The following is a 56,457-nucleotide window of genomic DNA, read 5'->3' on the forward strand; positions in this document are numbered from 1 at the left end:
TCCGGGGATAACAGGCTGATACCGCCCAAGAGTTCATATCGACGGCGGTGTTTGGCACCTCGATGTCGGCTCATCACATCCTGGGGCTGAAGTCGGTCCCAAGGGTATGGCTGTTCGCCATTTAAAGTGGTACGCGAGCTGGGTTTAGAACGTCGTGAGACAGTTCGGTCCCTATCTGCCGTGGGCGTTTGAGAATTGAGGGGAGCTGCTCCTAGTACGAGAGGACCGGAGTGGACGAACCGCTGGTGTTTGGGTTGTTATGCCAATAGCATTGCCCAGTAGCTACGTTCGGAACTGATAACCGCTGAAAGCATCTAAGCGGGAAGCAGGCCTCGAGATTAATTCTCACTAGGACTTTAAGTCCTCTGAAGGGCCGTTGGAGACTACAACGTTGATAGGCAAGGTGTGTAAGTGCTGTGAGGCATTGAGCTAACTTGTACTAATTACCCGTGAGGCTTAACCATACAACACCTAAAGGGTGTTGCTTATAGATACCTTATTTAGAAACCATGAATACTTGTTAGTACTCATGAGATATTTTCAGCTTTTTCGAATGTTAAAGACAACAGTTTTTGCCTGGTGGCAATAGCGTTGTGGACCCACCTGACTCCATGCCGAACTCAGAAGTGAAACGCAACTGCGCCGATGATAGTGTGGGGCTTCCCCATGTGAAAGTAGGTCACTGCCAGGCGCCTATACTAAGCCCTCGTCATACGACGAGGGCTTTTTACTCTAGCTAGGGAATTTTGGCTTCGCCAACTAGCTAGAGTAAACACTTTAAAAGTTTTTGCCTAGTGGCAATAGCGTTGTGGAACCACCTGATCCCATGCCGAACTCAGAAGTGAAACGCAACTGCGCCGATGATAGTGTGGGGCTTCCCCATGTGAAAGTAGGTCACTGCTAGGCTCCAAATAGTTAAGGGCTTCCCATTGGGAAGCCCTTTTTCTTTGTGCTGTAGTTATGTGGCGCTGGCAGCAGATTGATACTTTGTTGATAGCTTTCTTAGTGACCGAGCTGATCCTTTGTTACAATTAGCGAAGCATAGTGCAAGTAATCAAGAATCTATATTAATGACTCCACGTTTTTCTCGTAACGCATCGTTACAGTCTCTTCCTAAAATAGCGCACGATCCACTGCACTTTAAAACTTTGCTGAGTGCAGAAGAGTATCGTATTGCTCTATTACAACTGATTGCAGAAGCGAAGACGCGCATCTACCTGGTAGCACTTTATCTTGAAGACGACCAAGCAGGGCGCAGTATTATGGATGCGCTTTATACTGCTAAACAGCGTTGTCCAGAGCTCGAAGTTGTTGTGTTGGTAGATTGGCACCGTGCCCAGCGTGGTTTGATTGGTGATGAGCAGGCGCAGGGCAACGCGGCAATGTATAGAGAATACGCCCAACGTTACCCAGATTTGATTACCTTTTATGGCGTGCCTGTTAGTAATCGGGAGTTGTTTGGTGTTCTACATTTAAAAGGCAGCATTGTTGACGACAACGTTATATATAGTGGTGCCAGTATCAACAATATCTACTTGGCGCAGCAGCAGCGCTACCGCTTCGATCGCTACCACTTGATTCATAACGCACGCTTAGCCAATGCGATGGTTGACTATGTTGAGCAATACCTAGTGAATAGTGAAGCGGTGTCTAGTTTATCGACTAATCAGCCAGTGAGTACCCGCTCACTAAAACCGGCTATTCGGCGCTTACGCTTATCCTTGCAGCGTGAGCAATATAGCTATCATCCTCAACAATGTGCTGAGTCTGAAGTTGGTATCACTCCTTTGTTAGGTTTAGGGCGTCGTCAGAATTTACTCAATAAAACCATTCGACAGTTGGTTATTAAGGCTAAGCATCAAATCACTTTGTGCACACCTTATTTCAATCCACCGGGTAGCTTGTCTAGAGAAATTAGCAAAGCTCTAAAACATGGAGTGAAGGTAAAGCTGATTGTGGGTGATAAAACCGCCAGTGATTTCTACAGTAAACCCGATGAAAACTTTAAAGTTATACATGCGCTGCCTTACTTGTATGAATTGAATTTAACCAAGTTTGTTAAACGCCAGCTTAAATATATCAACAGTGGTCTATTAAGCATTCACCTCTGGTCTCATAAGGATAATAGCTTTCATGTGAAAGGCTTGTGGGTTGATGAGAGGTATAGCCTATTAACCGGCAATAATTTAAATCCGCGCGCCTGGAATTTAGATTTAGAAAATGGTTTATTGATTGATGACCCGAATAGTTTGTTGAACGAGCAAAAGCAGCTCGAGCTGAACAATATACTTGCTCACACTAAGCTAGTGCATTGCGTAGCAGATTTAGACAGTCTCGCTAACTATCCCTTACCAGTAAAACGTTTGCTAAAACGAATAAACAGAGTGCGTGCTGACCGTTTGCTAAAACAAATCTTATAAGCAGCACGCGCATTTGCTTAGCCCAGCCTTAGGCTGGGCTAATAAGAACTAAAGCCAGTGTTAGCTAGGAAAGGAGAAATTGACTCCTTCACGCACCGAGGCAGAGGGCCAGCGTTGGGTAATGGTTTTACGTTTAGTGTAAAAACGCACAGCATCTGGCCCGTAAGCGTGTAAGTCTCCGAATAGTGAACGCTTCCAACCGCCAAAGCTATGGTAAGAAACCGGTACAGGCAGAGGAATATTAATACCTACCATTCCTACTTGGATGTTATCAGAAAAGTAGCGAGCGGCTTCACCATCGCGGGTGTAGAGGCAAGTACCGTTACCAAATTGGTGCTTATTAATCAGCTGCATGCCTTTCTCCATGCTATCCACCCGAACCACACATAGTACCGGGCCAAAAATCTCTTCTTGGTAGGCTTTCATGGCCCCGGTGACATGGTCAATTAAGGTTCCTCCTACGTAGAAACCATCTGGGTAGCCGGCTACTTGAGTATTGCGACCATCTACAACTACAGTGGCGCCATCGGCTTCGGCACTGCTGATGTACATTTCAACTTTGTCACGCTGTTCAGCGCTAATTAGTGGGCCAAAGTCGTTTTCTTTATCTGAGTAAGCACCAACCTTAAGGTTCTGCATTTGCTCAGTTAAGCCGCTGACTAGTTTATCGGCAATGTCGTCACCCACGGCCACGGCTACCGATAAAGCCATACAGCGCTCACCAGATGAGCCAAACGCTGCGCCAAGCAAGGAATTCACTGCGTTATCTAAGTCGGCGTCTGGCATGATGATGGCGTGATTTTTCGCCCCACCTAAGGCTTGACAGCGCTTACCATTGGCAGTGGCGGTGCTGTAAATGTATTCGGCTATTGGGGTGGAGCCTACAAAGCTAACAGCAGCAACTCGTGGGTCGGTGAGCAGAGTGTCTACGGCTTCTTTATCGCCATTAACCACGTTGAATACGCCTTTTGGCAATCCTGCTTGATGCAATAGTTCGGCAATTAGTAAGGTGGCTGATGGATCTCGCTCTGAAGGTTTAAGTACAAAACTATTGCCGCACATCAGCGCCATCGGAAACATCCACATTGGCACCATCACTGGGAAATTAAATGGGGTTATCCCGGCTACCACCCCTAGCGGCTGGAACTCGCTCCATGAGTCAATGCCTGGGCCAACGTTACGAGAATGCTCACCTTTAAGTACCTCGGGTGCAGCACAGGCGTATTCAACATTTTCAATACCGCGGGTAAGTTCGCCCATGGCGTCGTGAACAATTTTGCCGTGCTGTTGGCCTACCAGTTCACAAATGCGTTCGGCATTTTCTTCCAATAAGGTTTTGTAGCGAAACATAATTTGGGCGCGTTTCGCTACAGGCGTATCTCGCCAAGCCGGAAAAGCTTGTTGAGCGGCGCTAATAGCTTGTTCAACCGTCGTTTTGTCGGCCAAGGCTACTTGGCTTGCGACTTGGCCGGTTGAAGGGTTATAAACATCTTGAGAGCGAGTGTACTGGTTGTGGTTTTCGCCGTTAATTAAATGACCGATGATAGACATGAATCTTTCCTTATAGGCTTAGGCTTGGCCTGATAGTTGGTTAATTGAGTCGCCTAAGGCATTAAATAGGCTGTCGATTTCTGCGGCGCTAACGTTAAACGGTGGCGCTATTTGTATCGTGTCGGCGCCATAGCGCACGTAGTATCCCTTTTGCCACATTTGTTGTGCGACTAAAAAAGGATTAAGGGCCGGTTCACCGGGTGCATGAACAAGGCTTAAGCCTGCGGCTAAGCCCATATTCCTTACATCGCTTACTAAGTCCAGCTGTCCTAGCTGATGTGCGGCATGTTCAAGTATTGGGCTCATCTCCCTTACTTGCTCGAACATATGTTCTTTGTCCAGTAAGTCCAACGAGGCGAGTGCTGCTGCACAAGCAATAGGGTGAGCTGAGTAGGTATAGCCGTGGGGCAGTTCTAACATATAGTTTGGACCACCTTCGTCCATAAAGGTGTCGTAGATTTCTTGTTTACAGGCTACCGCTCCCATAGGAACTACCCCATTAGTGAGCTGCTTCGCCATGTTAATGATGTCGGGTGTAACACCGCAGGCTTCGGCTCCGGTTTTGTAACCCAAGCGACCAAAAGCACAAATTACTTCATCAAAAATTAGTAAGATTTGGTGTTGGTCGCAAATCTCACGTAAGCGTTTTAAATAGCCTACTGGCGGAGGAATTACCCCAGCACTACCGGCCATAGGCTCAACAATCACCGCCGCTATGTTGGAAGCATCATGCATGGCGATTAAATCTATTAAGTCGTTGGCTAGTTCAGCGCCTTGGCTTGGCTGGCCTTTAGTAAAAGCGTTTTCTGGCAAAACTGTGTGGCGCATGTGGGCGCTATCTACTCCGGCGCCAAATATGGCGCGATTGGGGCCGATGCCGCCCACCGATATGCCGCCAAAGTTTACCCCGTGGTAGCCTTTGCCGCGGCCAATCAGCTTGGTTTTACTGGCAAGGCCCTTTTTACGCCAATAAGCGCGAGCGATTTTTAGAGAGGTGTCGGCAGATTCAGAGCCTGAGCCAGTGAAAAATACTCGGTTTAAACCTTCGGGCATAAACTCGGTAATTCGCTCTGCCAGTTGAAATGATTTTGGGTGGCCAAACTGAAACGCGGGAGAGTAATCAAGTTGGCTGGCTTGCTGAGCAATAGCATCAACTATTTCTTGGCGACCATGTCCCAAGCCACAGGTCCACAGGCCTGATAAGCCATCAAATATTTTGCGACCGTCGGCATCGAAGTAGTATTTTCCCTTGGCTTGGCAAATCATTCGTGGATCTTGTTTGAACTGGCGATTACCCGTATATGCCATCCAGTGGCTATCAAGTTGATTTTGGGTAATTCCCATGTCTTGCAATGTGGCCATTTGCTTCTCCTTGCAAAGCTAGATGCTGGGTTTAGCCTAATGCTGGTTTTAAGTTACATAAATATGTATCTTTGAATCTAAAGTTTCATAAGGATGAAACATAATGCAAAAAATCTTGGGCCAACTTAGTGATATTGATTTACGCCTATTAAAAGTTTTTAGGGTAGTGGTGGAGTGTGGAGGCATTTCGGCAGCCGAGGTAGAGCTCAATATTGGCCGCTCAACCATTAGCCGTCATGTTAAAGATTTGGAGATTCGCCTAGGTGTGACTTTATGTCAGCGTGGTAGGGCGGGCTTTGTATTGAGTGCCGAAGGGCAGCACGTCTATCAATCTAGCTTACGTTTGATGGGCGCTTTAGATGAGTTTCGTGCAGACGTTCAAGGCTTACACAAAGAGATGACCGGTAACCTAGCCATCGCTTTGTTCGATAAAACGGTCACCAACCAACAAGCTAAAATCTCGCAAGCCTTACAACTGTTTGACCAGCGAGCGCCAAAAGTCAGCTTAGATTTATACGTTGAAACCTTATCGGTCATCGAAAGTGGCGTGATAGAAGGGCGTTATCATGTTGGGGTGGTGCCTGGGCAGCGTCAATCTGCCAGCTTGGCTTATCAGTGGTTATTTGATGAGAAAATGTCACTCTACTGTGGTTATCATCATCCTTTATTTCAGCGCAGTGACATCACCATTAGCGCCGAAGAAATAGTAAGCCAAAAGTATGCTGGTCTTGGCCACCATTCTCCTAACTTGGATACCACGCAACGCAAAGGTTTTAAGCGCCATGCTACCGCCTACGACCAAGAAGCAGTGGCTACTTTACTATTATCGGGCAGTTATTTGGCTTATTTGCCGGAACACTATGCCCGAAGCTTTGTAGAACAAGGCTTAATTAGAGCCATTGGCGGCGAAGACTTTCGTTACAATTGCCCTTTTTTGGCAGTAAACCGTTTGTCCCCTAAGCCTTCACGGATATTGGCGTGTTTCCTTGAATGCTTAAAGCAGGCTCATAACTTAGTTTAAGCGAGCGCTTAGCCAAGCCTTTATCGCTTTTATTTGGCTAGGCGAGACACTGTGCGCCATATCAAATAGGCTAAATTCTGCTTGGTAGCCTAAGGCCGATAGTTGCTGGTAGGCTTGTTCACCCAAACTTGGCGCCACTACATCATCTTGTCGCCCATGCTGAATGAGAATAGGCGTATTGGCTTGTAGCGGTTGCTTGGGCAGGCTTTCGCTGACTAAGTAGGTGGACATACATAGCAATCCCCCCAAGCAATGCTTGAGGTTTAACGCGCAGTGATAAGCCACTGCCCCGCCTTGAGAAAAGCCTGCCAAAATAATGTTTTCACTAGGGATGCCTTGAGCGAGTTGTTGCTCAATAATTTGGCCAATCTCCTGGCTTACTTGTTCTAAGTGCTGTTGATTAATTTTACGCTGCGGAGAAAACGCCAGTATGTCGTACCACGCTGGCATAAAGTAACCTGCATTAACGGTGACTGCGCGCTCGGGAGCGGCCGGGAAAATAAAACGCACCGCTGCCTCAGTGGGTAACTTAAGTTGCTTAGCTAAAGGAACAAAATCTTCTGGGCCTGCGCCTAAGCCATGTAGCCAAATAATACAATGGCGAGCAGCCTGCTCGGGTTCTACAGTTATAGCGTTAAGTGGCATGGATATTCCTTTGCTGATTGAGAATCTTCTAGGTAAGCTGTGCAACAGTTTAAGCAACAGGCATTGTATGCCAATGCCGCGGAGAGACAAGCATGCAAGAATTAATTGATGAAATTAGAGCCGCCGATCAGTCTGGCGCTTACCCTAGTGAGCTACCAACAGAAGCTCAACTGGTTGAAGTAGAAGAGTTAATTCTAATTCCCATGCCTAGTGACTTACGCGCTTTTCAACTTACCGTTAGCGATGTTACTTGCGGTAGCTTAGAGCCGGTCACCATTAGCGACCCCTACTTACACACTTATTTACCGGAAGTGGCTGCAACTGCCTGGAACCTGGGTTTACCACGAGAGTTTATCCCCATCTGTCAAAATGGCGATAACTTCTATTTCATAAGCCAAGAAGGTGAAATTGGATACTTTCAAGGCCAAGAAGACTTAGTTCCAGAATGGGACACCATTTGGGACTGGGCTAGCGAAGTGTGGATGCAAAGCTAGTTCAGCATGGAACAGCAAGACTATTTAGCTAAGTTTTGGTTAGTGATAGGCCATATTCCCGAAGGAAAAGTGGCCACCTATGGTGGGGTAGCTGAAATGGCTGGCTATCCTCGAATGGCGCGCGCTGTAGGACGTTGTTTAAAAACCTTGCCAGAGGGTTCTAACTTGCCATGGCATAGAGTAATAAATGCCAAGGGTATGATTTCCTTCCCAGAAGGCTCTCCACAATATCAGTGTCAGCGACAGCGGCTTGAAGATGAGGGCATTATCTTTCGCAATAACAAAGTGCCTCTCACCCAGCACTTATGGCTGGGTGATTAAGTTACTATTAGTAGCTTAAGGCTTTTTAGGGTGTAATATTGCCTGTTGTTTGGGTTCTTCTAAACCGGCTAAGTGGTGAGTTAAAGCACGCACCAAGTAAGATTTAGATAAACCGGTTTTCTGCTTTATTTGCTCTAACTCTAAAATCACCGCTTGGTTTAAGCTAAACGTGGCGTTTTTAGTTGGCTGTTTGGATGAGTTGCGTTTGGCCTGTATTGGCAGGTGCACCACATTCTCGCAGCCATTAGCGTATAACTCAGCTTGAGCAATAAAACTATCAACGTCGCAAAATTGTTTAGGCTTAGAAGCCCGAGGCTTTTTCTTGAGATCGTGCAATGCCATGATCTGCCGCTCCTTGCTCACATACTATAAACTCTTCAGCAATATTGCGGATCTCTTGTGCAGCTTTGCCCTCTGGCTCTAGTTCCAATACGGTATAGCCGCGTTCTTCACTGTCATCATAAATGTTGCGATTAAAAGTGATGGCGTCTAACACATGTAAACCGTAGGTGCTGCACACCTCTTTGGCTTCTTGAATGCGCTTGTATTGGCTTGGCAAAGAGGGACATTGGGTAAGTACTACTGCTTCTTTTAGATGGAAATTTACCGCTTTACAGGTATTTACCAACTCCTCTAAGTGAGGAAGGGTTTTAATGTCGCGCCTTTTCGGGCGTAGCGGAACAATGGCATGGGTAGCCACCGCCATGCTTGAGCGCAGCGCTTTACTGTCTTGGCCACCACAATCTACTACCACAAAATCAAAGCGATTTTGCAGGCTAAGTAGGTCGTTGCGAATATTGCCGTATAGTTGAACACAGTTGATGCTTGGAAGGTCTTCTTGCTCATTACGTGCCTGCACCCAATCGGAGCTGGTACGTTGTGGGTCGCAATCAACCAGGAGGATTTCGGTATTGAAGCGTTGTTTTAAATACACCGCCAAGTTCTGGGCCAGACAGCTTTTACCACTGCCCCCCTTTTCACCGCCAACGAGAAGTATCATGGCTAAGTCCTTTTTGTTTTGGTCTTTTGTAAGTGTCTATGTCAGCGGAATTATTGTTTTTTAGCTGACTTCCCCAGCTTAGGCGAAAAAATAATCAAAGCAATAAGCTTAATTTTTACAAGTGTTTATAACATGCTCTAAGGTTATGAATTAATTAAGGATTACCTCCTTTCGAACAAGCTGCATTTAGCTGTAACAAAAGTTTTACATCAATACTAAAGTTGTAGTGCTTTAGTCCGCTTAGCGCTTGATATAGTTTTCACTTGAACCTAGCCCCAAGCTGGTTACACTGCTTATCGCTGAATGACTCCTTAGAAGGCGGAGCGAATGTTAAAAAAATTGATGAGTGTTATGGCTTTGGTGATGGCGGTATTGATTGTTACCCCCGACGCAGAGGCTAAGCGCTTTGGTGGCGGTAAGTCCTGGGGAAAAAGCCAACCAACCTTTAAAAAACAACCCACTCAAACTAACCAGCAGGCTAATAAGCAGCAGAACCAAAATAATGGTACGGCAGCAAATACCGGTCGACGTTCAGGAATGATGGGTGGTTTGTTAGGTGGCTTGCTAGCGGGCGGATTGTTTGCTGCCCTGCTTGGCGGCGGGGCCTTTGAAGGCCTACAGATGATGGATATTTTGCTATTTGCCTTGATTGCTTTTGTAGCGGTGCGTTTTTTACGTGGGCTCAACCAACAAAAAGCGGCGGCCATGAACCATCAACCTGCGCAAGCCTATCAAAGTCCACAAACTGATGGCCAGTGGCAGCAAGGTGGTTTTGCTAATGCTAGTCAACTTGCTAGCGGCGGTGAAGATGAAGTGCCGTTTAATCCGCCGGCAGGCTTTGATGTTAATGCCTTTTTAGAAGGCGCGCGTGGTCACTTTGATACGCTGCAGCGCGCATGGAATGACAATAAGCTAGAGGTAATGCAAGAGTACTTGAGCATTGAACTCTACAACGGCTTAGCAGAAGAGCGTCGTTCTTATGGCGATCAAGAGATTAACAGCAGTGTTGTCTTTATTGATGCTGAGTTAGTGCGCGCCGATCACTCAATGTTAAATGCGGAGGTGAGTGTAAAATTCATCGGTCAAACCCGTGATGAAGTAACTGGCCAAGAGAGCAACGTTGCCGAAGTATGGCACCTAGAGCGTAAACTCGACCAAGCTAACTCACCATGGTTGATTGTGGGCATTGAAGCCTAATGTCCGATGATAACTTGTTAGTGGCTGAAGCGCCTGCTAGCGAGTGGTTTCTGTATATTATAAGAACCAAACAGCAGCACCTGTATACTGGCGTGACCACCGATGTAAAACGCCGTTTTGCAGAGCACCAACAAGGCGGTGCAAAAGGCGCAAAAGCCTTACGCGGTAAAGGCCCGTTAAAGTTGGTATTCCAACAAGCTTTGGCTTCTAAACAGCAAGCGATGCGTTTGGAATATGCAATAAAACAACTGCCAAAAGCAGCCAAAGAACGCTTGGTGCTGGGGCAGTTAGATTGGCAAAGCCTGTTACCTGAATCGGATGCTTAAGTTACCAAGAGTAAACATAGGGGCGGTATTGGCTGCTATTGCCAGTCGCTAAGCCCATAGCGTTGTAAGATCTTGGTTAACTCGCCATTAGCTCTAAGTTCTTGTATACCTTCACTGAGGCGGTGAGCTAAGGCAGGGCTTTGTGGATTAGCGGGCGAAAAGGCGATGTACACGGGTTCAATACTAAAGCTAGTCGCGATGCGAATGGCATTGCTATCTCCACGCTGATGAACGTAGTAATCCACCACACTCTTGTCCTCGATATAGCCATCAATTCTCCCTTCCATAAGCAGTTTATGCATACGCTCTAATGCATGCTCACTGCGCACTAACACTACATTACGGCGGTGTTGCTTCGCGTTTATATAAGCATCAACTTCAAGGCTATAGTCATAATCGGCAATTACTGCAATGGTGAGTTTTTCCAGCGAGCTTATGCCCTGATACTGCCAGTTAGTCTCACTTTTCATCACCAATACTTGCTGGGCTTTACCTATTGCGGCTTTTGGGTAAACGAAGCCTTTGGCTTCATCAGCTAATGCTCCTACCACAGCGTGATAAACACCTTTTTCGGTGTGGCGTAGTGCGCGTGACCAAGGCATTTCAAGCAGTCTAACTGGCTGTTCCGGCGCAAATACCTTTTGAGCTATTTCGATGGTGTAACCAGGAAAAGCACTGTTGGCTTGGCAGTTAAAAGGACACCATCGGTCAGCCACCAAAAGAAGCGCTTGGGCGAAGCTGGTTGTACTGGGTAGCATTAGTAACAACAGTAATGTAGCGAAGGCTTTTTTGCTGTTTAACAAAGTGAGCCAATGAAAGCGGAGATGATAATCAACATTGCAAAATCTTAATACGACGGATTTAAGCAGTGCATTATGCTGATTTATCCATAGCTTGTACGCATTTACTGAGTAAAGCTTAGCGCTTAATTCTGTCGTGCTGTTTAGTTTAGTTGACAGTAAAAGCTTTTGTTCGTGGCTAATGTGTTAACCACGAAAAAGTACATTGGGGATAAATGATGGGTATTTACAGACCCATGTCGGAAGTAGAGCGCTTTAAGCGTTTGCGATTGAGTTGTTGTTTCCAGCTGAGCAATTGCTTTGGCAAGGGGCTTTGTAAAATCAACGGCACCACAATGAGTGCTGCACCCAGCCAGGTTAACCTGTCTGGCATTTCGCTAAAGAACAACCAGCCAAAGATAGCAGCACCAATTAAGCCAGTATACTCGGCACTAGCAATGCTATTCGCATTAGCCGATTTATAAGCGATCACCGAACCTGCATGTAAGAACAAAATAAACAAACTGCTACCGCCAGCTAGGTAGAGCAGTGACCAATTAAAGCTTTGCAGCTGTGGCCACGCTAGCACCAAAGTCGCGGGCACTACCATTAGGTTGGTCCAAAACAAACTGGTGACTACCGATTCCTGCTTGGGAATGTATTTTACCGTTAGGTTACTTAGCGCAAGTGTTAGTGCGGTGCCTAATGCTGCAATGGCTCCCCAGTTAAATTCGGTGGGGCGAATAATTACCAATACTCCGATAAAACCAATAAATGCCGCCATTACTTGAGTTCGGTTGATAGGACTTTTGTGCAGCCACATACCCAAGGGCAGCATCATAATTGGAGCTGCGTAGAATAAGGCGTTGGCAGTTGCCAGGGGCAGCGCAATTAAAGCAACCACCATGCAACCAGAGCCCGCTAGCCATAGGTGACCACGCACCACGTGCACCAAGGGTTTCTGCGGCAACTTTTGTTTGGTGAATATGAATAAGGGCAACAACAATAACAAGGTGCTGAGCTGGCGGTAGAGCAGTATTTCAAATACCGAAGCTTGCTCGCCAGCCACTTTCATTAGAGCGTCAGACAAAACCGCAATTTGATTGGCCACAACTAAAATAACAATGGCAATAAAAGTGGAATTGTTTCGCATTTCTGCCTCCTCGTTATATTGGGCTAATCAATTAAGCTGCAGTGTAGAAGCTTGTTAAACATTAAAAAAATGATAATAATTGGTAATACATGAATAAATATAATGTATTGCCATGCGAACTCTTCCTCCACTAAATGCCTTAATTGCTTTTGAGGCTGTCGCGCGAAATCAAAGTGTTGCCAAGGCTGGTGAAGAATTAGGTATTAGCCAAAGCGCGGTGAGCCACCGTTTGCGCTTGCTGGAAGATTATTTAGCAGAGCCTTTGCTGATTAAAGTGGGTCGCCAGCTACAGCTTAGCGAGGCAGGGCGAAGTTATTTTGGCGAGGTAGAGCGGATACTCAATGAACTAAGCCATATCACCCGCCAAGTAAAAGGCGAGGGCATTGCTCAGCTTAGGCTTACTGCTTACAGTTCGTTTGCCCTTAAACGTTTGGTGCCTTTGTTACCCAGCTTTAGAGCGCGCAATCCAGAAATTGATTTACGCCTGCAAATGATTACCGAAGAACCGGTTTTATCGAGCACCACTGGTGATCTATTTATTTGTTTTGCCCATTCAGCACCGGGTTATGTTAGCCACTTATTGCATAAAGAGCGCCTAGTAGCGGTGTGTTCGCCCAGCCTTTATCAAGAGATTGACCAACAAAATTGGCGACAAGACCTGCCCCAATTTCCGCTGTTGTCTTGTGATTTAGATGAAGACGCTCAGCAACCTGGTGGGGACTGGGCGGTATGGTCTAAAGGTTTAGGGATCTCGCTGCCAAGTAACCAAGCCTTTCATAGCTTTAGTCATCAAGTACTGGCATTGGAAGCGGCGGCTACCGGCCAAGGCATTGCTCTGGTGAGTGACTTTATGGTGGAGAAAGACATTCGAGAAGGCAAGTTGGTCGACTTGCCTGTGTCATCGGTATACACCGGCTATGACTTTTACCTTTGTTACAAACAAGCACGTAGCCGAGATCAGGGTTTGCGCGCTGTAGCAGACTGGTTGATTGAAACCGGCGCTAGTCCGCTAGAAGTTTAACCAGCAGTAAGCTTAAGCTGTCGACAAAGTCTAAACGCAAAATGGCAAACTCATCATTCTTCATCACCTGTTGCATGGTGGACGATGGGTGACTGGTATGCCAACAACCAATAACCGCTTGATACAGAAACATCACTTTGCTTAGAGCTTGCTGTTGGTTTAGTTGTGGCGACCAATGCAAAAACAGTTTTGCCAGCTGTTCTGCCATGGCTTTTAGCTGGCGTTTAAAGTTTATTGCCTGCTCAATGTTCTCCTGCTTTTCCAACACTGTGTGCAAAATGGCCGATAGGTAACAAAAGGTGGGTTGGGCGGCAATGGTTTCAGCTAGCACTCTGGGTTTTAGTTGCTGATGCGATAAGCGCTCAAGGCCCAGCAGTAACTGCTTAGCTTCTTCTAAATAAAGTGCCATAAACAAGCTTTCTTTATTGGCGAAATAGCGATACAAGGCAGGTTTCGACAGCTCTAGTTGTTCTGCTAGCTGGCTAAGCACTACCTGCTCGTAGCCGTGTTCACCTAAGGCTTGTTTGGCTGCACCCAGTATTTGCTGGCGGCGTAATTGTTTTTGTTCAGGGCTGATGGCGCGTTTTTTAATAGCTGTATTCACAATGATATTCATTAAGCTCTTGATAGGTAAACCTTAGTCAGTATTTGCACTAAAAGCTATTTGGCAGTGTTCGCGTTATTCGCAAAACTCCCGCTAAACAATACAGGCTTACACTAACGTTCTATTATTTACTGATGATACCGCCAAGCATAGCCGCAAATAAACCGAAGTTTTGCGAGCTTCAATCCATAGTTTACATAAGTTACTCATGGAAACTTGCGTTAAGCCAAGGCGAAAGCTATATAAGTTACCAATGGTATCTTATTCTTTAAGTGAAAAGGCAGGAAGCAACGTGAAATTAAGCCGCCGTGCATTGTTAAAGTACAGCATCGCCACAGTAGCGCTAGCCAGTGGCGGTTCGTGGCTGGTGAGCTCTGCTTCCATAGACTTTAAACCCATGGCTAGGCTTGCTCTAACGCCACAGCAGCAGCAAGTATTTTGGTACTTAATTCCAGCATTCCTAGAGGGCGCTGTGGCTAACGACGATGTAGCTCGAAAACAGCAGGTACTGGGCAATATTGACCATGCTTTTGCCATTCTAGAGCCACATACCCAAGCTGAATTGAACCAGCTATTAGACATTCTGGCATCACGTGGTGGCTGGTTACTGTTAAGTGCGGGTGCTGCTCAGCTAAGTGAGTTATCCATTCAACAACGTTTATTGCTACTGCAGCAATGGCAGCAACATTACCTGCAATTGTTGCGACAAGCTTATCAAGGTTTACATGAGCTAATCACTGCTGCTTGGTATGGTGACCCTGCGTCGTGGCCAGACTTAGATTATCAGCTGCCAGCGCAAGCTAAGGGTTTAGTGAATGATTAAGGACATTATCGCAGAGGGCCTAGCATCGGGCTGGCAACACCTTGATGGCGCTAAACAACACGCTGGGCAAGAGCTGCACTGCGATGTTTTGATTATTGGTAGCGGCGCGGGCGGCGGAATAAGTGCTCAAGTGCTTAGTGAAGCCGGTTTTAAAGTGATTGTGGTAGACGAAGGGCCACTTAAAAGTAGCCAAGACTTTAAGCTGCAAGAACGACAAGCCTATCCAGACTTATACCAAGAGTCAGCGGCGCGAAAAACCAAAGATAAAGCCATTAGTATTTTTCAAGGACGCTGTGTTGGTGGCTCAACTACGGTTAACTGGACCACTTCTCTTCGCACCCCTGAACCCACTTTGCAACATTGGCAGCAACGCTGGGGCTTTAGGGAGCTTGATTCAAAAAGTCTTGCGCCTTATTTTCAAAAGGCTGAGCAGTTGCTGGGTATAAGTCCTTGGCTTAATACAAATCAAAACAATGCTTTATTGGCTAAAGGTTGTGAGGCCTTAAACTGGCCTTATCAAGCCATTCCTCGCAACGTTAAGCAGTGTTGGGATTTGGGCTATTGTGGCATGGGCTGCCCAACCAATGCCAAGCAATCGATGTTAGTTACCACTATTCCGGCTGCTCTTAATGCGGGCGCAACTTTGCTAAGTCGTTTTCGCGTTCAGGCTCTGCAATTCTCTAATGATGCTATCACTGGTGCGCAATTACAGGCTTTGGATAGCAAACAACGCGCAAACGGCGCAAAGGTTAACATTCACGCGCGGCAGGTGGTGTTGTCTGCGGGGGCCATTGGTAGTCCTGCGGTGTTATTGCGCTCAAAAGTTCCCGACCCTTATCAGCTAGTGGGCAAACGTACCTTTTTACACCCCAGTGTGATGAGTGGCGCCTTGTTCGAGCATGTCGTTAATAGCCACCAAGGTGCGCCGCAATCGGTGTATTCCGACCACTTTGTATGGCGTGGTGGTAGCGACGGAGAGTGCGGCTATAAGTTAGAAGTGCCGCCGGTTCATCCGATTTTGTTAGCCACTAAAATTAGTGGTTTTGGTCAGTTTCATAGCGAGATGATGCAGCAGATTAACCACCTGCAAGTTACCATCGCGCTGCTGCGCGATGGCTTTAATGAGCAAAGTGTAGGTGGGCAAGTGCAACTTCGTGATGATGGCAGCCCAGTGCTGGATTACCCTATTAGTGACTTTGTTTGGCGAGGTGCGCGCCGTGCCTTACTCAGTATGGCTGAGTTGCAGTTTGCTGCAGGTGCCAAGCAGGTCTTTCCTCTGCATGAGCAAAGTCGCTTGGTTAATTCTTGGAGCCAAGCTAAAAAGATGATTGAGCAATTGCCGATGCAGGCTTTGGCAACCCGCTTAGCCTCTGCTCACGTAATGGGAGGTTGCGCTATGGGTGGTGATGAGCAAACTTCGCTGGTGGATGAGGCCGGCAATTACCGCTGGCTTGATGGCCTAAGCGTAATTGACGGTTCGGTATTCCCTACCAGTTTGGGTGCTAATCCCCAGCTAAGCATTTATGCCATGGCCTTAAGAAATGCCGAACTACTCGCAAAACGGCTTTGAGCTTAGGCTTTAGTTAAGCAAGCGTTTACAAAGTGAGCCGGCCACTGCTAATCTTAAACAAAGATTAAAAAAGGCCAATCTTCATGTGGTTACAACGTTTGGTAAGATTGAAAGCGCGACCGCGTGGCTTTCACCTAATTACCGAAGAATTAATTTTGCAGTTGCCCGAACTGCAAGATTTTAAAGTGGGTTTGTGCCACTTATTACTGCAGCACACTAGTGCCAGTTTAAGTTTGAATGAAAATGCTGACCCTAGCGTTCGTGCCGATTTAGATGCCCACTTAAATAAAATGGTGCCAGAGAACGCACCTTATTTTGAACATACCTATGAGGGGGCCGACGATATGCCTGCCCATATTAAAAGCAGCTTGCTAGGCGCTGAGTTAACCTTGCCGATTAACCGAGGTGCCTTTGCTTTAGGCATTTGGCAGGGGATCTATTTAGGTGAGCATCGAAATGAAGGTGGCAATAGACAAATTATTGCCACCCTCTCTGGTGAATAAGGCTTGGTTTGGCTTACTTGTTATTCACAATACTGTCCCAATATCTTAAACAAAGTCTTTACCTAAGTTGGCGCTATGGATCTGTTAGCAATTTTTCTACTCACCTTTATTGTGATGTTCTTTTGGCGTCGTCGCAAAGACGCCGAGCGCGCCCAGCACTTGATAAAGCAGAAATGTAAAACCTTAGAGTTACAACTACTCGAAGTGAATTTTAAGCAAGAAAAACCGCAAAAAATGGCCGGCTACTGGCGTTGGTGTCGTTACTACCAGTTCGAATTCTCTTCCACCGGCGACAGCCGCTATCAAGGCCAGTTGATTATGGCCGGCAGCCAATTCAAGTTTGAGCTACCGGTGTATAAAGTAGGTGATGATTTGTTTGAGGGCTAGGCTCAATCCTTAGCCTGCCTAGTCATACATCAGCGTCTCAGCTTTTTTACTATCAAACTCTTTTAACGACTTCCGAGCTAGCTGCCTAAAGGGCAGTGCTTTAACTATTTCTTCAAAGGGTTGAATGGCAAAAGCCCAAAAAATCGATACCTCAAAATAAAGAATAAGCAATGCACAAAGGGGTATGGAGATAAGCCATTGGCCGATAAAGTTAATTTTAAATACGCTGGTGGTTTTTCCTAAAGCACGCAAGGCGTGCCCATGCACGGTGTTGTAGCCGCGCACTAGCGGTAAAAAGATATATAACGGGGCTATTAGGCTAAGTGCTTGGTAGGTCTCGGCGTCTAGTTCAGGGTAGATATTAGGCAAAATTAAGCTTAAGCCGGCGAAAGCGAAAGCGCAGACTAGTGATACCATCACTGCCACATCAATGCTTTTATCGACATTTTTAGCCAGATCGTCGAGTTTTCTGGAGCCAATGGCTTGGCTAATGCTTATCGCTGACGCATGCGCCCAAGCAGCAATAAATTGAGTACCGGCTCTCAGCCAAGGCATTATCAAGGTAATAGCTACGTAAGCATTAATGTTGAGCTGGGAGTACAGCAGCTGGTAAACACTTATGCCAATTTGCAAAATGGTTACGTTCACTGCAACCGGAAAAATTTCTCGGCTATGTAAGCGTGTACTACTCAATAAGGCTGGCATGGATTGTTTAAAGCTTAGATCTAAACTTTGATCGGCTTTTAAACAAAAGCTTAAATAGCTCATGCGAATCACTATCGCGATTAAACTGCCTACCGCCGCGCCTTCTAAACCCATGCCGCCGAAATCGGCAAAACCATGGATTAAAAAATAAGAGACTATGGCATTGATGGGCATTTCAATGAGGTAGCCCTGTAGCGGAATTTTGCTTTTTCCTTGGCTATTAAACAAAGCGATGATCACTTGGGTTATTGCAGTAAACAGCACTAAGTATTTTGAGATGGCTAGGTAGCTGATGATTTGCTGCTGCAGTTTAGGGTCATCGGCTAGGGCTGTAACAATCGCTTGGTCGCCTAGATGCAGTGCCAACCAAAAAATAAAAGCAACGCTCAAGTTTATGATTAAACCTGCCCAAAAGCCTTTGGTAAGCGCTTGCTGATTGCCCGAACCTATTGCTCGGCTAAGCACCAATTGCGAGCCATTGGCCAAAGCCATTTGAATACCCATGATAAATGCCACCAAGGTAGCGGCTATGCCCATTGCTGCTAGTGGAATTTCGCCAAGTGGAGAAACCAACAAGGTATCTACCATCAACATTGATTGCATCAATAGGCCATTTAAAGCCAGCGGCCAGGCTAAGGCGATATTCTTTTTTAGGTAGGATTGATTAGGCACTATCGTCTCTAATTACAGCAATCGATTAAGGGTATGGTGTAGTATATAATATTTTGTATTACAAATTAATTGGGCGTAGTCAAATTACGCTTAATTAAGCAGCATTTTTAAGGCATTAGAAAGTAACTTAACATGGCGCTGCCTCCAGATATGGCGCACAAACTCAGTGAAAAAGTGCGTATCCATCGCTGAGGGAAACGTTTGCCGTAGCGCCGACCTAAAAAGGCACCCAGTAAGGCTGCAGGAATTAAAGGTAGCGCGGCGTACACATGGGCTAAGGACATAAAACCCACCGAGCTTTGCACAGCCAGCGACATAATGCAGCTAGCCACAAAAAACGCCGACAAGTTTGCTCGTAAGTAACTGGCTTGCTGGTGCTGGAGAAGCAAAGCCATGGGGGGCCCACCAATCGAGCTACTGGTGCCCATAAAGCCAGAAATAACTCCCGCAATTGCCATGCGTTTTGGAGTGGGCGCAATGCGAATAGGAAACAAGCTGATTGCGACTGCGATGATGACCGATAAACCTAACCAAAATGACAGGCTTGCTAGATCGGCCCACAATAATAAAAGGCCGCCAGCGACCGAGCCTGGGATGCGGCCGATTATCGCAGCCTTTAAACCGCCAAAAGCGATGCTGTCTCGGTGTTCAAAGGCACTTAAGCTGGCCACTACCAGTGCAACAATTACCATTGGACCAGGCACATATACCGGCGACAGTTGGAACAATAAGGGGGCGGCAATTACCGCGAGGCCAAAACCAATGGTGTATTGAACAAATGCGCCGAGTAACACCAGTAAACAGGCTAATAGTGTAATCACTTGCCACCTCGCTTACCCAAGCCTTGGCTAAGCAAAGTGGGTTAAGTTGATAAAAGCTATTCGCTTAGTTGAGCGAATATATCGTTTGCTGCTGGTGACTGAGGGTTGCGAGCTCAATTAAAGCGATAACGTCGCTAGCTTGCTGAGCGCTAACGCTTAATACTTCACCCTTAGTCACTGCATTTACAAAGTTATCATAGAAAGCTAAATAGTTACCTTTTATTAATGACTTATGTAATAGCGCCTGGCCAGCTAGATGGATTTCGCTGCGATTAGTATCTTGGCCAAAACTGGAAGAATTGGCCGATAGCCCCGCCGCTAGTTGCTGTTCTTGCGGATCCATTCCCCACTTAGCGTAGGAGCCTTTACTGCCATGTATTTGGAATCGAGGACCGGGCTCAACCATTAAGGAGTTACAGCTAAGTTGTACTTTTTTGTCGGGGTATATTAGGTGTAAATCAAAACAGTCGGGCGTTTTTGCACCCTCGCGTTGAGTATCTAAATGAGCCCATAGTTTATCGGGCTTACCAAATAAGCTAAGCGCCTGATCGAGAAGGTGAGCGCCTAAATCGTAGAGTACCCCACCACCTTGTGGATCCAGCTCCTTCCAACGCTGTTTCACCACTGGACGATAACGGTGAAAGTGAGCCGAATAAGAATGAATTTTGCCAAGGCTTTGATTAGCAAGCAGCTGTGAGATAGTTAAAAAGTCACTGTCCCAGCGGCGGTTATGAAAAACGCTTAAACACTTGCCGGTTTGTTCGGCAATTTGCTGCAGTTGCAGGCATTGTTCGCTGCTTATGGCTAAAGGTTTTTCAACTATCACATGTTTGCCTGCGAGCATTGCTTGTTCGGCTTGCTCGGCATGTAATGAGTTGGGGCTAGCAATCACTACTATGTCGATGTTGGGATGATTGATCAGAGCTTCACTATCTAAACACAGCGCTTTGGGGTAGGCGTCGGCAACTTCCTGCTTGCGAGAACTGGCAATGGCAAACAAGTTAAGCTGCGGTTGAGCACTAATTAGCGGGCCGTGAAATACCCGCCCCGATAAACCAAATCCAATAATACCAACGTTTAACATGCGTGCTCCTATATGGGCTTAAGGTAGAGGAATTGTCGCTAGCTTAATTGTCTCAGGTTGCTGGCGTATGACCGAAAGTAACCAAAGTTGCTCACCATCACTGGCAATCGCTTGGGCAGTGTCGCTTTGTTCCAAGGCTATTACTTGAAGCACTTTGCCAGACTTCGGCTCAATTTCTAACAAGCTGCTATAGCGAGTGCTGAGCACAAACCAGCGACCTTGGTGCAAAGTCATGCTGCCCAGTTGATATTGAGTAAACTGAGCTTGTTGGCTAGGGTGGCTTAAGTCAAAGCTTTGCTGTTGCTTACCATCTCTATCACCACGATAACAGCGTTTTAAGCCTTCGCGCTCACAAGTGTAAAACTCTTGTGCTTGTGGGTTCCAGACTAAACCAGCGGTTTTGTGGTGAAGACCGTCGCGTATTAACTTGCGCTTGTCGACAAAGCGCCAGCTTTGCTGGGTAAGTTCGAAATACAGCAGCCGAGCGTCACTAGAAATACCCACTAGGTGATCGTCTACTAATACTAAGTCGGCAATATCGCCGCTGGCGGGTAGCTCTTCTAGCCTTGCTTCACTGAGTGTGGAATTAAGGTAGGCCAATTTCGCCGAACCGGTAACTAATACCGTTTGCGGTGCCAGCGTACCCACTAGCCAATGTTGCTGTTTAGGTAGCCACAGCAGGCTAGCGGCATTTGGGATCCCATCTAATTGCGCAACCAGCTGCGGTTGCACGCTTAATTCAGCTAAAGGACTGTCTTGAAATTCGCTGCTTGGCGGGGGAAACATCACCAAGCCAACGAGAGTACCAATCATTAACAGGGCGATTAAACCAATAACTTTAAACATGCAGTGGCCACCTTGGCGACATCGAAAGAGGTAAGCGCAAGCTATTCAGGCTTAGGCTGGTAATGACTTAAAAACATGGCAATGCAACTTTCTACCAGCTCTGTTTGCTCGGCAGCGCTTGGCATTGGCATGCGGTTGATGATTTGTGGCCAAAAACAGCGACCTTTTAACATCGACAAAAACTGGCTGCTGGCTAAGCTTGGGTTATTGCTATCAATGCGCCCATCGTTAATGGCACATTCAAACCAATAGTTGATGCTGTTCTCTAAAGTCGCCATGTGCTGCATGGTTTCGATCATTTGCTCGGGCATATGAATCGCTTCAGCAATCACCAATCGAGCAAGGTCGATAAACTCTGGGTCGGCGAACAACTGCAGTTCTTTATTTGCCAGTTGTGTTAGCTGTTCGGCTAAGCTGAGATCGCTGGAGTATTCCATTTTAGTGGCTGCTGAAATCAAATCTAGCATCATACTCACAATGCCAATAAACAAGGCCTGCTTGCTTGGGAAGTGGTTATAAACGGTGCGTTTACTTACTTGAGCCGTTTGCGCGACGCGATCCATGCTGGTGGCTGCATAGCCACTGGCCTTAAATTCACTAATGGCGGCATTGATGATTTGTGCGCGTTTTTTTTGGCTAAGAGTCATTGTTTAAGACAAATTGATTACTGCGGTTTGGCCGATAGCTGATTCTAACAAATTTAGTAAATACATGGGCTAACAATTACCGCAAATTGTTCATGGAAGTTTCATCTTGTGGCTGAAAAAGCCCGCCACACTATTAGGGTGTTCTTGAGTGGGAAACGTTAAGATGAATCGAGAAGCCGCCGCAGAACGAAAATGGCAAAACGCCAGTTATCCGCAAAATGAGTTTAGTGGCAAGCTCAGTGGTTTGCCGCCACGTTTAGCAGAGTATTACTTACTACTTAGCTGGCCGCTTCAGTTTGGTTTAGCGCCTGCTGTGGAATCGCGATAGTAAAGTTAAAGCCTTGTTCCACTTGAGTCTCAACGTGCAATTGCCACTGTAGTTTTTGGGTGATCAGGTTGTACACAATGTGCATGCCTAAGCCGCAACCTCCTTTGCCGCGAGCAGTGGTATAAAAGGGCTCAAAAATATGGCTAACGGTTTCTTGGCTGGCACCTTTGCCATTATCGCCCACAATAAGTTGGGCGCCTTGTGCCGTTTTCTCCAGAGTAATGCTAATTTTCCCTAGGGTTTTGCCATGGTCTAGGCCATGAATTAGCGCGTTACCAAACAAATTGGTAACTACCTGAGCAATAGCCCCAGGATAGGTGAATACGTGCAGGTTTGGCTCTAGTTGAGTGACTAGCTCAACCTTAGTGCCTTTAAGTTGATGCTGCAGGCTGCGCAATACTTTGTTGATATAATCGGCGAGGTTGATTTTGCGTTGCTCTTCGTAACTTTGATCAACTGCAACCTGTTTAAAGCTAGTAATTAGTTCAGCCGCTCGCTGGGCACTGCTAATGATGATTTCGCTGGTATTGGTGGCATCGGCAACAAACTTTTCAAAGTTGGCTTTGGTGAGTTGCTGAGCACTCATCTGCTTTGCAAGTTGCTCTATTTGCTCTTTAAGGTGGCTGGCAGCCAATAAGCCGTTACCTAAAGGAGTATTAATTTCATGAGCAACCCCACTGACTAATCCGCCTAAGGCTGCCATTTTCTCACTGAGTTCTACTTGTTCCTGATATTGTTTGGTTTCTTCCAGTAGCCGCTGGTGGTCGATGATATCGGCGATTTGCGGTGCCATAAATTCGATAAACTCAGCATGCACTCCTTCGGTGAGCGCTACCATGTAACCAAAGTGTTGTTGGCCGCTTTTCAGTTCACTAATTACCCACAAACCTTGGTGAGCTTTATCACCTATTGCGTCTTCAAAGGCGGCGGGCAGAGGCGTTATTGATTCGGCCAAAGCTAAGCTGCCGGGCTGTAAGTGGTGAGCCAAGTAAGTGTGGCTTTTCCCTTGTTCGCTAAAACCTTGTTGATAGATATACAGCTCAGGAATGCCCAATTCGTCTAGAGTAGGCTGGGCTTGAGTTAAAATGGTGTCGAGGTTTTGCCGTTGGTGCAGCAAGCGGGTTACCGCAAGGCGCTGGGCATTGCTGTCTCGCTGTCGGATAAGCAGGCGATTTTGCTCGTCGTTGCTGCGTTTCTCCACTTCTTTGCTTGGGGCTCCGCTACTTTCACGAAGCACTGACATGGTTTCTAATTGATATTCAGCATCAAGGCTTGCCCCGTTAATGCTTTCGACGACCAGTTGCGCAGCAAGAGAACCCGTGCGCTGGGCGGGATAAATGGCAGTGGTTAAACTGGGGCGAATGGCATCGGCATATTCAAAATCATCAAAGCCGCTTACTTTTACCTGTTCAGGGATGGCTACCTGCTGTCTGTCTAATTCTTCTATCACACCCTTAGCGCTAAGGTCATTCACACACATGATGGCATCGGGGAGGCGTTGATGTTTGGCTAGCCATTGATGGCATAACTTAGCCGCTCCAACGGGTGTCATATCGCCATGTAGGTGTTGTTCAGGATTATGGCTTAATCCATGCTCTGCCAGTACGTCGCTAAAGGCTTTGTAGCGCCGCTGGGAATCGAAGTTATTCTCTGGGCCGTCGATATACAGGATGTCTTTGCAGCCAATTTCCAGCATGTGTTGGCTTAGCTGGTACATACCGCTGTAATTATCAACCAACACTGAAGGGATGTCCGGTATTACCGAGCCAACATTTACGATTGGCAGCTCACCAATCGCCTCGACCACTTTGTTCATTACCTTATCGGAGGTTTTGTATCCTACGCCGCCGCCGTATAAGACCACCCCATCTATATCTAGATTGCTTAGTTGTTTTACAAGCCATAGGTCTTTGTCTTGAAACTCTTGCTCATCTGCGAGGTAGCCAATGGGCATGAATAGGCAGCTATATAATTGCGGGTCTAGACTCGTTTGAATGCCTCGAATCACCTGTTGGTCGATGGTTTGAGACAATGTTGGCAATATGACGGCAATGCGTTTTTTCATTAAGAACAATAGTTTTAGTCTTGATACCTTTCAATGTAACAAGTGAAATTGAGATTGCTGTGATTTAGCTAGGAGAATTGTTAATAAATTGTATTTTTGTGGCTAAGCGGCATGCTTTTGGGGGCAAAAAAGCATACCTAGGGTGCTTAACTCGGAATCGGCATTACCCGGTTTCGGCCGAGTCGTTTGGCTTCGTAAAGCTGAGTATCGGCTGCATCAACAATCGCTCGAGACTTGCTCACCATGTTGTATTCGGCAACACCAAAGGAACAAGTGATGTTGTCGATACGTTGGTTAGAGCGGCGATCTTTTAGGCTTAACTTCTCTATGGCTCGGCGAACGGATTCGGCTAAATGCCTGGCGGAACGCAGATTAGATTTAGGGCAAATAATGGCGAACTCTTCGCCGCCAATACGGTAAGCCTTAGCGCCGTCACGGCAAGCTTCGTTAATCCGCTTAGCGACAATTTTTAATACTTGGTCGCCCAGTACGTGGCCATAGTTGTCGTTAAACGCTTTAAAGTGATCGATATCGGCGATAATAATGCACAAACCCTCAGGGTTTGAATCAAATAAGTCTTTAAAGTCTGCATCAAAGGCGCGTCTATTCAAGGCACCGGTAAGTGCATCGTTGAGGGCTTCTTTCTCGGTTTCTTTAAGCTGATTTTTTAAGTTTTCAATTTCTGCTTGGGCTTTACCTAACTGAGAGTTAAAAAAGTCGGTGCTTTGTCGAATATTAGCAGCGTCATCGATAAGGTTACGTACGAGGCCTAACACTTGTTCTAGTGGAATGCCGTCTTCTTCAATGCGATTTAGTTTGGCAAAATTCTTATCTATGCTTGATTGAAAGGCATTGGTGTCTGAGCCAGTGTCGGTCATGGTTTGTGATAGCTCTGTGGCCATGGCTTCTAGGCTATGGCGCATGCTTTTCACATCTAACTCTTCCTGGCTAGCAATGTGGTTTTGATAAAGAATTTGGCTGCTGGTGGTAGGTACGGTGTCGTATTCACTAATGATTTCATCGATGGCTGCATTTAGCTCTGGATTCTGATCATCAACGTACAAATACCATAATGCATAGTTGCTAGGCGTGGCAGGGATTTGATGTTTCATCATCAAAGGCACAGCCTTTTTTAGATTTAGGGTCGCTTTTTTTAGAATTTTATCGCTCATATGAGCTCCATCGATACTCGTTGCTTCACGCCACTTGCAGCCTGCTTTTTATAGCGTAGTAAACAATACGGCTTTATAAATATGATTCAACAGGAGCCGAGTAAGCTCCTTAATATAAGACTACGGTTTACTATGATGCCTCGGGACATTGATAAACATGAGCGCTAACTAACTCTGGCTCAGCAGTAGTTAAAGGAATCAGTTGCACTGCATTGCCTTTAAGGCTGATAACTCGTTGGCTTAGCTCTTGTTTGCCGTTATCGCTGTCTAAACTTTGTGGGTCTACGTTAAATACCCCTAGAATATTACAATCAACCACATCGGTTGATTTCTCGGTAATCATCACACCTTGGTTTTGTTCCGGATCAGAGCTTGAACAAGCTCCCAGTAAGACAATGGCGCTGGCAACAATTAGAGATTTTTTCATCGCGATTCCTACAATTTCAACGAATTAGTAAATAAAGGATATTTTTCTTATCAATAGCTTAGTAAATTTTGCCCAGCTATGAAAACAATTTGATGCTTAATTGTTGTTTGTGTTGCGCAAGGTTGAAAATGGCCTAGCTTAAAACCATAATTTGGAAGTTGGTGAGCGGATAAAAAGCAAAAAAAAGCCCAGTTGATTAACTGGGCCTTGTTGATACTAAATTGGCTTATTTGCCAATTAAGATGCGTAACATGCGGCGTAGCGGTTCTGCCGCGCCCCAAAGCAATTGGTCACCCACGGTGAAGGCAGAAATGTATTCTGGACCCATGGTGAGCTTGCGAATACGACCAACCGGAACACTAAGTGTGCCAGTTACCTTGGTAGGAGTAAGCTCTTGAGCTGATAGTTCACGGTCATTAGGAATCACTTTCACCCAATCGTTGTGAGCGGCTAAAATTTCTTCAATCTCAGCCACTGGAATATCTTTCTTCAGCTTAATGGTAAGCGCTTGGCTATGACAACGCATAGCGCCAATGCGCACACAAATACCATCGATAGGTGTTTGGCTGTCACTGGTGCCTAAGATTTTGTTGGCTTCTACTTGGGCTTTCCACTCTTCTTTGCTTTGACCGCTCGCTAGAGGTACGTCAATCCATGGGATTAAACTACCTGCTAGTGGCACGCCAAATTGATCGGTAGGGAAGTCGTCACTACGCATTTTATCGGCCACTTTTCGGTCGATGTCTAAAATGGCAGATGCTGGGTCAGCTAACTCGGTGGCAACATCGTCACGAATCTCGCCCATTTGGCTGATTAATTCGCGCATGTTGCGGGCACCCGCGCCAGAAGCCGCTTGGTAAGTCATTGGGCTAACCCATTCAATAAGGTCTTTTTCGAATAAGCCGCCAATCGCCATCAACAGTAGTGAAACGGTACAGTTACCGCCTACATAGGTTTTTACACCCTTGCTTAAGGCTTGGTCTATTACGTCACGGTTTACTGGGTCTAGTACAATGACTGCATCATCTTCCATACGAAGAGCTGAAGCGGCGTCAATCCAGTAACCATCCCAACCACTTTCGCGTAGTTTAGGGTAAACGTCTTTGGTGTAATCACCACCCTGACAGGTGATAATGGTGTCCATGGTTTTTAGGCTGTCGATATCGAAGGCATCCTGCAAGATGGTTTCGCCGGTGCCAACATCTGGACCTGCAATACCTACTTGAGAAGTACTAAAAAAAACCGGAGCTATGTGGGCAAAATCGCTCTCTTCGCGCATACGCTGCATTAACACGGAACCCACCATGCCGCGCCAACCAACCAAACCTACTTTCATGGTCCGTTTTACATCCTTTATTTTATGATCTTTGTGTTTGCTGTTTAGCTAAACAAGTACGTTTAACCAATCCTTGAGATTACCACTGGCAAGCCTGTAACACTAGCGCTTATCAAAGAAAATTGAGCGCTTTTCGACCACTATTTGCCAAGATGAATACAGCGTTAATTAACGTGGGCCGGTTGGAAAGTTAACCACCTTGGGAGATTGGCGCTGATCTTCGCCAATATTGATGTTGCGGCTGCGACGCTTTCCTTGGGAGTAACGGTCGTAGCAGGCGTCGGTAATGCCCATTTCTTGGCAGAACTGAACGAAGCTGGCAAAGTCCTTGCCGCTAAAAGCGTTGTCGCTGCGGGTGAGTTGGCTGTCGATGTAGGCTTGGGTGCCATTAAAGTTGATATTGGCGCAGGCATCATAGGGCTGACCATATTCACTTACTCGGATAGCGCGCACCATTTTAATTTCGAAAATCCAATCGCCAATTCTTAAACAACGTTGATCAAACTGTTCCATTTTGATTCCTTTAAGCTAAATAATTTGGCGAGATAATAAGAAGCCGCTCACCTTAAACCCTGTGAGCTACAGCACAAATTAAGCCAAATATTTAGCACTTAAAAATCAAAGCCTTAGTCCTGCTGGTGGGAAAATGTGTCGCTAATTAACGACAGTGGTGGGGGAATTTGCGGTTTAAATCTAGTCTGCTAGCAACAAAACTTTACACTTATATCTTAAATCAGTGACTTAGCTCGATTATTCATCATATGAATTAACTGTCTCTGTTTGGCGACAGTGGGATTTTTGTGCATCTCTGGCATTATAGTCGGCTGTTTGGATTGTTGTTCCTCGCTAGGGATAGTTGTTTGATAAATTTTCGCGTGCTGGCCTCTATTCGCCGGCTTAGTTTTTGGGCCTTAGCCACCTTGGGTTTGCCGCTATTACTTAGTTTATTGCTCGCCTCTTACTACTTGCAGCAAGTGTCTATGCAAGGCCAGCAAACTGCATTCTTATCAGCACAAGTGGTGTCGGCAAGTAAACGTTTAGATGAATCTCTGCTGGATTTAGAACGCAGTGCTCGTCAATTTAGAGTGCTAGCAGATGAAAATCGATTAAAGCTCTATCAGCGGCAATGGCAACGGGTATCTAAAGGCTTGTTTGAACTGCGTACCGGCAGCGATGACAAGGAACTATTGCAGATTGTTTATGAGTTAGAGCAGCAATTGCAATCGCTCAGCGAGTTAATGGAAAGCCCGCAAGCTTTACAAAGAGTGGCGCTAAACATTCAATTTAAGCGCTTTGCCAGCTTAAGTCATCGTTTTGACCAGCGCAGCCAAAGCTTAATCAATGAACTGGCCATGGCCCTACAAGATACCACGCAACAAGCCCAGCAACGCTTGTTGTTTAGTATGGTAAGCCTGCCTATTGCCTTAGCTGCTGCGGTATTATTGGTATTGGTAATTACTCGGCCTTTGCAACAACTGCGGCCACAAATTGCCCGTTTAAAGTCCGGCGAATTTGAGCAAGCCATTAAGGTAAGTGGGGCTACCGAAGTGATGGCGATAGCCGATGCACTGGATGATATGCGTTTACGCCTATTAAGTTTAGAGCAGCAAAAAACCGCCTTTATTCGACACATTTCACATGAGCTAAAAACGCCGTTAGCGGCGATTCGTGAAGGAAATGAATTGCTTTACGATAACAGCGCTGGGCCGCTTAATGCCCAGCAGCAGGAGATTACCGAAATACTGCGTGATAGCAGTTTGCGCTTGCAGCAATTGATTGAAGCCTTGCTCGATTTTAATTTACTGTTGGATACCCCTGGTGAACAAGTCCATCATCCGGTGGACTTAAAGCCACTGATTGAAAAAGTCTTGGCAAGTCATCGCTTAAGCCTGTCTAGCCGAGGCTTAAGTCCCAAGATAGAGCTGGGAGAGAGCCACGTGATGGCCAATCAAGAGCAGTTGCGGGTGATTGTAGATAACCTATTGTCGAACGCGATTAAGTTCTCACCGCAAGCTGGGGTGATAAAATTAGGTTCGTTTGCCACGGTAAACGGCGTAAGTTTATATATTGACGACGAAGGCGAAGGCATTGAATACGAACTACAGCAGCGGATCTTCCAACCCTTCGTGCAAGGGAAAACCGCCAAAGATCCGCGTTTAAAAGGCAGTGGTTTAGGTTTAACGATTGCCAAAGAGTTAGTTGAACGACAACACGCCAGTTTGCGTTATCAGCGCTTAGAACAAGGCAGTCGATTTGTCGTAGAGGGCTTACAAGGAAGCGAGTTAGATGAAAGTTAAATTGTACGTAGTGCTGCTTAGTATCGTAACGGGAATACTTAGCGGTTGTGAGTTAACACGCCCCAATCAACAAGTGGTGCCTGTTAGCGACGCTCAGCAACCAGAGCTAGGAGAGTTTGACCCTGCAGCCTACTATTTAAACCTTGAGACCCTTAATGAAGATCAGATATTCAACGAGTTAGAGTTGTTATTACTGGATCCGCAACAAGGCAACAACGGTATTAAACTTGGCCTAATATATGCCTATAAAAAGTCACCAGTGAAGAATCCGCACCGCGCTCATGCGCTGTTTAATAAGGCCTTAGCTAGCGACCAAGTATTTACCCAACGTGGCATGCTGGTGGCCTTGAACGACCAAATTGCGGATAGCTTGCGTTGGCTACATAAATACGAAGATCTCGCTTCTACCCAGCAGCAGCAAGAAGATTTACTGCAGCAGCAAATTGGGGCATTAAAAATGCAGCTAGATGAACTCACGCGAATTGAGCAACAACTAAATGAACGAAATTAATCATCAAGGCGGAAAGTTATTGGTTGTCGATGACGACCCCAGCCTACTGCGCCTAATAAGTCTGCGATTACAATCGGCTGGATACGAAGTACATGCGGTAGCTAGCGCTAAAGAAGCCTTGGCTGAACTGGAAAGTTACCCCGCTCAGCTAGTTATTAGTGATGTGCGCATGGATGGTATGGACGGCCTCGCCTTGTTTAATGCGATAAAGCAGTTGTACCCTAGTTTGCCAGTGATGTTACTCACTGCTCACGGCAATATTCCCGATGCGATTGCAGCAACTCAACAAGGGGTATTTGGTTATTTAACCAAACCTTTCGATAGCCAAGAATTGCTGGCAAAGGTGGCTGACGCCTTGCAGCTTCAGCCAAATGTTACCGAAGGCGAAAGCCAACAGCCACAAGCTAGCTGGCGCAGCGAGATTATTAGTCGTAGCCCAATAATGGACGTGCTGATAAAGCAAATTCAGCAGGTTGCGCCCAGCGATGTAAACATCATGATTCAAGGTGAAAGTGGCTCCGGTAAAGAGTTGCTGGCTAAGGCGATTCACCAAGCCAGTCAACGCCAGCAAGGCCCGTTTGTTGCGGTTAACTGTGCAGCCATTCCCGAAGGTTTGTTTGAGTCTGAGCTATTTGGCCACGCTAAAGGGGCTTTTAGTGGCGCGGCGAATGCCCACCCTGGCTTATTTCAAGCAGCCAATGGCGGAACCTTATTTTTAGATGAAATTGCCGATACGCCCTTAAGCGTGCAAGTTAAGTTGCTGCGCGCATTGCAGGAGCGAGAAGTGCGTCCGGTGGGCTCAACCAAAAATATTCCCGTTGATGTGCGAATTGTTTCGGCGACTCACCAAGATTTATATCAAGCGGTGCAACAACAGGAGTTTCGTGAAGATCTCTATTATCGCCTCAATGTGGTGGAGCTGGGCTTGCCGCCTTTAGCAAAACGTAGAGAAGATATTCCCTTGCTGGTGCATCATTTCAGCCAGCAAATTGCTGATCGCCAAGGCAGTGCCTTAAAAACTTACTCGCCAGAGGCAATGTCGAGCTTGGTGTCGGCACGTTGGCCCGGCAATGTGAGACAGCTTATGAATGTGGTTGAGCAAACTAATGCTTTGTCTACTGGGCCACTGATTCCAGCGCAATTAGTTCAGCAAGCCTTGCGTGAAAAAGCTGAGTTGGTGAGCTTTTCTCAGGCTAGAGATGAGTTCGAGCGAGGTTATTTAGCGCGCTTGTTGCGCCTAACTCAGGGGAACGTGAGCCAGGCAGCGCGCTTAGCGATGCGTAATCGCACCGAGTTTTACAAACTACTGGAGCGCCATCATTTGCGCCCCGAGTCGTTTCGCGCTTAAAGGTGCTTTTCGTTAAAGCGATCAACAATGACGGCACAAGCGGCGTCACCGGTGATGTTTAACGAAGTACGGATCATGTCAAAGATACGGTCCAAGGCAAATAATAGCGGTAGGCCTTCAATAGGAATGCCTGCTGCTAGCAATACCGCTACTACTAGGAATGATGGCCCCGGCACGCCTGCCTGACCAATTGCACCTAGGGTTGCAGTGAAGATAATTGCTGCATAAGCCGCTAAGCCTAAATCTACTTGGAACATTTGTGCAAAGAACACCGCCACTAAGCCGTAGTAAATGGCGTTACCACTCATGTTAATGGTGGCTCCCAACGGCAGTACAAATGAGGCAGTAGCTTTAGACACTTTTAGCTCTTCTTCAACCACTTCCATAGTTACCGGCAGCGTCGCCATTGATGAAGAGGTAGACAAAGCAACCGCTTGAGGCTTTTTCATGGCGCTCATAAACTCGCGCACCGACATCTTGGAAAATAGCTTGATGGTGAGCGGGTAGAATATAAAACCGTAGATAAGAATCGCCGCCACGTAAACCGCAAATAACTTGGCTACTAAGCCCAACATAGCAAAACCAAAGGTGCCTACCGACTCTGCCATAAGGCCGAATACGCCAAGCGGGGCAATTAGCATTACGATGTTAATCATCCAAATGAATGCACGAATAATGGTGTCTAAGCCACTCATAATGGGTGCTGTTTTATCGCTAGGTTGTTTTGACAGCGCAATACCAAAGAACAAACAGAACACCATGATCTGCAGAATATTTGCATCCATTAGAGAAGCAAAAATATTCTCTGGGATCATGCCGATAACCGTTTCCATCACGCCAGGTACGGCACCTTTATCGGCGTATTCGCTAGAAAACATATCGCTGGCTTGGCTTAAGTCGAGGCCGGTTCCTGGTTGGAACAGCGAGCCCATTACTAATGCCAACGCAACGGCTACCGCTGAGGTGGCCATGAAAAAGCCAAAGGTAGAAATACCAATTTTGCCAGCGGCAGGGCTATTACCTAAGTTAGCAGCGCCAGAAATAATGGAGACGCCAATTAGCGGAATAACCAGCATTTTAATCAAATGGATAAAGATTGCGCCGAGTGGGGCAAAAATGGCAGCTTGCTCACCCATTACTGCGCCAACTACCGTACCAATAATCATCGCTATGACTACTTGTACGCCAATATTTTTATAGAGGGGTTGTGCGGTGTCCATCAAGTTTCCTGTTGTGAATAGTATTATCAGTGCGTTTGATGGTCGCGCATTGTACTGCAATTTGTATCCAAGGGCATTATATAAACCAATAAATAGACAATACTTGGTTTTATATGTCGTTTCGGGTGGTGGGGATTTAGCTTTGCTTGAGGTCTTATTGCGTTTATCGCGCTAAACAATTCACGTTTATTAGTGCTAACAGGCTATTATGTCGAACTTTTGTTACTTAGCTATTCCATTATGCATACTTTAGAGCAACTTCGTTCCGGCCAACTACGCCAACACACTCGTATTAATATCAAAGACAACCTCGAACAACTGCCAGAAGATTTTGCAGAGTATTGCCCTCTGGTTGAGGTCTTAGATCTTAGTGATAACCAATTGCGGGCTTTGCCAGAGTCACTTAGCCAACTGCAAAACTTGCGCATAGTGTTTGCCTCTAATAACCAGTTTGAAGTATTGCCAGAAGTGCTGGGGCGTTGTAAAAATTTAGACATGATAGGCTTTAAGTCTAATCAGATTCGAGAAGTCTCTGCCGCGGCTTTGCCAGTTAAATTGCGCTGGTTAATTCTTACCGATAATCAAATTGAAAGCCTGCCAGAACAACTGGGTGAATGTAGTGAGCTACAAAAGTGTGCCTTAGCTGGCAACCGTCTTACAGCCTTGCCACAATCGATGAAGCAATGTCGTAACTTAGAGCTACTGCGTGTTTCTGCCAACTGTTTAAATAGCTTCCCAACTCAGCTGCTGGAGCTACCTAGACTGGCTTGGTTGGCCTTTGCAGGCAACCCTTTTTGCCAAGCTTTTGAGCATGGTTCTGGTCTAGCCAAATTCTCGCTTGATGACTTTGTGGTCGACAAAGTTTTGGGGCAAGGTGCTTCTGGAGTTATTTCGTTAGCTCATCCTAAATCTGACGTAGATTTGCCCAGCAGTGTAGCAATCAAAGTGTTTAAGGGAGAGGTGACTAGCGACGGCTACCCCAGTGATGAGCTAGATGCCTGCCTGCATGTTGATCAACACCCTGCCTTGGTTAACTTTATGGGTCAAATAGACCAGGCTGATTGCTCGGCCGTAGTGATGAAGTTGATTCCCGAACACTTTAGCAACCTAGGCCAGCCACCTAGTTTAGCCAGCTGCACTCGAGATACCTTTTTACCAGAGCAACAACTGGGTATTGAAGCGATTGCCAAAATAGTTGAGCAAATGCAAAGTTTGCTCTCTCATCTACGTGAGCACCATATGTGCCATGGCGACTTATATGCACACAATGTGCTGGTGGATGAGCAGCACAACATTGTATTAGGCGATTTTGGCGCAGCCTCGCATTACGAATATTTGTCGCAGGAAGTGCAAGCTAAACTAATACGCGTTGAGCAACGCGCATTAGCATTCTTTATCGAAGATATGCTAAGCATTTGCCAAGCTAGCGAGCAAAGCTCGAACACTTATCAGCAGTTAAATCAATTGGCTAGTAAGCTGCTTGAAGCTTAGTTTTTCTAACTAGCACCTCAAAGCTATGAGCTGCTAAAAATTCTTTATTCTGCTTTTTCTTCCACACCTTCATTTACTTGGCGACAAGCCAAAATAAATTCGTGAGCTTCTTTTTTGGTTTCAGCAATTTTTACTGGCGAATCTACCACTAATTCAAACTTGCTCATGTAGATGCTGGGCAGGCAAAGGTGGCGCTGAGTCATGTCGGAAAAGATGTCGATGTTATACAAAAACTCACCGCCCTCAGAATATACATCCAGCGTGGTACTGCCGGTGAAATCGATTAAGAAGGTGGCATTTTGGGTGGCGTCTTCGCCGTTAATTCTCGGCTGCTCACCATCACGGCGTTGGTTAATGGTAATACTTTGCGAGGGTGAACCACCGTCTGCTCTAAAGTGACGAATTTGGGTAATGGTTTCGCTATCACCTGCAGAGCCAGGGAAAGAAGTCGCAGGAGGATAAAAAGTAACAGCTAATTGACTACGTGGTTGATCGTCTTCAACAGAACAGGCCGCCAATAAGGCAGAAAGCAGCGCAACAGCAGCAATACGCGGGGACAACATTAGAACTCCTAAGTAAGCAACAAGGCTAACTACCTTGTTAGCTATTATCATCCCTGAGTAATTACTGAGCTTTTTACAGAAAGCGTTTAACAGACGCAAGTGAAACTTTTAATTGCATGCTAACTATCGGTATTTATTTTAGTTTTTGCGAGATTAATAACACAAAGCTTACTAATTGCTTGGCTGTAAGCTCGGCAACGGTTGCCTAAAAATCTGTACATGATATTTTCGTTGCACGAATTATTGAAGGATCTCAAGCCATGCCAAAGGCCAGTGAAATAAAAAAGAATGCCGCTATCGAACATAACGGTAAAGTATATTTTGTAAAAGACATCGCCAAACTTACTCCAAGCGGACGTGCCGGTGCTAGCTTGTACCGCATGCGTTTATACGACGTAGCAACAGGCGCAAAAGCTGACGAAAGCTTTAAAGCCGATGAAATGATCAACCTAGCCGATGTAAGCCGCCACCAAGTGATGTTTTCTTACATTGATGGTGACGAGTACGTGTTTATGGATAACGAGGACTACACCCCTTACAACCTAAACAGCGAAACCATCGCCGATGAAATTCCTTTTATCACCGAAGATACCGCTGGCATGCAAGTGGTTACCGTAGACGGTGCCCCCGTAGCGGTAGAACTGCCAGCCAGTGTTGAGTTGGTGATTGTAGAAACCGACCCTTCAATAAAGGGTGCTTCGGCCAGTGCTCGCACCAAGCCCGCCATTTTAAGCACCGGTTTATCGGTACAAGTACCTGAATATATCGCTAGCGGCGAGAAGATTAAGGTAAGCACTACCGAGAAGAAATTTATGAGCCGCGCAGAGAAGTAAAACGCTTCGATAAAGGCTAGATGTGCAAAGCAGCTTTAGGGCTGCTTTTTTGTTCTAAATCTTTCTAAAGTGCTTAATAACTTTAAAAGTAATTGAAGAGTTGTTGTAGCTAATAATTTCTATTACCGCACCTTTATAGTTAATTATGTTTGATTTACTCATGTCGTATTCAACGTTATTCGTAAATGCTTGGCGTGCTGTCCCACCAGCAAATTCTCGATATGAAATATTTATTTTCGAACCAACTGAACCGTTGTATATCAGCGTCTGCTCAAAAGCTGAAGAGGATTCAACCGTTTTTGTAATCACCTCGGTTTGCGCTTCTTCGTAGCAAGTAGCATTTTTTACAAATACGGTAGATACGCATAAGCCTTTTTTGTCGTTAGGTGAAAGTGCATATGGAGGGTCAACCAAAACCCCTGGTGTTACAAAACCTCCATTAGATGAATAATGCGAAAAGTATATGTTTCCTTCATTGTCCGCCCCCAACTCTTTATAGTGACCCTGTCCAATATTGTAGTAAGCCCCGTCGATGGTTTTCTTTACTGAAAGGTACCTATCTGTAATCTGGATTCCTTCATTGATTAAATAATCTCCAACGTAGACTTGTGTTTCTTTACCTATCGGAGGGAGTGTAAAGGTATTCGTTTGAGGTTGCGCATTTAAAGGGATACTTGAAGAACATCCTGTTAGTGTGACAAAGGCAATTAACACAAAAGCTGTAGCAAGTTTTTTCATTTCTTATCCATGAAATTTTTAGAATTCTGCAAACTATTAGAAGTTAATTTAAACTACAGTGTTATGACATTCATCAACAGATGAGTTGGTTCGCTAGCTTTTCGCCGTTGGCGACTTACTTTTCTTTGACGGGCAAAGAACAGTAAGCAAAAGAAAGCCCGCCCCGCATCACCTTCATCCTGCGTTGCGCATCATCTAGCGCGCCGCGGCAACTCGCTTCGCTCAAACAGGCCTTAGCTTTATCGCTAGATGACTTACGCTACTCGGCGGTGATGAGGGATAAAAAAACAGCCTTTCGGCTGTTTAATATTTTCACTAAATTGGAACTTATTTAACTTCAACTTTTGGTTGGTAATAAAATTGGTAGAAAGCGCGACCATTAGTATTAAGGTCTTCTATCGACCACTGATTTGTTCCGCAATCCCAAGTGCCTACCCCACCACTATATAGTCCAGCAAATGTGCGGTCAGAATTGAATGACAGCCAAGAAAAACCTGCTAACCCATTTTTGTTATAAAAAGCAGAATAGGTGACACCACCGCTTCCATTTCTAGGGTGTGTAAGTTGAAACAACCACTCTCGTTGGTCGTTTACATCTCTACACAATATCTCACTTGGCCAACCCGTTTTTAACTCAAGGGATGTAATGTCTGCTTGTGAAGGCAATGAATTAAGTGCAAGAGGCAAACAGCAGGCTATAAGTAACTTTTTCATGATCATCCTTGTGGTGTTAATATGAAGGTGACTTTTTTATCATTAACATCATGAAAGTACAATAAAATTAAGCAGCTAGGAGCTGCTTAATTTTTTAGGTGATGGTTATACTAAAAATATCTAAATCATCATCCTACCTTGGCGCATCAACTCTTCAATTTCACCTAAACTGGCTGGATCGTCGATGGTTGAAGGGATGGCGTATTCTTCGCCGTCGGCTAGCTGGCGTAGGGTGCGGCGGAGGATTTTTCCGGAGCGAGTTTTAGGCAGGCGTTGCACGATAATGGCTTGTTTAAAGCAGGCTAGTGGGCCTATTTCGTTGCGTACTTTTAGTACCAGTTCTTTAGAGACTTCTTGGTCGCTTTGCTGCACGCCGTCTTTGAGTACCACTAAACCAAAGGGTACTTGGCCTTTTAAATCGTCGTGGCTGCCGATTACTGCACATTCCGCAACCGCCGGGTGAGCGCCAACCACTTCTTCCATTTCGCCGGTGGATAAGCGGTGGCCGGCCACGTTAATTACATCGTCGATACGCCCCATTACAAAGAGGTAGTCATCTTCATCGATATATCCCCCGTCGCCAGATACATAATAGCCGGGAAATTGCTTTAAGTAGGCAGATTCAAACCTAGCTTGATCGCCCCATACCGTAGGTAAACAGCCGGGTGGTAACGGCAGTTTGATGGCAATAAAGCCTTGGGCCATTGGGCCGCAAACTTCACCCATTTCATCTAATATGCATACCTGATAACCAGGTAGGGCTTTGGTGGCGCTGCCGGCTTTTACTGGCATGCGTTCTAGGCCAAGTGGGTTACCGGCAATGGCCCAGCCGGTTTCGGTTTGCCACCAATGGTCGGTTACTGGCTTGTCAGTTTTGTTGATAGTCCACTCTAGAGTAGGGGGATCTAAACGCTCGCCCGCCATGAAGATATCTTGCAAATGGCTTAGATCGTAATCTTTAACTAAGTTGCCATCGGGATCTTCTTTCTTGATGGCTCGAAATGCGGTGGGTGCTGCAAACAGTACTTTAACTTTGTATTCGCTAGCGACTCGCCAAAATGCCCCGGCATCGGGCGTGCGCACCGGTTTACCTTCATACAAAATGGTGGTGCAGCCGTAAATTAACGGGGCGTACACTATGTAAGAGTGACCCACTACCCAACCTACGTCGGAGGCGGCCCAGAAGACATCGCCCGGTTTTACGTTATACACCGCTTGCATCGAGTAGTTCATCGCTACGGCGTGGCCGCCGTTATCGCGCACTACGCCTTTAGGTTTGCCAGTGGTGCCAGAGGTGTAAAGGATATACAGCGGATCGGTGGCATCAACTGGCACACAATCGGTAGCTTGCGCCTGTTGTTGTAGCGCTTGCCAATCTAGGTATTGCTGGTTGAACTCAACAGCTTGCTGAGGACGTTGCCAGACTAATACTGGGGTATCCATCTGTTGGCTTTGTTCTAAGGCTAGGCTAATCATCGGCATATAGTTGATGACTTTTGCCCCTTCTAAGCCGCAGCTGGCAGTAAGAATCACCTTGGGCTGAGCATCGTCAATTCGCACTGCCAGCTCTTGGGCGGCAAAGCCCCCAAATACTACCGAGTGAATAGCGCCTAAGCGCGCGCAGGCTAGCATTGCAATGGCTGCTTGCGGGATCATTGGCATATACAGCACCACGCGGTCGCCTTTGCTTACGCCCTGAGCGGCTAGCATGCCGGCGGTGGTGGCAACTTCGTCACGCAGTTGGGCGTAAGTAAATTGTTGCTTTTGTTCGGCTACGGGGGAGTCGTAAATTAGTGCGGTTTGCTCGCCGCGGCCATTTTCACAGTGGTAATCTAGCGCAAGGTAAGCGGTATTCATGCTGCCGCCTTTAAACCAGCGGTAGTTACCATGTTCGTCTTGACTTAAGGCGTGTTCTGGTTGGCTATACCAAGCCAGCTGCTGAGCTTGTTCTAGCCAAAATTGTTCGGGGTGCTGCTTGGCATTGTTTGCTTGTTGCTGATAACTCATAGTGTGCTCCTCGTCCCTAAGCTGTTTACCACTTGGCAAGGGAGAATGTTGTTAGCTTCAATTTAGTTACTATAGGTAACTTAAAAACTATCGCTGGGTACCCGTACCCAACCTTCCATTAGTATTCTGGCGCTGCGACTCATACTCACCTTAGTCACCTGCCATTGCTGCTTATGTTGTTGTGCTTGTGCGCCCACTTTAAGGCTGCCGGAAGGGTGGCCAAAGCGCACTGCTTCACGCTCCCCACCACCGGCTACTTGGTTCACCAAGGTGCCTGGAATCGCCGCAGCGGTGCCAATGGCTACGGCTGCAGTGCCCATCATCGCGTGATGTAGTTTGCCCATGGATAAAGCGCGTACACATAAGTCGTTGTCTTCGGCTTTTATTGTTTTGCCGCTGGAACTTGTATAGCTTTGAGATGGCGAAATAAAGGCAACTTTAGGCGTATGTTGGCGTTGGGCGGCTTGCTCTAGTGAATCAATTAAGCCCATTTTCAAGGCGCCGTGAGCTCGAATGTTTTCGAACCTGGCTAAGGCTTTTTCATCGGTGTTGATGTCTTCTTGTAGCTCAACGCCACTGTAACCTAGCTGCTTGGCATCAATGAAAATGGTGGGTATGCCAGCGTTAATCATGGTGGCTTGCAGGCTACCAATGCCAGGAACCTCTAGTTCTTCGCATAACTTACCGGTAGGAAATAAAGCGCCATCGCCGTCGGCGGGGTTAATAAATTCAATTTGCACTTCTGCCGCTGGGAAGGTCACGCCATCTAACTCAAAGTCGCCACATTCTTGCACTTCGCCTTCAACAATTGGTACATGGGCAATAATGGTTTTTTGAATATTAGCCTGCCAAATGTGCACACTAGCGATACCATTTTTTGGAATAAGCGAAGGCTCGACCAATCCAGTATTTATCGCAAAAGCACCTACGGCTGCAGTTAAGTTGCCGCAGTTACCGCTCCAATCAACAAAGGCTTTGTCGATAGACACTTGCCCAAACAGGTAATCAACATGGTGATTCGGCTGTTGGCTTTTCGCCAAAATAACCGTTTTACTGGTACTGGAGGTAGCGCCGCCCATGCCATCAATTTGTTTGGCGTAGGGATCTGGGCTGCCAATAACCCGCAGCAGCAAGTTATCTCGCGCAGTGCCGGGTTGCTGGGCAGCTTCGGGCAAGTCATCAAGCTTAAAAAACACCCCTTTACTGGTGCCGCCGCGCATATAGGTGGCTGCGATGCGTTGCTGTTTTACATGCTTCATCTCTGCCTCCTAGTGAGTGGCTGCGCTTTTTTCTCAAGAAAGTCTTGAGCAAAGCGTTGCAATACTCCGCCCGCTTGGTAAACCGAGACTTCTTCAGCGGTATCTAAACGGCATACCACGGGTAGGTCTAGGCGTTCGCCGCTGGTGCGGGTAATCACTAAGGTGAGTAACTCACCGGGCGCGGGTGTGCCGATTACATCAAAGCTTTCGCTGCCATCAATCCGGTAACTATGGCGGTTGTTACCCTTGGTAAATTCCAAAGGTAGCACTCCCATGCCTACCAAGTTTGTGCGGTGAATGCGCTCGAAGCCTTCTGCCACGATGACTTCTACACCCGCCAAGCGCACGCCTTTGGCTGCCCAATCTCGTGATGAGCCTTGGCCATAATCAGCACCCGCCACAATGATTAATGGCTGCTTGCGTTGCATGTAAGTTTCTATGGCTTCCCACATGCGCATTACTTTGCCTTCGGGCTCTACTCTGGCCAGCGAACCTTGCTTTACCTTGCCACTTTCTTTCACCATTTCGTTGAACAGTTTCGGATTTGCAAAGGTGGCGCGCTGGGCGGTTAGGTGGTCGCCTCGGTGGGTGGCGTAAGAGTTAAAATCTTCTTCAGGTAAACCCATTTTATCGAGATAAGCACCAGCGGCGCTGTCTAGCATAATGGCATTAGAAGGAGATAAATGGTCGGTGGTAATATTGTCACCTAATACCGCCAATGGGCGCATGCCTTGTAAGCTTCGCTCTCCGGCTAAAGCGCCTTCCCAATAGGGTGGGCGACGAATATAGGTGCTTTGTGGTCGCCACTCATAAAGAGGAGAGCTGGCGCTGCCGTAGTCCACTTTTAGATCGAACATCGGCTGGTAAACCTTGCGGAACTGCTCGGGTTTTACGCTTTGTTTTACTACCTCATCGATTTCTTCATCAGTGGGCCAGATGTCTTTTAAGGTGAGCGGATTTCCTTGAGCATCGTGGCCTAAAGCGTCTTTTTCTATATCAAAACGAATGGTGCCGGCAATTGCGTAGGCAACCACTAAGGGCGGTGAGGCTAGGAAAGCTTGTTTAGCATAGGGGTGAATGCGGCCATCAAAGTTTCTATTACCCGATAGAACGGCAGTGGCGTAAAGGTCTCGCTCTATCACCTCTTGCTGAATGGTTGGGTCTAAGGCGCCACTCATGCCGTTACAGGTAGTACAAGCAAAGCCTACGATGCCAAACCCAAGATGCTCTAAGTCGCCTAGCAAATTGGCTTCTTCTAAATATAGTTGCACTGCTTTAGAGCCGGGTGCGAAGGAGGTTTTAACCCAAGGTTTGCGGCTTAAACCCAATTGCTTGGCTTTGCGAGCCAATAGGGCAGCGGCAATAACGTTGCGTGGGTTGGAGGTATTAGTACAACTGGTAATGGCGGCAATAATACAGGCGCCATCTGGCATTAGGCCATCTAGCTGTGGAACTGGTGAAGCAATGCCTTGGCTGGCTAAATCTTTGGTTGATACGCGGCGATGTGGATTAGAAGGACCAGCAATATTTCGGCCAACGCTAGATAAATCGAAACGCAGTACGCGTTCGTATTCAGCGCTTTGTAGATCGTCGGCCCAAAGGCCAGTGGTTTTAGCGTAGTTCTCTACCAAGCTGACTTGTTCGGCTTCACGTCCAGTGAGTTTAAGGTAGTCGATGGTATTGTCATCGATATAAAACATCGCCGCTGTGGCGCCAAATTCTGGTGTCATATTGGAGATGGTAGCTCGGTCGCCCAAGGTGAGTTGGGCAGCGCCTTCACCATAGAATTCTAAGTAGCTAGATACCACACCTTGTTCGCGTAAAAACTCGGTAATGGCTATTACAATGTCGGTGGCGGTAATACCAGCTTGGCGTTTGCCCACTAGCTCTACGCCAATAATATCCGGTAGGCGCATATAAGAGGCGCGCCCTAACATTACATTTTCGGCTTCTAAGCCGCCCACGCCAATGGCTATAACGCCCAAGGCATCAACGTGGGGAGTATGGCTATCGGTGCCCACAAGGGTATCGGGAAAGGCCACGCCATCACGTGCTTGAATCACTGGCGACATTTTCTCGAGGTTGATTTGGTGCATGATGCCGTTGCCAGGGGGGATCACGTCCACGTTTTCAAAGGCGGTTTTACACCAATTGATGAAGTGGAAGCGGTCGTCGTTACGGCGATCTTCAATGGCGCGGTTTTTTTCAAAGGCATCGGCTTCAAAGCCGGCGTGTTCCACTGCTAAAGAGTGATCAACAATTAGCTGGGTGGGCACTACTGGGTTAACTTTGGCGGGGTCGCCGCCTTGCTCGGCAATAGCGTCACGTAGGCCGGCTAAATCCACTAAGGCAGTTTGGCCCAATATGTCGTGGCACACCACACGAGCAGGATACCAAGGAAAATCTAGGTCGCGCTTGCGCTGAATAATTTGGCTAAGTGCCGCGTTAAGTTTCTCGGGCGGGCAGCGGCGCACTAGGTTTTCTGCAAGTACTCGCGAAGTATAGGGCAGACCCGCATAAGCACCAGGCTGAATGGCTTCTATAGCGGCGCGGGTATCAAAATAATCCAACTGGCTATTGGCCAGCGGTTTACGGTATTGGCTATTCATAAGGGTTTCCACAGCAAAAAGGAAAAAGCAGTGGAGCCTGCGCTCCACTCACTGACTTGATTAGTTGCGCTGCTCAATCGGCAGGTAACTGCGTGGCTCGCTGCCGGTGTAATCGGCGCTGGGTCGAATAATCCGGTTATTGGCGCGCTGTTCCATAATGTGCGCCGCCCAACCACTTACCCGAGAACAAACAAAAATGGGGGTAAACAGTGGGGTGGGAATATTCATGAAGTGGTAAGCGCTGGCATGGAAGAAATCGGCATTACAAAACAGCTCTTTCTCACGCCACATTACTGCTTCTACCCGTTCTGACACCGCGTATAAATGTTTATCGCCAGTGGCTTCACTAAGCTTTTTCGACCAGGCTTTAATCAATGCATTACGTGGGTCGCTAGTGCGATAAATAGCATGACCAAAACCCATGATTTTGTCTTTGCGGGCTAACATCGCCATTATTTCGGTTTCGGCTTGCTCGGCACTGGTCCAATTTTCAATCATCGCCATGGCTGCTTCATTTGCTCCGCCATGCAGTGGGCCACGCAGCGCGCCAATAGCACCAGATACCGCAGAGTGAATGTCGGACAGGGTGGAAGCTATCACTCGGCCAGTAAAGGTTGAGGCATTAAATTCATGCTCGGCGTATAAAATCAGCGAACATTGCATCACTTGCTCGTGTAATGGGTCTGCGGGTTTGCCATGTAGAAGTTCTAGGAAATGGCCAGCAATAGAGTTGGCCGAACTTTGAGTCGAAATTCGCACTCCCTCGTGACTATACCGATACCAATAACAAATAATGCCCGGCAGGGTGGCAAGCAAGCGATCGCTATGCTGTTGCTGCTGGCTAAAGTTGGCTTCAGTCTCCAGGTTGCCTAACATGGAAACGCCAGTGCGCATTACATCCATTGGGTGAGCATCTGCGGGAATTAGCTCTAATACCGCTTTAAGCGCTTCGGGTAATTCGCGCAAATTATGTAGGGTATCGTGGTAGGCAGCCAGTTGTTCGCGATTAGGCAACTCACCGTGAAAAAGTAGATAGGCAACTTCTTCGAAGGTGGCTTGTTCTGCCAACTCACTAATATCGTAGCCGCAATACGTTAGGCCTGAACCACTTTGGCCAACGGTGCATAATTTGGTTTCGCCTGCGCTTTGGCCGCGTAAGCCTGCGCCTCCTAGGGCTTTTTGTACCATGGTATTCTCCTTCATTCCTTTGGCTTAAGCGGCGAGGCGTCTTTGCGCCGGTTTTCTGCAGCTTAAGTGTGGCTCTACCGCTAAATCTTTGTTCGGCTGGCAGAGTCGGTTCACGTAGTTTGATTAATCTTGTTTAAATAGTTGGTCGAGCTTTTGTTCGTAGTCGTGATAACCCAAGTAGTCATAGAGTTCGGCACGGGTTTGCATGCTGTCTACCACATCTCGCTGGTGGCCATTTTCGCGTAGACTGCGATACACATTTACCGCTGCTTGGTTCATCGCTCTAAAGGCCGATAACGGGTAAAGCACCATGTCTACGCCAACGCCAGCTAGCTCTTCGCCACTAAATAAGGGGGTTTGGCCAAATTCAGTAATATTGGCCAAAATCGGCACCTTTACTGCTTCGGCAAACTGTTGGTATTGCTCTAGGGTGAGCATGGCTTCGGGGAAAATCATATCAGCGCCGGCTTCAACATATTGGCAAGCACGCTCAATTGCGCCGCCCATCCCTTCGATTTGCAGAGCATCGGTACGCGCCATGACTACAAAGTCGGGATCGACTCGGACATCTACCGCGGCTTTAATTCGGTCGACCATTTCTTGGCTCGATACAATGGCTTTATTGGGGCGATGGCCACAACGCTTCTGTGCGACTTGGTCTTCCATGTGCACCGCGGCTGCGTCGGAGCGAATCATCTCTTTTACCGTGCGAGCAATGTTAAACGCGCCGCCAAAACCAACATCAATGTCTACCAATAACGGCAGATCGCAGGCAGCGGTAATGCGGCGAACGTCTTCTAATACATCGTTCATGGTGGTAATGCCTAAATCGGGTAAACCGTAGGAGGCATTGGCAATGCCACCACCTGAAAGGTAGATGGCTTTATGGCCTTCGCGCTGCGCCATCATTGCGCAGTAAGGGTTAATGGTGCCAACAATTTGCAGAGGGTTTTGTTGGGCAACCGCTTGGCGAAAACGTGCGCCAGGCGAGAGTGGTGACGGTGTAGAGGCACTCATTTAATTCACTCCTTGGATTTGAGTAGCCGAAGCCTTGGCTTCAGAGCTTTGGTCGGGAAGTTGTTTGATATGTTGTTGTTCTATGGCCTTGCGAGCACGCGCAATGTGACGACGCATTAGCATCTCGGCTAACTCGCCATCACGATCGGCCAGTGCTTGCCAAATGGCCCAGTGTTCTTTGAGCGCTCGCTCGGGACGCGAAACCTGTTTGGCAGCTTGATAGCGATACATGCGCAGTAAGTGGTAGAGCTCGTCGCAAAGCAGGTTAACTAGGCGCTGATTAGCACTGCCTTTAATTATGAGATAGTGAAAGTCGAAATCACCTTGTTGCTCAAAATAGGCCTTGCCTTGATGCTGCTGCAGATAGCTTTGGTGATGTTCCAGCAAGGCTTTAAGTTCTTCGAGTTGAATTGTCGACAATTGTTCTGCCGCTAAGCGACAAGCCATGCCTTCAAGTGCTTCACGCACCGAGTAAATATCTAGCAGCTGTTGGTGGTTTAGCTGCACGACTCGCGCGCCAACATGAGGGACGCGCTCCACCAATCCCATGCCTTGAAGTTTTAACATCGCTTCACGCAATGGGCCGCGACTCACCCCGTAATGCCTTGCTAATTCGGGCTCGGAGATCTTTTCGCCTTGGGCGATTTGTCCGCTCACTATGGCTTCGATTAAGGTATCGCTTAAGTTTTGCGAGAGTAAATTCTGTTTGTCGCTGAGCGATTTTGCGGGACTAAGTTGAGACATGTATGGGTAACACTCAGGTTGTATGAATGTTGCACAGTGTAGATCAATTGTTACGCAGCGATCAAATTATTGTCGACAATTTATGCTTATACTTTAGTTTAACTAGCTTGATAGGGCGTTATTGGCTGGGTTTTGTTAACAAAGTGTCAGCATTGCAGATTATTGTCGACAATGTTGAAGCGCGGTGTTTTAAGCTTAAGTCGCTTTTTCTTGGGTATTTGGGGCTTAGCAGTTGCGTGGAGGTTTTGCGGGTTTTATTAAACCAAGGTCTAGCTAATTCTTAATTGGGAAATAAGCTTGGCCGGCACATTTACCTGCCACTCCTTAAACTGATTGAGGCTTTGTTCAATGGTACTTAGTTGCACAAACTTGCAATTGTGTTTAGGTACATCGGCATGCGCTTGCTGCTTGAGGTATTCGAGTATTCCGGAATCAGGTGCTAAATAAATGCAGTGGCTAAGTTGGTTTTGTAAACACCAGCCAATTTGCTGCTGCATAATGGGCAAGCTTTCAGGAGTGAGAAATTGCCAATGGCGAATATCGAAAATAGCGGCCCAAGGTTTAGCGCCATATTGGCTCATTTCCTGTTGAATGTCGCTGCGGTATTCCTGAGTGGTGGTGACATTCCAGCTATCATAAAGCTGCGCTAACAAAAAACCTTGCTCGGAGTGCAGTTGGTAATACCCATGACTGGCTGGATGCATCTATACCTCTATCTTACTTATGAATAAGACTTGCTGTGTCACCCTAGTCTTATTACTCACCCTAGTCTTATTACTCATCATAGTCACTATTAAACAAGCAAATAGAGCTAACTGCAAATACAGGAATAGAGAGCTGGTCCAAAGGCCGTTTTAGTATTTATAGCTAAATTAATCATGCAATTACGTCAAATATGCTGAATAGAAATCTGCTTACAAAAAACATCAAAAATTGTTTGTTAAGTCGCTTGTTATTTGAGCAGACGCACGTTATGTTGTGCATTCAATCAATTACTGCAAAGTCGAGGCAAGGATGACACATCGTTTATGTTCAGCACATCGCTCAGCCCGACGTCTGTCAGTCAGCTCGTCTCGCGTAGGTCATAATAAACCCGCGATGCGAAATGATAGGCCATGCAGCTAATTTAAGATTGAGTTACCTACCAATTTTACCCGAGCTGCGAAGTGTCGCAGTGAAGGAATTCTAATTTACCCTTTTTTCTAGCTGTGTCACTTCGCTCTCTATCAAGGAGAACGAGACATGATGTCATTAAAAATTCGCGTACTAACTTTTACCGTAGAACTATTGCTACGCTACCAAGCTCATTTAGAAACCCAGCAATGGCTTAAGCAGCAACGCCAACAAAGCTGGCGCGTAGAGGGAATTAACGCCCACATGGCCAAAGATATTGGCGCTGATCCAGATGGCCGCTTTAGAGCTAAATTACAGCAAGCAGAGCCTGCAACTAAAGTGAACGATCTTAAGCAGCAAACCAGCCATAAAGCATGGCGCGCACGACAGCAAACGGTGAAAATAAACACGTAAATCAAGCGCCCTTCGGGGCGCTTTTTATTGATAAGCAAAGTCACTATTCATAAAAGTTATGAATGAAGCCCTTTATATAACCTGACTCTTGATTACAGTGAATGGTAAAGTCGCTACGCTTACCGGAGAGTGGACCGACGGAATCTTTAAGCTCTACCCTGTCGACGTTGCAATCATGCAATAAGTTGTACTCGATATTCGCCCATACAGTATCCATTTTGGTGTAATCCATTGATATGAAAGAGTAAGTTGTATTCTCTGAATCAATAACTGTTCCACCAGACATAACTAATGAGAGCGTTTTGGTATGACTTGCTCCTTCAATAGTAAAACGTCGTTCAATATTTGTATGATTGTCTTCAAATTCGCTAATGTAACCAATATAAAGGTGCTTATTGATTGTGGCTTCAACATTGAAGTATTCGCTTACTTGAAGGAAGCTTTTCTCTTTATCACTGTCAGCTATCTGAACAGTGACATGACCATATTTATTGTCACCTTCTATGGGCATTAAAGAGGTGGAAATACTTGCAAGTTTGCCTTGCTCACCCGTTACCGTTACTTCTGCGTTTATACTATTTGGGTCAGAAATTAGGATGTCGGTTGTCCACCAATCTTCCCCTGAATAACCTCCTTCCCAATATAAACCGTTATGAAATCCGGTAATGCTTGGCGACAGTACAAATGCCTCACCTGATCTAACGAACCGATCGTCGGGCATTGTTATCGAAAAGTCTGCGGGGTCATAGCTACCGGCTATAGTGAAGGTTGCAATTGTGCCTCCAGTTGATCCATCTATCTCAGCAGTTAGAGTATAATTTTCCCCAGGAATTAGCTGAGTAGCTGGAGTGATGGTATATCGATACCCCACTCGGGTGACATCTACTGCTAAATGCCCTCCAGAGTACTGCTCTGAAACTGCAAAATTTACCTCTGCTAGTACCGCATCTAAGCTTAAGTCCTTGGCATAAACCGTGAAACTACCATCAGTTGGAAAATCACTATAGTGAGGTAAAGCAAAACCACCTTGCGCTGTTTTCTGGTATGACTCAAGTGTACCGTCGCTGTATAACATGCCTGTGTGTATACCTGTATTGTCCTCAGTCCAAGACCACCCTTCAGGAATCTGAGGGAAAATATTGTTGTGTAACACCGGCTGTTTGATGGCATCTCCGCCAAAAGTATCGTCAGCGCCTAATACGATGGTTTCATCTATATCGGAGCCCTTTATATAAGTATCAAAAATGGGGATAGCCCCTGAAGGCAAAACAGGTTCTACATTTGCTGAAAATTCGACCATTTGATCGCCCGTTCCGCTAATAATTAGCTTTCCGCTGTTAAATCCCCAACCTAATACCCCTTCTAAGGTTAATGGCGTAGATACTTCGTAAGAGAGGGTAGAACCGTCACCGCTCCACTCAATTTCACCTTGCATGTCCATTGCAGTGGTATTGTTAATGAGGTCGTGAGTTTGACTTACCTTAGCTTCGGTTAATAAGAAAAAATCCCCTAGATTTGTATATTGTGTAGAGCTTTGAAAGCTATCTACTTGCTGAATTTCATTTGCGAAAGTATATGTTAATGAGTGTTCACCACTCAAAGGAACGCCAATTAAACCTTCACCAGTATCGAGCTGATTAAGCAAGCTTGGGTAGCTGAGTGTTGCCGTTAACTCCGTTAATACAGGGCCGTAGCTAATATGAGATAAATCGAGCTCTATATTCCCACTTAAAGCGGTAGAGTCCATTAGCGTGCTATAGCAATTCACAAGTGAGATAGAAATAGCATCATCGCTACTGTACTCACCTGGTGTTTGTCTTTGAATGTTTATAGTAGCTGTGTCTGAAAGCTCTGGACCACATGCTACAGAGAACGAGTCTTGTCTTCCTAAGCTGTTTATGGCGCTAAGGGTGAGCTGGCTTAATGCGGCAGGGTATAAGTTAATATTATTAGCCGCGCCAACAATACTTAGGTTTTCTTGGGTAATATTAGAGCGACCGTCACTCGGATTTGTGGTTTCGGTGCTTCCACTTCCGCCGCCACCTCCACAGCCATAAAGTGAACCTGTAGTAAGCAAAAATAGACCGAAATAGGTCAAACTCTTTCCGTGAGCCATAATTCATCCCTAAAATAAAAAAGTAAGATATCAAAAAGAAGTGGTGTGATATTTGATTAGGTTCAAAATTGTAATTATTTTAAATACTTAGTTGATTATGGATTCTTTTGTTATCAGTGCGTCATGGAACTAAAAGTAGGCTTTTCTAATTGCTGCTATTGATTTTTGTATTGGGCTACTAAGCTCTAAATGGTCTTAGCCAACGGCTTAAGGCATTGAGCTGAACATTTACTTTTGTATTGATATTAGAGCTGTATAGCTGAGCTCAATCTGCATTTCCCTTTGGTTTTTGGTCAAGAAAGGCGAGCAGTAGTGTTTATATCGTTCATTCAGTATTTGAGTTAGCTTTTATTGTAGGAGTGTTGAGCGTAAACCCGATGCTTTGTAATAACTTAGCTATAATTTTCCTAAACTGTGTTTGGCGCGTGATTCACAACTATGGATGGTTTGATGAACAGATGGATGTTACTTAGCTTGCTAATGCTTAGTGTTGCGGCCTGGTCGGGCGAACAAGTACGTTTAAGCGATTACGGTATTCCAGACAATCTTCCCGATAATGTTGTGAGCTCTATGGAGCAAGGGCTGGCTTACACCATGATCCTAAATGTGGATGCGAGTGAGGGTGATGAACATATTCATGACGTTGTCTATGTGGTGTTTGAGCCAAACAGCGAATACGGCATCGATTTGTATCTGAAATACGATAAAACCCGCACCGAAATCAGTTCAGAAAAACGCTATCGGCAACTACTTAACGAGGCGATGAAATTACAGCATCGTTTAATTACCTTAGGTAATCGATACGACCCCAATTCGGTAAAACTTATTGAGCAAACAGAGCAGCATACTAAGCTTGGTTATCGCTATGAATCCTACGGTTTACCGCAAGATATTGCCTTTATGCGTCACTTGGATGCAGTGGCCACCATTGAGCAAGGGCAACTAAAACGTATCGAATTAAATAATCGCCAAGCCTTCGACCACAGTTTTCGCCGCATTAATGAATACCGGCAGTCTGTGGAGTTTTTCAAAAATGAATCCAATCAATACATCATGTCGCGCCGCAGCTTAAGCTTTTCAGGCACCCGCTTTTCTAAGCCTTTTAAAGTAAGCTTGGAGGGGGAATTCATTTCTTATCGTTTAGCCAGTGGAGAGGAAGTAATATTGCGACCTGAGCTTTCGGTGGACCTAAATGACCAACGTTTTGAAACTGTAAGAGTGAAGTTAGATAGAACTTTCCCTATTTGGGGCAAAGAGGTGCGCAAGCGAGGCTACGATTTACCGATGCCTTTTGGGGTAATGCTCACCTATAGAAGGCAATCTAACTTTTTAGATTTCACTAGCTTTACTATTAACGGCAGTCGCGCATTTGAAGCGATTTTTGACCCCGAAGGTTCTAACGGCAATATTGATACCGATGCTTTCACCCTGCGCGCAGACATGTTTGTACTGCCATTTCTAAATGTGTACGGCGTAGTGGGTAAAATTAAAGCCAAAGCAGACTTAGTTATTGATACTACCAAGCTGGGCGAAATACTAATCCCGCAGGGCAAGTTAGTGATTCCGCTAGAGCTAAACAATACTATGGCCGGCTTGGGTGCGGTAAGCGCGGTGGGTTATAAAAACTACTTTGCTTCTTTAAATGTCACTTACGCCATATCGGTTACCGAAGAAGCGGGCACCAATACCACTACTTGGGTTATGCAGCCAATGGTGGGTTACCAGTTCCCCGATTACCGCGCGCGAATCTTGCTGGGCGCCGAGTACCAAGATTTAAGCTCGAGTATCTCTGGCTCACTAAGTAGTGATTTTAATTACGATATTGGCATTAAATCAGAAAAGTGGGCCGGCGTAGTGGGTGTACACAAGGAAATCGGCAGCCAGTTTGAAACGGTGCTGATGTACTCAAAAGGCCAGCACCGTGATGCGATAACCTGGGGTTTTGGTTACCGTTTTTAGATTTGAGCTGATACCGGCTCGTGCTTTCTACAAAAAACTGGCGGTGGATTTAGCGCAAGTGTTGGAGCATTCACTCAGCTACAGTACACTAGCCACACACCGCATAAGTAGGAAGCAAACATGAGCGCTGAGCAAGATACTACCCATTTTGGCTATAAAACCGTAAATCGCGACGAAAAGGTAAACCTTGTCGCTGATGTATTTCATTCGGTTGCAGCTAAATACGACGTAATGAATGACCTTATGTCGGGTGGTGTTCACCGTTTATGGAAGCGTTTTACCATTGATTGCAGCGGCGTTCGCCCGGGGCAAAAAGTGTTGGATTTGGCTGGTGGTACCGGCGATTTAACCGCTAAGTTCTCGCGCATTGTGGGTAATAAAGGCGAAGTAGTACTGGCCGATATTAATGACTCAATGTTAAAAATGGGTCGCAGCAAACTGCGCGATAAAGGCATTGTTGGCAATGTTCGTTATGTGCAAGCCAATGCCGAAGCCCTGCCGTTTCCAGACAATACTTTTGATGTGATTACCATTAGCTTTGGCTTGCGTAACGTTACCGATAAAGACGCTGCTTTGCGCTCTATGTATCGCGTACTAAAACCCGGTGGACGCTTGTTAGTGCTTGAGTTTTCTAAGCCTGAGCTTGAAGCAGTAAGCAAAGTCTATGACGCCTATTCCTTCCATCTTTTGCCTAAAATGGGTCAGTTGATTGCTAACGATGCCGAGAGCTATCAATACCTAGCTGAATCTATTCGCATGCATCCTGATCAAGAAACCCTCAAAGAGATGATGGAGCAAGCCGGTTTTGAAGGCGCCGAGTTTTACAATTTAACCGGTGGTGTTGTTGCGCTGCACCGCGGTTACAAGTTTTAAGAGGCCGCTATGCCCTTATCGTCTCTCATTAGTGCTGGCGTAGAAGCACTTAGCAACCAAGTATTAGCGCTGGATGAAAACAGCTCTGGTCGCCGCAGTCAGCTTGCGGGCAAGGTATTGGCAATCAAAATTAGTCCTTTGCCGTGTTTTTATTTTGTGATTAGCGAGCAGCAGCTCGATGTGCTCAACCAATATGAAGCGGAAGCCGATTGCAGCTTAAGCATGTCGCTATTCACACTGGCCGAGTTAAAGCAGGCCGACAAAATTCCTAGTTTGATTAAACAAGACAAGTTGCAACTTGAAGGCGACATTAAACTCGCCCAACAATTTGCCGACTTGTTTTTACAGCTCGACCCCGATTTTGAAGAGAAACTGTCGCAACGAATTGGTGATGTGGCGGCTTATCAAGTGATGTCTAAAAGTCGCATGGTGGCCCAGGCCTTAAATAGCCTAGTGAAAACTACACCTGAAAAACTTAACGAAATTGCCAGCGAAGAATGGCAATTGTTAGTGGGGCAGTTGGAGTATCAAAGCTGGCAGCAGCAAGTTCAGGCGCTTAGCGCCGACCTTGAAAAGCTAAGCAGCCGAATTGAGGCCTTAAGCAAATGACCCCCAAGGAGTTTGCTCGTTTTCGCCAAATAAATCGCACCCTTTGTCGTTACGGTATCGACCAATTGCTACCCAAACGCTTTTGGCCTTGGCCGCTACGTTTTTTGCGCAGCCTGTTTTTTTGGTGGCGCAATCAGCATAAAAACGAAAGCGCCGGTGCACGTATCCGCATGGCGATGGAAGAACTAGGGCCAGTTTTTATTAAGTTTGGCCAAATGATGTCGACTCGTCGTGACTTGCTGCCACCAGACATCGCTGATGAGCTGGCCTTGTTACAAGACCAAGTGTCACCCTTCTCTGGCGAGTTAGCCAAGCAGCAAATTGAGTTAGCCCTAGAGCGGCCCATTGAAGAGCTGTTTGATGATTTTGACATGCAGCCCTTGGCTTCGGCCTCGATTGCACAAGTACATACCGCTAGCTTAAAAGAAAATGGCCAAGAGGTGGTGCTTAAGGTAATTCGCCCGGGTATTGAGCGAACTATTCTGTCTGATATCGCGCTAATGCAACGTGTGGCCGGCTTCTTTGCCTTGTTTTTTGCCGACGGTCGCCGCTTACGCCCCAAAGAAGTGGTTGAAGAATACCGTAAAACCATTGTTGATGAGTTAGACCTTGCTCGCGAAGCATCTAATGCTATTCAACTTCGCCGTAATTTTACTGACGCAAAAGAGCTGTATGTTCCTGAGGTGTACAGTGATCATTGCCGCAAAACCTTGTTGGTTATGGAACGCATCTATGGCATTCCCGTCGCCAACATCGACGAGCTTGAAGCGCAAAATACCAATATGAAATTGTTGGCTGAGCGTGGCGTGGAAGTATTCTTTACCCAAGTGTTTAGAGACAGTTTTTTCCACGCGGATATGCATCCAGGGAATATTTTTGTATCACGCGAACACCCAGAAGATCCGCAATATATAGGCATCGATTGCGGCATTGTGGGCACCTTAAATAAAGAAGATCAGCGTTATTTGGCCGAAAACTTTTTGGCTTTTTTCAACCGTGATTATCACAAGGTAGCCCAGTTACACGTAGATTCTGGTTGGGTGCCAGCAGATACCAAAGTAGAAGAGTTTGAAGCTGCTATTCGCACCGTGTGTGAACCTATTTTTGCCAAGCCGCTGTCAGAAATTTCCTTTGGACATGTATTACTGAATTTATTTAATACTGCGCGTCGCTTTAATATGGAAGTGCAGCCGCAGTTGGTTTTACTGCAAAAAACCTTGTTGTATATAGAAGGTTTAGGACGACAGCTGTATCCAGAATTGGATTTGTGGGCCACTGCTAAACCATTTTTAGAACGCTGGATGCGTAAACAAGTAGGGCCAGAGGCGGTGTTTACTGCCTTTAAAGAAAAGGCGCCTTACTGGTTGGAAACACTGCCGCATTTGCCAGAGTTAGTTTATGATAACTTACAACTGGCCAAGCAGCAGCAGCTTAAGTTTCAACAGTTTACAGCACAGTATTTGCAGCAACAAAAACAGCGCCAACGCAGTTTATTGTTAGCTTTGGCTGCCGCTTCAAGTTTAATTTCGGCGGCCTTACTCTATCCAAGCTTGCCAATGGTGTCGGCGGCTTTGGCAATTAGCAGTGTGTTTGCTGGGTTAATTGCTTGGCGACAACTAAAATAGTTATATGGCCATTGTGGCTAAGAAGAACAGGAAAAGGAAAAACAGATGGGTGGAATTAGTATTTGGCAACTGTTGATCGTAGCAGTAATTGTGGTGTTGTTATTTGGAACTAAAAAATTGCGCAACATGGGTGGAGACCTAGGTTCAGCAGTTAAAGGTTTTAAAAACGCCATGAACGACGATGAAAGCCAAGCGGCTGAAAAATCTACACCAGAGCAACTTGCCCAAAATAAAGAGCAAGCTGAAGAAACCGCCAAAAGCAAAGACCAACAGCAAGGCTAAGCATGTTTGATATTGGGTTTTGGGAGTTAATCCTTATCTCGGTGATGGGCTTAGTGATACTAGGCCCAGAGCGTTTGCCGGGCGCTATTCGTAGTGTATTGGCGGTAGTACGTAAGGTAAAACAGTCGGTTTCTTCGGTGACCACTGAGCTTAAGCAAGAGCTCGAGCTAGATGAGCTTCACCAAAACCTTAAAAAAGCCGAGCAGCAAGGTCTTGAATCATTAAATGGTGATTTAAGTGAGTCTTTTGAAACCTTAAAAGCCCGCGCCGAATCGGTGACTCGCCCTTATCAAAAAAGTGAGCCTGATCAGCACCAACACGAAGGCGACACGGTAAAAATGCCGAGCGATCCGCCACCTGAATCCAGCCAAGAAGATAAAAAATAAACTATGAGTGATGCCCCTGCGCAGCCCTTAATTGAGCATTTAGTTGAGTTACGCAATCGCTTGTTACGTGGAGTATTGGCTTGTTTGCTGATTTTCCTCTGCTTAGTGTATTTTGCGAATGATATATACGCCTTGTTGGCCGAGCCTTTGTTAAGTGTTTTGCCAGAAAATGCCAGCATGATTGCCACCGATGTGGCGGCACCGTTCTTCACCCCAATTAAACTTACCTTGGTTGCCTCGGTATTTTTGGCGATGCCTTATTTGTTGGCTCAAGCTTGGGGCTTTATTGCGCCTGGTTTGTATCAGCATGAACGTAAATTGCTAATTCCATTAGTGTTTGGCTCAGGTTTGCTGTTTTATGCCGGTGTGGCTTTTGCTTTTTATGTGGTATTCCCACTGGCCTTTGCTTTTTTCACCGCGGTTGCGCCAGAAGGGGTCACTATTGCCACCGACATCTCTAACTATTTAGATTTTGTGCTAAAGCTATTTTTTGCTTTTGGTTTGGCTTTTGAGATCCCCATTGCCACTATGCTGTTATGTTGGTCGGGTGCTACCACGCCAGAAAAACTGCGCGAGAAACGCCCTTACGTGATTGTGGGTGCTTTTGTGGTGGGCATGTTGTTAACCCCGCCAGATATTATTTCGCAAACTCTGCTGGCCTTGCCAATGTGGCTACTGTTTGAAGTAGGTTTGTTCTTTTCGCGCTTTTACGTGCGAAAAGATGACGAAGAAGCCCAAGCTTAAGCCCTTATATGTTTGATATAGCGCTAAACCTCACCAGCTCGCAGTTTGATAAAGACCGCGATGACGTTGTTGCTCGAGCACAGCAAGCGGGGGTGAACGGCATGTTGCTGCTGGCCAGCGACATGCAAGAGAGCCAAGCAGTTAGTGAGCTGGCCTTACAGTGGCCAAAAGTGTGTTATGCCACTGCTGGCGTGCACCCTCATGATGCAAAGTCGGTAACTATAGAGCAATTGCAGCAGCTTAAACCCTTATTGGCTCAGTCGCAGGTTGTTGCGGTGGGCGAATGTGGCTTAGATTTTAATCGCGACTTCTCTCCGCGCCCGCAACAAGAAGCGGTATTCGAAGCCCAGCTAGCACTTGCAGCAGAGCTGAATATGCCAGTGGTTATGCATGAACGCGATGCTCACCAGCGCTTCATCGACATTCTTAAACCTTGGCGAGATAAACTTCCCGGCGCGGTACTGCATTGTTTTACTAGCGATCAAGCAGCCCTTAAAGCTTGCTTAGATTTAGATCT

General features: G+C 46.3%; 56 protein-coding genes and 3 rRNA genes (1 of these 59 only partly in view). 29 read left to right on the forward strand and 30 right to left on the reverse strand.

Going from position 1 to position 56,457, the window contains the following annotated elements; genetic code table 11:
* The 4 genes from G6R11_RS14010 to pssA all read left to right on the forward strand — a co-directional run.
* Nucleotides 1-464, forward strand: a 23S ribosomal RNA gene (locus G6R11_RS14010); the annotation flags it as partial.
* A 111-nt stretch (nt 465-575) separates the two neighbouring features.
* Nucleotides 576-691 (forward strand): 5S ribosomal RNA (rrf, locus tag G6R11_RS14015).
* A 99-nt stretch (nt 692-790) separates the two neighbouring features.
* Nucleotides 791-906 (forward strand): 5S ribosomal RNA (gene rrf, locus G6R11_RS14020).
* A gap of 164 nt (nt 907-1,070) precedes the next feature.
* Nucleotides 1,071-2,420 (forward strand): CDP-diacylglycerol--serine O-phosphatidyltransferase, encoded by a 1,350-nt coding sequence (pssA, locus tag G6R11_RS14025; RefSeq protein WP_163133712.1) that lies wholly within the window; start codon nt 1,071-1,073, stop codon nt 2,418-2,420.
* Nucleotides 2,421-2,480: 60 nt separating this feature from the next.
* On the opposite strand, the gene G6R11_RS14030 is transcribed toward pssA, so the two are convergent.
* The gene (locus G6R11_RS14030) at nt 2,481-3,971 is read right to left on the reverse strand and encodes a CoA-acylating methylmalonate-semialdehyde dehydrogenase (protein WP_163133713.1); all 1,491 of its coding nucleotides are present in this window, start codon (nt 3,969-3,971) and stop codon (nt 2,481-2,483) included.
* Between the two features lie 18 nt (nt 3,972-3,989).
* Nucleotides 3,990-5,333 carry an aspartate aminotransferase family protein gene (locus G6R11_RS14035; protein WP_163133714.1) on the reverse strand — a complete coding sequence of 448 codons (1,344 nt, stop codon included), beginning with the start codon at nt 5,331-5,333 and terminating at the stop codon, nt 3,990-3,992.
* Nucleotides 5,334-5,436: 103 nt separating this feature from the next.
* Here G6R11_RS14035 and G6R11_RS14040 point away from each other — a divergent pair, with 103 nt between their 5' ends.
* Nucleotides 5,437-6,354 carry a LysR family transcriptional regulator gene (locus G6R11_RS14040; protein WP_163133715.1) on the forward strand — a complete coding sequence of 306 codons (918 nt, stop codon included), beginning with the start codon at nt 5,437-5,439 and terminating at the stop codon, nt 6,352-6,354.
* Here G6R11_RS14040 and G6R11_RS14045 read toward each other — a convergent pair.
* Nucleotides 6,346-6,999 (reverse strand): alpha/beta hydrolase, encoded by a 654-nt coding sequence (locus G6R11_RS14045; protein ID WP_163133716.1) that lies wholly within the window; start codon nt 6,997-6,999, stop codon nt 6,346-6,348. The genes G6R11_RS14040 and G6R11_RS14045 overlap by 9 nt on opposite strands.
* A gap of 92 nt (nt 7,000-7,091) precedes the next feature.
* Between G6R11_RS14045 and G6R11_RS14050 the strand changes: the two genes are divergently transcribed.
* Both G6R11_RS14050 and G6R11_RS14055 read left to right on the forward strand, forming a co-directional pair.
* On the forward strand, nt 7,092-7,493 hold the full coding sequence (locus G6R11_RS14050; RefSeq protein ID WP_163133717.1) for an SMI1/KNR4 family protein: 402 nt from the start codon (nt 7,092-7,094) through the stop codon (nt 7,491-7,493).
* A 6-nt stretch (nt 7,494-7,499) separates the two neighbouring features.
* Nucleotides 7,500-7,814, forward strand: coding sequence for an MGMT family protein (locus G6R11_RS14055; RefSeq protein WP_163133718.1), 315 nt, complete (start codon nt 7,500-7,502; stop codon nt 7,812-7,814).
* A gap of 15 nt (nt 7,815-7,829) precedes the next feature.
* Here the strand turns inward: G6R11_RS14055 and G6R11_RS14060 are convergent, their stop codons facing one another.
* On the reverse strand, nt 7,830-8,156 hold the full coding sequence (locus G6R11_RS14060) for a hypothetical protein (RefSeq protein ID WP_163133719.1): 327 nt from the start codon (nt 8,154-8,156) through the stop codon (nt 7,830-7,832).
* Nucleotides 8,116-8,814, reverse strand: coding sequence for an AAA family ATPase (locus tag G6R11_RS14065; RefSeq protein WP_163133720.1), 699 nt, complete (start codon nt 8,812-8,814; stop codon nt 8,116-8,118). Before G6R11_RS14065 ends, G6R11_RS14060 begins: the two co-directional genes overlap by 41 nt.
* A 327-nt stretch (nt 8,815-9,141) precedes the next feature.
* Between G6R11_RS14065 and G6R11_RS14070 the strand changes: the two genes are divergently transcribed.
* Together G6R11_RS14070 and G6R11_RS14075 are read left to right on the forward strand one after the other, a co-directional pair.
* A complete protein-coding gene (locus tag G6R11_RS14070; RefSeq protein WP_163133721.1) occupies nt 9,142-10,011 on the forward strand; it encodes a Tim44 domain-containing protein in 870 nt (289 codons plus the stop codon).
* Complete coding sequence (locus G6R11_RS14075; RefSeq protein ID WP_163133722.1) at nt 10,011-10,337, forward strand: GIY-YIG nuclease family protein; 327 nt, start codon at nt 10,011-10,013, stop codon at nt 10,335-10,337. The genes G6R11_RS14070 and G6R11_RS14075 overlap by 1 nt, the downstream gene beginning before the upstream one ends.
* A 35-nt stretch (nt 10,338-10,372) precedes the next feature.
* Here G6R11_RS14075 and G6R11_RS14080 read toward each other — a convergent pair whose 3' ends face one another.
* Both G6R11_RS14080 and G6R11_RS14085 read right to left on the reverse strand, forming a co-directional pair.
* The gene (locus tag G6R11_RS14080) at nt 10,373-11,095 is read right to left on the reverse strand and encodes an ABC transporter substrate-binding protein (RefSeq protein WP_163133723.1); all 723 of its coding nucleotides are present in this window, start codon (nt 11,093-11,095) and stop codon (nt 10,373-10,375) included.
* A gap of 268 nt (nt 11,096-11,363) precedes the next feature.
* Nucleotides 11,364-12,269 (reverse strand): DMT family transporter, encoded by a 906-nt coding sequence (locus G6R11_RS14085; protein ID WP_163133724.1) that lies wholly within the window; start codon nt 12,267-12,269, stop codon nt 11,364-11,366.
* A gap of 112 nt (nt 12,270-12,381) precedes the next feature.
* On the opposite strand from G6R11_RS14085, the gene G6R11_RS14090 reads away from it, so the two are divergent.
* Complete coding sequence (locus tag G6R11_RS14090; protein WP_163133725.1) at nt 12,382-13,290, forward strand: LysR substrate-binding domain-containing protein; 909 nt, start codon at nt 12,382-12,384, stop codon at nt 13,288-13,290.
* On the opposite strand, the gene G6R11_RS14095 is transcribed toward G6R11_RS14090, so the two are convergent.
* On the reverse strand, nt 13,271-13,906 hold the full coding sequence (locus G6R11_RS14095) for a TetR/AcrR family transcriptional regulator (protein WP_163133726.1): 636 nt from the start codon (nt 13,904-13,906) through the stop codon (nt 13,271-13,273). The genes G6R11_RS14090 and G6R11_RS14095 overlap by 20 nt on opposite strands.
* Nucleotides 13,907-14,186: 280 nt before the next feature.
* Between G6R11_RS14095 and G6R11_RS14100 the strand changes: the two genes are divergently transcribed.
* The 4 genes from G6R11_RS14100 to G6R11_RS14115 all read left to right on the forward strand — a co-directional run bounded on the left by G6R11_RS14100 (nt 14,187) and on the right by G6R11_RS14115 (nt 17,177).
* On the forward strand, nt 14,187-14,717 hold the full coding sequence (locus G6R11_RS14100) for a hypothetical protein (protein WP_163133727.1): 531 nt from the start codon (nt 14,187-14,189) through the stop codon (nt 14,715-14,717).
* Nucleotides 14,710-16,287 (forward strand): GMC family oxidoreductase, encoded by a 1,578-nt coding sequence (locus G6R11_RS14105; RefSeq protein WP_163133728.1) that lies wholly within the window; start codon nt 14,710-14,712, stop codon nt 16,285-16,287. The genes G6R11_RS14100 and G6R11_RS14105 overlap by 8 nt, the downstream gene beginning before the upstream one ends.
* A gap of 83 nt (nt 16,288-16,370) precedes the next feature.
* The gene (locus G6R11_RS14110) at nt 16,371-16,790 is read left to right on the forward strand and encodes a secondary thiamine-phosphate synthase enzyme YjbQ (RefSeq protein ID WP_163133729.1); all 420 of its coding nucleotides are present in this window, start codon (nt 16,371-16,373) and stop codon (nt 16,788-16,790) included.
* A 75-nt stretch (nt 16,791-16,865) separates the two neighbouring features.
* Complete coding sequence (locus G6R11_RS14115; RefSeq protein ID WP_163133730.1) at nt 16,866-17,177, forward strand: DUF3301 domain-containing protein; 312 nt, start codon at nt 16,866-16,868, stop codon at nt 17,175-17,177.
* A gap of 18 nt (nt 17,178-17,195) precedes the next feature.
* Here G6R11_RS14115 and G6R11_RS14120 read toward each other — a convergent pair whose 3' ends face one another.
* The 5 genes from G6R11_RS14120 to G6R11_RS14140 form a co-directional block, all read right to left on the reverse strand.
* A complete protein-coding gene (locus G6R11_RS14120) occupies nt 17,196-18,554 on the reverse strand; it encodes an MATE family efflux transporter (RefSeq protein ID WP_163133731.1) in 1,359 nt (452 codons plus the stop codon).
* A gap of 107 nt (nt 18,555-18,661) precedes the next feature.
* Nucleotides 18,662-19,375: a sulfite exporter TauE/SafE family protein gene (locus tag G6R11_RS14125; protein WP_163133732.1), complete on the reverse strand. Its 714-nt coding sequence runs from the start codon at nt 19,373-19,375 to the stop codon at nt 18,662-18,664.
* A gap of 64 nt (nt 19,376-19,439) precedes the next feature.
* Nucleotides 19,440-20,459, reverse strand: a complete 1,020-nt coding sequence (locus G6R11_RS14130; RefSeq protein ID WP_163133733.1) for a Gfo/Idh/MocA family oxidoreductase — start codon at nt 20,457-20,459, stop codon at nt 19,440-19,442.
* 18 nt (nt 20,460-20,477) lie between these two features.
* Nucleotides 20,478-21,305, reverse strand: coding sequence for a glutaminyl-peptide cyclotransferase (locus G6R11_RS14135; protein WP_163133734.1), 828 nt, complete (start codon nt 21,303-21,305; stop codon nt 20,478-20,480).
* A 41-nt stretch (nt 21,306-21,346) separates the two neighbouring features.
* A complete protein-coding gene (locus tag G6R11_RS14140; RefSeq protein WP_163133735.1) occupies nt 21,347-21,952 on the reverse strand; it encodes a TetR/AcrR family transcriptional regulator in 606 nt (201 codons plus the stop codon).
* A 163-nt stretch (nt 21,953-22,115) separates the two neighbouring features.
* On the opposite strand from G6R11_RS14140, the gene G6R11_RS14145 reads away from it, so the two are divergent.
* Nucleotides 22,116-22,280, forward strand: a complete 165-nt coding sequence (locus tag G6R11_RS14145) for a hypothetical protein (RefSeq protein ID WP_163133736.1) — start codon at nt 22,116-22,118, stop codon at nt 22,278-22,280.
* Here G6R11_RS14145 and G6R11_RS14150 read toward each other — a convergent pair.
* From G6R11_RS14150 to G6R11_RS14170, 5 genes are all read right to left on the reverse strand, one after another.
* Nucleotides 22,231-24,345, reverse strand: coding sequence for a substrate-binding domain-containing protein (locus G6R11_RS14150; protein WP_163133737.1), 2,115 nt, complete (start codon nt 24,343-24,345; stop codon nt 22,231-22,233). The genes G6R11_RS14145 and G6R11_RS14150 overlap by 50 nt on opposite strands.
* Nucleotides 24,346-24,491: 146 nt before the next feature.
* Nucleotides 24,492-25,517, reverse strand: coding sequence for a GGDEF domain-containing protein (locus G6R11_RS14155; protein ID WP_163133738.1), 1,026 nt, complete (start codon nt 25,515-25,517; stop codon nt 24,492-24,494).
* 130 nt (nt 25,518-25,647) lie between these two features.
* A complete protein-coding gene (locus G6R11_RS14160) occupies nt 25,648-25,944 on the reverse strand; it encodes a hypothetical protein (RefSeq protein ID WP_163133739.1) in 297 nt (98 codons plus the stop codon).
* A gap of 226 nt (nt 25,945-26,170) precedes the next feature.
* Entirely contained in the window at nt 26,171-27,280 is a 1,110-nt protein-coding gene (gene asd / locus G6R11_RS14165; protein WP_163133740.1) for an aspartate-semialdehyde dehydrogenase, read from the reverse strand.
* 168 nt (nt 27,281-27,448) lie between these two features.
* A complete protein-coding gene (locus tag G6R11_RS14170; RefSeq protein WP_163133741.1) occupies nt 27,449-27,793 on the reverse strand; it encodes a hypothetical protein in 345 nt (114 codons plus the stop codon).
* 347 nt (nt 27,794-28,140) lie between these two features.
* Here G6R11_RS14170 and G6R11_RS14175 point away from each other — a divergent pair, with 347 nt between their 5' ends.
* From G6R11_RS14175 to G6R11_RS14185, 3 genes are read left to right on the forward strand one after another with little or no spacing between them, the layout of a single operon-like run.
* Complete coding sequence (locus G6R11_RS14175; protein WP_163133742.1) at nt 28,141-29,577, forward strand: HAMP domain-containing sensor histidine kinase; 1,437 nt, start codon at nt 28,141-28,143, stop codon at nt 29,575-29,577.
* On the forward strand, nt 29,567-30,088 hold the full coding sequence (locus G6R11_RS14180) for a hypothetical protein (protein ID WP_163133743.1): 522 nt from the start codon (nt 29,567-29,569) through the stop codon (nt 30,086-30,088). The genes G6R11_RS14175 and G6R11_RS14180 overlap by 11 nt, the downstream gene beginning before the upstream one ends.
* On the forward strand, nt 30,075-31,436 hold the full coding sequence (locus G6R11_RS14185) for a sigma 54-interacting transcriptional regulator (protein WP_304503128.1): 1,362 nt from the start codon (nt 30,075-30,077) through the stop codon (nt 31,434-31,436). Before G6R11_RS14180 ends, G6R11_RS14185 begins: the two co-directional genes overlap by 14 nt.
* Here the strand turns inward: G6R11_RS14185 and G6R11_RS14190 are convergent.
* Nucleotides 31,433-32,656, reverse strand: a complete 1,224-nt coding sequence (locus G6R11_RS14190; RefSeq protein ID WP_205472831.1) for a dicarboxylate/amino acid:cation symporter — start codon at nt 32,654-32,656, stop codon at nt 31,433-31,435. The two genes, G6R11_RS14185 and G6R11_RS14190, sit on opposite strands and share 4 nt — an antisense overlap.
* 240 nt (nt 32,657-32,896) lie before the next feature.
* On the opposite strand from G6R11_RS14190, the gene G6R11_RS14195 reads away from it, so the two are divergent.
* A complete protein-coding gene (locus tag G6R11_RS14195) occupies nt 32,897-34,147 on the forward strand; it encodes a leucine-rich repeat-containing protein kinase family protein (RefSeq protein ID WP_163133745.1) in 1,251 nt (416 codons plus the stop codon).
* Nucleotides 34,148-34,191: 44 nt separating this feature from the next.
* Here the strand turns inward: G6R11_RS14195 and G6R11_RS14200 are convergent, their stop codons facing one another.
* Nucleotides 34,192-34,710, reverse strand: a complete 519-nt coding sequence (locus G6R11_RS14200; protein WP_163133746.1) for a hypothetical protein — start codon at nt 34,708-34,710, stop codon at nt 34,192-34,194.
* 260 nt (nt 34,711-34,970) lie between these two features.
* On the opposite strand from G6R11_RS14200, the gene yeiP reads away from it, so the two are divergent.
* Nucleotides 34,971-35,543 (forward strand): elongation factor P-like protein YeiP, encoded by a 573-nt coding sequence (yeiP, locus tag G6R11_RS14205; RefSeq protein ID WP_163133747.1) that lies wholly within the window; start codon nt 34,971-34,973, stop codon nt 35,541-35,543.
* 54 nt (nt 35,544-35,597) lie between these two features.
* Here yeiP and G6R11_RS14210 read toward each other — a convergent pair whose 3' ends face one another.
* From G6R11_RS14210 to G6R11_RS14250, 9 genes are all read right to left on the reverse strand, one after another.
* Nucleotides 35,598-36,281, reverse strand: coding sequence for a hypothetical protein (locus tag G6R11_RS14210; protein WP_163133748.1), 684 nt, complete (start codon nt 36,279-36,281; stop codon nt 35,598-35,600).
* A gap of 327 nt (nt 36,282-36,608) precedes the next feature.
* On the reverse strand, nt 36,609-36,995 hold the full coding sequence (locus G6R11_RS14215) for a hypothetical protein (RefSeq protein ID WP_163133749.1): 387 nt from the start codon (nt 36,993-36,995) through the stop codon (nt 36,609-36,611).
* A 120-nt stretch (nt 36,996-37,115) separates the two neighbouring features.
* On the reverse strand, nt 37,116-39,002 hold the full coding sequence (locus tag G6R11_RS14220) for a propionyl-CoA synthetase (RefSeq protein WP_163133750.1): 1,887 nt from the start codon (nt 39,000-39,002) through the stop codon (nt 37,116-37,118).
* Between the two features lie 80 nt (nt 39,003-39,082).
* Nucleotides 39,083-40,261, reverse strand: a complete 1,179-nt coding sequence (gene prpF / locus G6R11_RS14225; protein WP_163133751.1) for a 2-methylaconitate cis-trans isomerase PrpF — start codon at nt 40,259-40,261, stop codon at nt 39,083-39,085.
* Nucleotides 40,258-42,870, reverse strand: coding sequence for a Fe/S-dependent 2-methylisocitrate dehydratase AcnD (acnD, locus tag G6R11_RS14230; protein WP_205472833.1), 2,613 nt, complete (start codon nt 42,868-42,870; stop codon nt 40,258-40,260). Before acnD ends, prpF begins: the two co-directional genes overlap by 4 nt.
* A 60-nt stretch (nt 42,871-42,930) precedes the next feature.
* Nucleotides 42,931-44,058 carry a 2-methylcitrate synthase gene (gene prpC, locus G6R11_RS14235; RefSeq protein WP_163133753.1) on the reverse strand — a complete coding sequence of 376 codons (1,128 nt, stop codon included), beginning with the start codon at nt 44,056-44,058 and terminating at the stop codon, nt 42,931-42,933.
* A gap of 123 nt (nt 44,059-44,181) precedes the next feature.
* Nucleotides 44,182-45,075 (reverse strand): methylisocitrate lyase, encoded by an 894-nt coding sequence (gene prpB / locus G6R11_RS14240; RefSeq protein WP_163133754.1) that lies wholly within the window; start codon nt 45,073-45,075, stop codon nt 44,182-44,184.
* Nucleotides 45,076-45,819 carry a GntR family transcriptional regulator gene (locus tag G6R11_RS14245; RefSeq protein WP_163133755.1) on the reverse strand — a complete coding sequence of 248 codons (744 nt, stop codon included), beginning with the start codon at nt 45,817-45,819 and terminating at the stop codon, nt 45,076-45,078. It abuts the gene before it with no gap.
* A 269-nt stretch (nt 45,820-46,088) separates the two neighbouring features.
* On the reverse strand, nt 46,089-46,523 hold the full coding sequence (locus tag G6R11_RS14250; protein WP_163133756.1) for a hypothetical protein: 435 nt from the start codon (nt 46,521-46,523) through the stop codon (nt 46,089-46,091).
* A 538-nt stretch (nt 46,524-47,061) separates the two neighbouring features.
* On the opposite strand from G6R11_RS14250, the gene G6R11_RS14255 reads away from it, so the two are divergent.
* Entirely contained in the window at nt 47,062-47,346 is a 285-nt protein-coding gene (locus G6R11_RS14255) for a hypothetical protein (protein WP_163133757.1), read from the forward strand.
* Nucleotides 47,347-47,389: 43 nt separating this feature from the next.
* Here G6R11_RS14255 and G6R11_RS14260 read toward each other — a convergent pair whose 3' ends face one another.
* Nucleotides 47,390-49,462: a hypothetical protein gene (locus G6R11_RS14260; RefSeq protein WP_163133758.1), complete on the reverse strand. Its 2,073-nt coding sequence runs from the start codon at nt 49,460-49,462 to the stop codon at nt 47,390-47,392.
* Nucleotides 49,463-49,912: 450 nt separating this feature from the next.
* On the opposite strand from G6R11_RS14260, the gene G6R11_RS14265 reads away from it, so the two are divergent.
* The 8 genes from G6R11_RS14265 to G6R11_RS14300 form a co-directional block, all read left to right on the forward strand.
* Entirely contained in the window at nt 49,913-51,421 is a 1,509-nt protein-coding gene (locus G6R11_RS14265; protein ID WP_163133759.1) for a hypothetical protein, read from the forward strand.
* A 120-nt stretch (nt 51,422-51,541) separates the two neighbouring features.
* Complete coding sequence (ubiE, locus tag G6R11_RS14270) at nt 51,542-52,294, forward strand: bifunctional demethylmenaquinone methyltransferase/2-methoxy-6-polyprenyl-1,4-benzoquinol methylase UbiE (protein ID WP_163133760.1); 753 nt, start codon at nt 51,542-51,544, stop codon at nt 52,292-52,294.
* A 9-nt stretch (nt 52,295-52,303) separates the two neighbouring features.
* Nucleotides 52,304-52,903 (forward strand): SCP2 domain-containing protein, encoded by a 600-nt coding sequence (locus G6R11_RS14275; protein ID WP_163133761.1) that lies wholly within the window; start codon nt 52,304-52,306, stop codon nt 52,901-52,903.
* Complete coding sequence (gene ubiB / locus G6R11_RS14280) at nt 52,900-54,528, forward strand: ubiquinone biosynthesis regulatory protein kinase UbiB (protein WP_163133762.1); 1,629 nt, start codon at nt 52,900-52,902, stop codon at nt 54,526-54,528. Before G6R11_RS14275 ends, ubiB begins: the two co-directional genes overlap by 4 nt.
* A gap of 45 nt (nt 54,529-54,573) precedes the next feature.
* Complete coding sequence (tatA, locus tag G6R11_RS14285; protein WP_163133763.1) at nt 54,574-54,810, forward strand: Sec-independent protein translocase subunit TatA; 237 nt, start codon at nt 54,574-54,576, stop codon at nt 54,808-54,810.
* A gap of 2 nt (nt 54,811-54,812) precedes the next feature.
* The gene (gene tatB / locus G6R11_RS14290) at nt 54,813-55,196 is read left to right on the forward strand and encodes a Sec-independent protein translocase protein TatB (RefSeq protein WP_163133764.1); all 384 of its coding nucleotides are present in this window, start codon (nt 54,813-54,815) and stop codon (nt 55,194-55,196) included.
* Between the two features lie 3 nt (nt 55,197-55,199).
* The gene (tatC, locus tag G6R11_RS14295) at nt 55,200-55,940 is read left to right on the forward strand and encodes a twin-arginine translocase subunit TatC (protein ID WP_163133765.1); all 741 of its coding nucleotides are present in this window, start codon (nt 55,200-55,202) and stop codon (nt 55,938-55,940) included.
* 8 nt (nt 55,941-55,948) lie between these two features.
* Nucleotides 55,949-56,457, forward strand: partial view of a TatD family hydrolase gene (locus tag G6R11_RS14300; protein ID WP_163133766.1) — the 5' portion only. Its footprint extends 274 nt past the window's final position; 509 of the gene's 783 nt are visible here — the first part of the coding sequence; the start codon lies at nt 55,949-55,951; its stop codon lies beyond the right edge, outside the window.

Origin of the sequence: Agarivorans sp. Alg241-V36 (assembly GCF_900537085.1) — a bacterium.
GTDB lineage: Bacteria > Pseudomonadota > Gammaproteobacteria > Enterobacterales > Celerinatantimonadaceae > Agarivorans.

Bases quoted from the DNA above. Each gene is read 5' to 3' on its own strand.
- pssA (WP_163133712.1), top strand. From the start codon at position 1,071: ATGACTCCACGTTTTTCTCGTAACGCATCGTTACAGTCTCTTCCTAAA.
- G6R11_RS14030 (WP_163133713.1), bottom strand. From the start codon at position 3,971: ATGTCTATCATCGGTCATTTAATTAACGGCGAAAACCACAACCAGTAC.
- G6R11_RS14035 (WP_163133714.1), bottom strand. From the start codon at position 5,333: ATGGCCACATTGCAAGACATGGGAATTACCCAAAATCAACTTGATAGC.
- G6R11_RS14040 (WP_163133715.1), top strand. From the start codon at position 5,437: ATGCAAAAAATCTTGGGCCAACTTAGTGATATTGATTTACGCCTATTA.
- G6R11_RS14045 (WP_163133716.1), bottom strand. From the start codon at position 6,999: ATGCCACTTAACGCTATAACTGTAGAACCCGAGCAGGCTGCTCGCCAT.
- G6R11_RS14050 (WP_163133717.1), top strand. From the start codon at position 7,092: ATGCAAGAATTAATTGATGAAATTAGAGCCGCCGATCAGTCTGGCGCT.
- G6R11_RS14055 (WP_163133718.1), top strand. From the start codon at position 7,500: ATGGAACAGCAAGACTATTTAGCTAAGTTTTGGTTAGTGATAGGCCAT.
- G6R11_RS14060 (WP_163133719.1), bottom strand. From the start codon at position 8,156: ATGGCATTGCACGATCTCAAGAAAAAGCCTCGGGCTTCTAAGCCTAAA.
- G6R11_RS14065 (WP_163133720.1), bottom strand. From the start codon at position 8,814: ATGATACTTCTCGTTGGCGGTGAAAAGGGGGGCAGTGGTAAAAGCTGT.
- G6R11_RS14070 (WP_163133721.1), top strand. From the start codon at position 9,142: ATGTTAAAAAAATTGATGAGTGTTATGGCTTTGGTGATGGCGGTATTG.
- G6R11_RS14075 (WP_163133722.1), top strand. From the start codon at position 10,011: ATGTCCGATGATAACTTGTTAGTGGCTGAAGCGCCTGCTAGCGAGTGG.
- G6R11_RS14080 (WP_163133723.1), bottom strand. From the start codon at position 11,095: ATGCTACCCAGTACAACCAGCTTCGCCCAAGCGCTTCTTTTGGTGGCT.
- G6R11_RS14085 (WP_163133724.1), bottom strand. From the start codon at position 12,269: ATGCGAAACAATTCCACTTTTATTGCCATTGTTATTTTAGTTGTGGCC.
- G6R11_RS14090 (WP_163133725.1), top strand. From the start codon at position 12,382: ATGCGAACTCTTCCTCCACTAAATGCCTTAATTGCTTTTGAGGCTGTC.
- G6R11_RS14095 (WP_163133726.1), bottom strand. From the start codon at position 13,906: ATGAATATCATTGTGAATACAGCTATTAAAAAACGCGCCATCAGCCCT.
- G6R11_RS14105 (WP_163133728.1), top strand. From the start codon at position 14,710: ATGATTAAGGACATTATCGCAGAGGGCCTAGCATCGGGCTGGCAACAC.
- G6R11_RS14110 (WP_163133729.1), top strand. From the start codon at position 16,371: ATGTGGTTACAACGTTTGGTAAGATTGAAAGCGCGACCGCGTGGCTTT.
- G6R11_RS14115 (WP_163133730.1), top strand. From the start codon at position 16,866: ATGGATCTGTTAGCAATTTTTCTACTCACCTTTATTGTGATGTTCTTT.
- G6R11_RS14130 (WP_163133733.1), bottom strand. From the start codon at position 20,459: ATGTTAAACGTTGGTATTATTGGATTTGGTTTATCGGGGCGGGTATTT.
- G6R11_RS14135 (WP_163133734.1), bottom strand. From the start codon at position 21,305: ATGTTTAAAGTTATTGGTTTAATCGCCCTGTTAATGATTGGTACTCTC.
- G6R11_RS14140 (WP_163133735.1), bottom strand. From the start codon at position 21,952: ATGACTCTTAGCCAAAAAAAACGCGCACAAATCATCAATGCCGCCATT.
- G6R11_RS14145 (WP_163133736.1), top strand. From the start codon at position 22,116: ATGAATCGAGAAGCCGCCGCAGAACGAAAATGGCAAAACGCCAGTTAT.
- G6R11_RS14150 (WP_163133737.1), bottom strand. From the start codon at position 24,345: ATGAAAAAACGCATTGCCGTCATATTGCCAACATTGTCTCAAACCATC.
- G6R11_RS14155 (WP_163133738.1), bottom strand. From the start codon at position 25,517: ATGAGCGATAAAATTCTAAAAAAAGCGACCCTAAATCTAAAAAAGGCT.
- G6R11_RS14160 (WP_163133739.1), bottom strand. From the start codon at position 25,944: ATGAAAAAATCTCTAATTGTTGCCAGCGCCATTGTCTTACTGGGAGCT.
- asd (WP_163133740.1), bottom strand. From the start codon at position 27,280: ATGAAAGTAGGTTTGGTTGGTTGGCGCGGCATGGTGGGTTCCGTGTTA.
- G6R11_RS14170 (WP_163133741.1), bottom strand. From the start codon at position 27,793: ATGGAACAGTTTGATCAACGTTGTTTAAGAATTGGCGATTGGATTTTC.
- G6R11_RS14180 (WP_163133743.1), top strand. From the start codon at position 29,567: ATGAAAGTTAAATTGTACGTAGTGCTGCTTAGTATCGTAACGGGAATA.
- G6R11_RS14185 (WP_304503128.1), top strand. From the start codon at position 30,075: ATGAACGAAATTAATCATCAAGGCGGAAAGTTATTGGTTGTCGATGAC.
- G6R11_RS14190 (WP_205472831.1), bottom strand. From the start codon at position 32,656: ATGGACACCGCACAACCCCTCTATAAAAATATTGGCGTACAAGTAGTC.
- G6R11_RS14195 (WP_163133745.1), top strand. From the start codon at position 32,897: ATGCATACTTTAGAGCAACTTCGTTCCGGCCAACTACGCCAACACACT.
- G6R11_RS14200 (WP_163133746.1), bottom strand. From the start codon at position 34,710: ATGTTGTCCCCGCGTATTGCTGCTGTTGCGCTGCTTTCTGCCTTATTG.
- yeiP (WP_163133747.1), top strand. From the start codon at position 34,971: ATGCCAAAGGCCAGTGAAATAAAAAAGAATGCCGCTATCGAACATAAC.
- G6R11_RS14210 (WP_163133748.1), bottom strand. From the start codon at position 36,281: ATGAAAAAACTTGCTACAGCTTTTGTGTTAATTGCCTTTGTCACACTA.
- G6R11_RS14215 (WP_163133749.1), bottom strand. From the start codon at position 36,995: ATGAAAAAGTTACTTATAGCCTGCTGTTTGCCTCTTGCACTTAATTCA.
- G6R11_RS14220 (WP_163133750.1), bottom strand. From the start codon at position 39,002: ATGAGTTATCAGCAACAAGCAAACAATGCCAAGCAGCACCCCGAACAA.
- prpF (WP_163133751.1), bottom strand. From the start codon at position 40,261: ATGAAGCATGTAAAACAGCAACGCATCGCAGCCACCTATATGCGCGGC.
- acnD (WP_205472833.1), bottom strand. From the start codon at position 42,870: ATGAATAGCCAATACCGTAAACCGCTGGCCAATAGCCAGTTGGATTAT.
- prpC (WP_163133753.1), bottom strand. From the start codon at position 44,058: ATGGTACAAAAAGCCCTAGGAGGCGCAGGCTTACGCGGCCAAAGCGCA.
- prpB (WP_163133754.1), bottom strand. From the start codon at position 45,075: ATGAGTGCCTCTACACCGTCACCACTCTCGCCTGGCGCACGTTTTCGC.
- G6R11_RS14245 (WP_163133755.1), bottom strand. From the start codon at position 45,819: ATGTCTCAACTTAGTCCCGCAAAATCGCTCAGCGACAAACAGAATTTA.
- G6R11_RS14250 (WP_163133756.1), bottom strand. From the start codon at position 46,523: ATGCATCCAGCCAGTCATGGGTATTACCAACTGCACTCCGAGCAAGGT.
- G6R11_RS14255 (WP_163133757.1), top strand. From the start codon at position 47,062: ATGATGTCATTAAAAATTCGCGTACTAACTTTTACCGTAGAACTATTG.
- G6R11_RS14260 (WP_163133758.1), bottom strand. From the start codon at position 49,462: ATGGCTCACGGAAAGAGTTTGACCTATTTCGGTCTATTTTTGCTTACT.
- G6R11_RS14265 (WP_163133759.1), top strand. From the start codon at position 49,913: ATGAACAGATGGATGTTACTTAGCTTGCTAATGCTTAGTGTTGCGGCC.
- ubiE (WP_163133760.1), top strand. From the start codon at position 51,542: ATGAGCGCTGAGCAAGATACTACCCATTTTGGCTATAAAACCGTAAAT.
- G6R11_RS14275 (WP_163133761.1), top strand. From the start codon at position 52,304: ATGCCCTTATCGTCTCTCATTAGTGCTGGCGTAGAAGCACTTAGCAAC.
- ubiB (WP_163133762.1), top strand. From the start codon at position 52,900: ATGACCCCCAAGGAGTTTGCTCGTTTTCGCCAAATAAATCGCACCCTT.
- tatA (WP_163133763.1), top strand. From the start codon at position 54,574: ATGGGTGGAATTAGTATTTGGCAACTGTTGATCGTAGCAGTAATTGTG.
- tatB (WP_163133764.1), top strand. From the start codon at position 54,813: ATGTTTGATATTGGGTTTTGGGAGTTAATCCTTATCTCGGTGATGGGC.
- tatC (WP_163133765.1), top strand. From the start codon at position 55,200: ATGAGTGATGCCCCTGCGCAGCCCTTAATTGAGCATTTAGTTGAGTTA.